Below are 57671 nucleotides of genomic sequence, written 5' to 3'. Positions count from 1 at the left end.
CCTGTGCAAAGCGCTTCACGTTCTCGCGCGGCGCGCCGTCGTCGAGAAGAACGTGGAGTTCCTCCCCTTGGGCCGCCTCAAGTGCCCTCTTCACCTGCACCACCGGGAGCGGACATGCCATCCCCCTGACGTCGAGCTTGCTCATTGCTCTTCTCCTAGCTTTTCGAAGTTGTCACCGTTTTTTCTGTAAAGGTCACGCGGTAAAAGGCCGGCCCCGGAGAGCACCGCTTCCACCTTGGGCCTCACGTCCTCCGCGTAACGGATGGCGAGGCCGCAATCCGCAGCGAGGGTGCGCGGTGCCGGAATGAGCAGGATTTTCAGCCCCTGGTCCTTGAGCAGGCGCTCCGCCTCCATGACGCGGTGGATGGAGTTGAAGATGGCTATGAAGTCTCCGTCTTTTATCACAAGTGCTCCTTTTTCAAGTCAAAACCAGTGCAATAGAAGCACATTGACAAAGAGAGGTCAAACCCATAGTATTACCGACCCAAGAGGTCAACATGGAAATCGTGCTCAAAGCCGCCACCCTGATGGTGCTGGCTACCTTAGTGAACATCCCGTTGGGTTACCAGAGGCAATCCTACCCGAAGTTTTCCTTTGCCTGGTACTTCTACGTCCACATCTCCATCCCCGCCATCATCTACTTCAGGATCAAGACCGGTTTAGGCTGGGGCTTCATCCCCTTCAGCATCTCCAGCGCCGTGCTCGGCCAGATTATCGGCGGCAGGACCTACCGTAAGAGACATCCCGTCAATGAAGACTAGCCGCCGTCCCAGGATGCGCCGTCCGGCATCCGTCACCGACCTTTTGGGGAGCATCCTTCGTGGCACTCCTGCCGAGATGCGCCTCAAGGAGGGACGCATCTGGGAAGTATGGGACGAAGCGGTCGGCAGCAAGATCGCCTCCCACGCCCAGCCGGTCGCCTTCCGCGAAGGAACCCTCACCGTTCACGTCGACAGCGCACCATGGCTGCAGCAACTCACGTACCTGAAGAAAGACCTCATCATCAAGGTGAACGAAGCCCTGGACGAGGAACTGGTCAAGGAACTGCAGATGAAGGCCGCCAAGGTGAGGTCCGCGGTAGCGAAGCCTCAGCAACCTGTGAAGCGGCGCAAGCTGACTGAGGAGGAGCAGGTCTGGATCAAGGAACAGGCCCAGGCCGTCGACGATCCGGAACTGCGCGCCGTGTTTGAAAGGCTCATCCGCAGGGACCGGGAACACCAACAGTAAAACCAACCTCAGCAAAATCAAAATCCAAAAGCAACTAACGCAAAGGCGCAAAGGCGCGGAGACGCTAAGAAGACTTAAGGGATTTTACCCGCTTCAGTCTTTGCGGCTTTGCGGCTCCGCGTCTTTGCGTTGAAGCTTATAGATTTTAAGCTTTTCCTCGGAGTAGCCACCCTCCTCGCCGCGCACGAAGAGCGGCGGCTCCACCTTCAGCTCGCCCGTCCTCCCCTTTGCCAACTCGATCATGAACATGCGGGCATCCATCCGCGTGTTGCCGTGCACCATGCGCAGCCGCAAGGGTGCCAGCTTCTGCACCGCCGCCTGCGCCATCAGTTCCGCCAGGCGGCAGGTGTGGTAGATGAGGCAGATCCTTCCCGAAGGCTTCACCAGGTATTTGGCCGCGGCCAGGAAATCGGAAAGCGTCGCGCTCGTCTCGTGGCGCGCCTCGTCGCGTCCCCTTCTCGGACTCACCTTCCCCGTTCCAGGGCGGCGGTAGGGAGGGTTCGAGACCACCAGATCGAAACTGTCCACCGGGAAATGCGCCTTCAGCGAAACGATGTCCTCCTCTACGACATCGACGCGTTCGGCGAGCCCGTTCAGGCGCACGTTGCGATGCGCGATCCCCGCCATCACCTGCTGGAACTCCACCGCGGTAACCGATGCGCCTTCCGCCATGCGAGCCAAAAGCAGCGCGATCACACCGCAACCGGTCCCCAGGTCCGCGCAGCGTTCCCCCTGGCGCACCCCGGCGAAGTCAGCCAAAAGCAGCGGGTCCACCGAGAACCGGTAGCCGTGGCGCGGCTGTATGATGCGCAGGTCATACCCGGACAGCTCGTCCAGGGTTTCCATCTCAGTGTCGAGGTTCAACATTCAAAATCCCAAAAGCTTCAACGCAAAGACGCAAAGCCGCAAAGGCGCAAAGTTAAAACCGTGGAGAGCGGTTCTACCCTTGCTTTTCACCTGTCTTCTCTGCGCCTCCGCGCCTTGGCGTCTTTGCGTTAAGCCTTTTCGCTTTTCGTCACAAACCATTCACAACTCTGTGAATTCCGTTTTTGACGAGCTTTTCACCAAAATTTATTACCAGCGCCAGTTTCAGATTAAGCATGCGCAGATAGGTTAGCGCCTGCGACTCAAAGATTTGGTTGTATTGAGTCACGGCCTTCACTTCAACTACAACCATGTTCCCTACTAAGAGATCCAGCCGCAGCGGGACTGACAGTTGATGCCCCTTATAGGTGACCGGTACAGCCATCTGCCTTCCCACCGCAAAGCCACGCTGGTTCAACTCCCAGGCCAGAGACTCCTCGTACACACTTTCTAAAAGACCAGGGCCGCCGAGATTTCTATGAACTTCGACGGCGCAATCGACGATATGCGTGCTTAGTTCATTTTCCGTCATCCCGCACCTCCAAGCCTGAAATCGATAAGGCAAGAAGAGCATAGCCGGAAAAGACTTCACTTCATTTTTTTATCTTTGCGTCTCCGCGCCTTGGCGTCTTTGCGTTGGGCCTTTCCGAATCAAATGCTTCAACGCAAAGTCGCAGAGCCGCAAAGGCGCAAAGCTGAAACCAAAAGAATGGTTCTACGAGGTTTTACCCCTCCTGCTTTCTTTGCGTCTCCGCGCCTTGGCGTCTTTGCGTTAAGCCTTTCCGCTTTTAGCCTCGCCTTCCGTTTTTCTCAACCATACCTCGCGGCCGAGGAAGAGCGCGAAGATCGCGAAGGAGACGAGGGTCAGGTACTTGCCGACCTTGAACGGGGTGGGATCGAAGACGAACTCCACCTTGTGCGAACCGGGGGTCAGGTAGATGCCGCGCAGGACATGGTCCACCGGGTAGATCTCGGACGCCTTGCCGTCGACGGTCGCCTTCCACCCCCTGTAGTACTTCTCCCCCAACACCAGCATCGAATTCAGCTTCACCGCCGCGTCGACATCGATCCGCTCGGCCTCGTACCTGGTGACGCGCGCCTGCCCGGCCGCGTCGGCAGGGGCGTTCCATTTCGGATCCCTGGCGACGGCAATGGGAGGAGGCGTCTCCACGAGGGCCATGGTGCGCGGGTTGAACTGCGGGCTTTGCAGCGCGGCCAGCATCTCTTCCGGCTTTTCGACCTGGAGTGCCACCGGCGCAAGCCACGCCTTCGGGAGCACGGTCGGGTTCTCAAGGACAACCAGCCCGGCGGGGGTTGTATATACGGGACGGTACTTCGCAGAGAGCCCCGCCTTGTCCTGTTCGAGCTGATCTTTGGACAGCACGAGATACTTCACGTTGAGGATGTCGGGCATCCCGGAGATCAGGTTGAAGTTGTCGAGGTACTCCTGCCAGCGACGCTGCTGCACCGCATTCGAGGTGAACATCACCGGAACGCCGGCGGCGGCATACGGCATGGGATCGCCGCCAAGCGGCAGGGTACGGTACTCGGTCCCCGCTCCCTTCACGTAGGCGATCTCCGGCGCCTTCGCGGTCGCCTCACGATGCGGCTCGTCCACCAGGAATAAAAACTTCGCGTTCACCCGCCCGGTGTCGAGCAGGAAGAGCCCGATCAGCACGAAGGGGAGCACCTTGGCGGCCAGCTTGCCGCGATGGTAGAGGAAGAAGGCGACGGCAAAGAGGGTCGAAAGCCCCGCGGCGATCCAGGTCTCGGTAACGATGTTGCGCCAGCGCTGCAGCACGAGCTGCTGGCTCTGCGCTTCGTAGCGGGTGGGGCGCGCCAGGATGTCGATGAAGTGGTTCACCCAGAAGTTGCCGGTGGCAAGCTCAACCACCGCGAGCACCAGCAAAAGCAGGGGAAGCATGATCACCCCGGCGACGTAATGCTTGAATTCACGCCGGGAGCGGACCGCGGGATCGAGCAGCAGGTCGAGGCCGAAGGCGGAGAGGACACCAAGCCCCAGCACCGGGATGAACATGATCATCTTGGGCACCCGGAAACGGTTGATCCCCGGGAAGTAGTCGAAGAGCAGGTTGTAGAAAGGGGTGTATTTCCCCATGGAAAACAGGATGCCGACGACGACCGCCGAGAGCGCGAGCCAGGTGTAGCGGTCACGCCGGAAGATGAGCGGCAATGGGAGCAGCAGCCAAGGGAGAAGCCCCATGTAGCTCACCGTCTGGGTGAAGTTCATCCTCCCCCAGTAGTAGGAGTCGATGTTGGCAGGGTTCGGCCCCGCCTCCTGGCGCGAAAATCCGAAGAAGCCGGGGATGATGAAGGCGGCCGCCTCCTCCGGCGGCATGGACCAGGACATCGCCTCCTCGCGCGCGAGTCCACCCTTCGCCTCGGCCTGCCCCGCCGAAGCGGCAACGTTCGCTCCGCTGTTGACGCCACGGTTGGTCTCCTTGGACCAGTTGGTCAGGGGGACCAGCGACATCGCCACGGTGGTGAGAAAAAAGAAAAGCAGCGCCAGGTTCAAGGCCAACAGGCGACGGAACTCCTTCTGCCCCCCTTGGTCGCCGTAAACTACCAAAAGCGAGCGCGCTATGCCGTAGACCCCGACGGCGAGACAGGTGTAGTAGGCGATCTGCCAGTGGGTGTGGAAGAACTGGTACGCCAGAACGAAGGCCGTCGTGAGGAAGTAGAAAAGTCGTTTCGTCCTGAAGCCTTTTTCCAGGAAGTAAAAAGCCCAAGGGGCAAACGTGATGGTTGCGATCTTCATCACGTGCCCGGCGTTGATCAAAGAAGCGTTTTCCGGTGCGACCGCAAAGACGAGCCCACCAACCAACGCCCCCCACACCCCGACACCGAGGAGCCTGCAAAAGCAGTAGACACCGGCTGCGCCGATGAAAAGCTGAAGCACGATGTACCACGCCACGTTGGCCGGAGCAGGGAAAATCCAGAAGACGAGGTTGCGGAAAAAGAGGAACTGCTCCGAGGCCATCCCCCCTTCGTTGGTGTGTCCGGAGTTTATGAACGGATTCCACCCGGCGCTGGAGAGGTCAACCCTGAAGATGGACCAAAACGGCCTGTTGCCGAAATCCTTCACCCCCCAGTAGAACTCGTTGAGGATATCCGGAGCTCGGATTATCTGCGTGGTGAAGAGGATCTTTGAAAAAAGGATCAAGAGAACTGCCAGGAGTCCTGAGAGAATGAGCAGATCTTTCTTGCGGGCGGTCATCGCGATTTACACTCCATGATCAAGGCAAAAATCGGCCTCACCTTTTGTTGAGAGACCGTAGCCAGCGTCGCATTATCCACACATTTGCAAATTTGTGCAATTGTTAAGGCAGGTTCAGTCATCCCCTCCCTTGGGGATGTGCCGGTGCCGGTGAGCCGCCTTGCAGCGTGGACAGATAAAACCGGTGGAGGGCTCCGGCGGCCGCTTTCCAGTTGAAGTTTTCCTGAAGATGTGCACATCCGGCCCCACCAAGCCTTTGCTGCAGCGCCGGGGTTTTAAGCAACTCGACAACGCGGTCGACCATTTGACGCCAATCGTCAGGATCACAGAGAATCCCTGACCTGCCGTCATCGATATACTCGGAGATTTGCCCCACCCGGTCTGCCACAACCGGAACCTGCGCCAAAAGGATCTCCGTCAGCTTCGCCGGGCACTTGCAACGGTTGACCAGCGTATCGGCAAACGGATAGACGGCGACGTTCGCTGCCGCAAGATAATCAGGTATGGCTTCAGGAGCAATCCACCCTGCCATCACCAGGGCGGCATCGAAACCAGACTCTCTGGCCGATTGCAGCAGCAGATCCTCCTCCCCACGTCTCCCCTTCCCCACGACCAGAAAGCGGACCCCGGCTACCTGCCTGTGGATCTCGGCGAAGATGAAATGCAGCTTCTCCTGGCTGAACTCGAAAAAACGTGTGTACAGCAAAAGGACGGGGGCATCGGGCGCGATCCCGAGCCCGGCGCGAACCGCCTGCCCGTCACCGCCCGTCGCCGCGGCAACGCAGTTCGGCAGGTAGAGCAGGTGATCTGGCTGCACCTCCATCTGACCGACCAACTGCTCAAGCCCCCTGCTCGCGACGGTTACCCCGAGGGCGCGAGGGGTGATCCACTGCTCTTGAAAGCGGTAAAAGCGCTTTTCGACGGTGCCGTAGTCATGAAGCTCGTTCATGCCGCCTTCTCCCTCCCAGTCGTCGGTATCGAGAAAGAGCGGCGGAGTCCTTATGCCGAGGGTTTGCAGCGCAATGAGGAGCACCGCCGCTATCCCCCCGTATCCCTTCGGCTTGAAGAGATGGATGAGGTCGGGCTTCTCCTTCAGCGCAACCCGAAGCATGCGCCAGGCAAGAAACGGTGCGGCCAAGGCCTTGTGTTTCGGTCCGAGGTCGACGTTGACAAGCCGTACCCCACGGACCACCTCAGTCTTCCCGGAGTCTTCCGGGTTGGTGTACGGGGGCGCCACGATGACGACTTCGTGCCCCGAGGCCTGAAGTTCAGCTGCCAGCGGGACCATGCGTGCAATGACGGTCCCCTTGGGACGTATCCCGAACGGTGCCCAAAAGATGATCTTCAAGGTGCGCCTCCTGCGGCAGCGTTCTGCGGCGGCAGCCCGGCCGCACTCCTTTTCAGGGCATGCGCCAGCAACACGGCGAAATTAAGCTGAAACAAGACGAAGCAAAGCTTGTTAAAAGGGGACGCCAGGAAGCTCGTTTTCAGCAGCCGATCCGCCGCCGTAAGAAACGGAGCCGGCACGAATTCCAGCAAACGAACCAGCTTGCTGACGGCCGAAGCATGGAAAGCCTCAGGGCAAAGCTCCCTGAGCAGCAGATAGTTCCGCACCGAGGCACGCATCTTTTGGTAGACCGTCGCCTTCGATGCCAGCCCGAGATGCGAAGCCGTGTTGTCTATGTGCAGGATCCGGTACCGTTTCGAAAGCCGGACTCCCCACTCGATGTCTTCATATCCGTAGCCTATGAAGCGCTCGTCGAAAGAGGTGCCTTGAAAGACGCTTTTCCTGACCATGATGTTCGAGGTCAGAATGTGGCGCCACGGCTCACGGTTCCTCAGGGCTGCAGGCTTGACCTCTTTTCGGTTGCCGAGATAGGCGTGGTAGTCGAACTCGGTGCCGGACAGCACCCTTGTGCGGTAACTTATGCCGCCGCATACGACGTCATGGCTGTCCGCCTCCGCACAGGAGAGGTAGTTGCCGATGAAATAGGCGGAATCGGGGAGCACGTCGCAGTCAAGGAACAAAAGAAAACGCCCGGCGGCTTCAGCGGCCAGCCGGTTACGCACCCCGGCACGCCCCAGGTTTCGCTCGGCCGGAAGGTACCTTAAAAAGGGGCGGGAATGGCTGCTCAAAAAGGCGCTGTTTGCCGAAAGAAGCGCAGCGTCCGTAGATGCGTCGTCAACCACGATCACTTCGACGACTCCCTCTGGAGCAGTTGCGTCTATCTCTGTCAAAAGGGAGTTGATCAGCCGGGATATGTCCCAGTTGAACACGGGTACGAGGATTGATATCAGCATCTTTCACCCATAAGAACCATGCGGTAGGCGGCGCAAAACGATTCCCCGCTGAACTTCTCTTTTGCATATGCATAGGCGTTTTGCGACAGCTTCTCGAGCAAGTCGCGCTCTTCGCACATGGCGGTCGCGAACCGGCACATCATGCCCACGATCTCCTCTTCGTCCGCGGTATCGGGAACGAGCCAACCGTTCGTCCCTGATTGCACGTGGGTGGGGATTCCCCCGACCGCGGTCGAGATGGGCACCACGCCGAACGCCATGGCTTCCATGATGACCATAGGGAAACCTTCGCGGCTGGAGGTGAGGAGAAGCAGGTCCGCATCGCGGTACACCGCCTGCAATTGCTCTTCATCGGAGATCTCGCCAAGGAAGACGCAGTTGGCGCGATCCTGCTCCTCTACCGCATGGAGGGCATCCCCTGCGATGACGACTTCAACGGGTATCCCTTGCTGCCGGCAGCGCGACGCGATCCGCCCCACCAGGTGCACCCTCTTTTCCTCAGATCCCCTGCCGACGTAAAGCGCCTTCAACTTCTCACCCCGCGCTTTCTGCGGCAGTTCATCCGGCACTTTCACGCAGTTTTCGATCAGGACGATCCGGTCCGCCAACGAAGCGGGCATCGCCTCCGCATGGTATTGGGCCTTCAGATCCGCAACGGTCCTCGCGTTGATGGCCACCCGTGCGTCGAGCCTTTGCGCGGCAGGAAGGCTGAAATGCTCGGAGCCCCCGCCGAAGGCATGCATGAGGTCGATGCAACGGGCCTCCTTCTTCAGATAGGGAAGGAGCAGGTAGTAAAAGAGGCTGTTACAACCGAAGACCACCGGTCGGCGGTGACGGTTGATGAACCCTGCCATGATTCCGACGCTGAGAGGGTACCCGTACTTCAGGAGTCGCCAGAGGTTGCAAAGCCGCGCATTCGTTCCGAACAACGAAAGGAAGCCGTCATTTGCGGACTTCTTGGTGAAAAAAACCCACGGCCGTTCCGCAGCAAAGCATCTGACGATCGCAGCATGCACCTTTTCCGCGCCGCCCACGTGAAAGAACGGGAAAAAGAAGAACAGCGGAGCCCCCTTGCCGACCGGGAGCAACCTGCCAAGCAGCATGCCGAAAGCCGCAACCCACCGCACGAAACGGCTTTCGTTCAACCGCACCGCTAACATATCCTTTTCAAGGGGCGTCATGTTCACCCGTTCTCCACGGCCGCAGCCTTACTTAAGCATCCAAGAAATGCACCGGAAATGATTTCCTCCGAACTCCGGCACATTAGGTCAAGGGAGAAGTTCTGCTCGACCCGCTCCCGCAAGGCTTGTCCCAGGCGCCGCCTGGAGGGCTCATCCCTCAGCAACGCCACTATCCGCTCGGCCATTGCGTCGCCATCACCTACCGGGGTGAGGTACGCCTCCCCCTCAGGGCCGATCGCCTCCCGGATGCCGGGGATATCGGTGCCGACCACCCCCAAACCCGATGCCATCGCCTCCAGCACCCCGTTCGGGATCCCCTCGCTTTTTGAGGAGTATGCGAAGAGATCGAGCGCCTGAAGAAGGCCGGGCACATCGTCGACAGCCCCCACGATCTTCACCACTTCGGAGATTCCCAACGCGCCGGCAAGATTTTTCAGCCCCTGCTCGGTACCGTCGCACCGCCCGGCAAGCACCAGCACGGGTGGGTGTTCCCACCCGGCAGCAACGACCCTGCTCCAGGCCCTGATCAGGGTGTCGTGATCCTTGTAGACGCTCAAGTTGGCAACCATGCCGACGACCGGCACCTGCGAAGAGACGCCCCACTGCCGACGCCACGCATCCCTTCCAATCCGCGGCGCGGACATCGCCACGCCGTTTGGCACCACCTGCACCATTTCCTGGGAGATACCGTAGGTGTCGATCAGGAAAGCCCGCCCCCCCTTCGAATTGGAAATGAAGCAGTCCGGCGCCTGAGCCGCAAGGCGAAACGCCGCGGAACCGTTCAGCAGCAAACCCTCGTCGGCCTGGTTCCACACGAGGAGTTTCGTACCGAGCCACCTTTTCCCCCAGGCGCAGACAAGGTTGGGAACACGGGTATAGGAAAGAACGACATCGGGCTTGGTTCGGCGGATCGCCCGGAGCGCCCTCAGGAAGGAGGGAACGCGACGCCTCAATCCCCAGTGAAAGGAGACACTGCTCCATGGGATGCCGAGCTGATCGCACAGGGCGGAAAGCCTTCCGGGGGTATCATTCAGCCCGACCACCCGAACATCGGCCCCGACTTTTTTTTGGAGGTGCTCCGCCAACAATAGACCGCGCCGCTCGGCGCCGCCAAGATCGAGACTTCCGAAGACGAAAACAACCCTCTTCCCACGCAGGAGTTCGTGCGAACCGACCACTCTACTTCACCCGCCCTATCACATCCTGATAGTAGGCCAGCAACTGCTCTACTATCCTTTCCGGCGACAGCTCCATGGTGCGGCGGGCGGCCCGCTCTCCCATCTCCCGCAGCTCTTCCTCCGACAAGGAAAGCGCCTTCGCCACCACAGCGAGCAGGCTCCGCGGATCATCGGGAACGGCCAGCATCCCGCTCACGCCGTCATCTATCAACTGTTCGAAACTCGCTCCTTTTGTTCCGACCACCACCTTCTTGAAAGCCATGGCCTCGACACAGCAATTGGGGAAGTTGTCGATCCTCGAGGGCAGCAGGACGAGCTTCGCCCCTTCTATGACAGGATAAAGCTGCTCATGTTTCACCCGGTCGTGCCAGACGACCCTGTCGGCATGTTCTCCCGCTTTTGCGCGAACGTAGTCCATGATGGGCCGACCGTTGTAGCCCATGTCTTTACCCACGAACACCACCGCCAGTGCAGGATGCTTTTCGAGCAGTTCATTCACCATGTCGGCTATGGTCTTGACTCCCTTCGCGAGTCCCAGCGACCCGAAAAACAGGAGATAATCACCGGGCACTTCCGCGCGTATCGCGTGGTAGAGCCCGGCGTCGAGTGAGGAGCACTCCTGGACGAACGGAGTCTCGATTATTTGGATGTCGAAGTGGTGATTGGTCTTCAGGTAATCGGCGATGACCCTGCTGGGACCATAGAGGGAATCGGCCCGCGCCAACCCTTCGATCTCGAGGTTCTGGTAGACGCGCTTCTTGCGGGACGGCGCCTCCTCGTAGGCGATATCCCAAAGTTTCTGGTTCCCCGAAATTCTCACCACAGAGGGGATGTCCCCGCGCCGTGAGAGAACGGTGGCTCCCACACTCGCATACTGGACCACGTCGAAAGGGTTCTCCTTGTGCAGGCTCCTGATTTTGTCGTTCAGTTGCCGGCTGACGATTTTCCAGTCGAGCCCGGGAAAGAACTGGAGGATCTTCATCAACCTTTTGCGGTAGCACAGGGCCTTCACCCTGTTGACCTCAATTCCGTTGTGCCGAAGCCTCCCGTCGCGTGACGATGCAACGATGACGACCGGCTCGTGACCTTTTTCCTTCAACGCGATACAGATCCTGCTCAGGTAATTGGCGAGCCCCCCATCGTAGTTCTGCTCTTCCGTCACGTATTCAGTGGTGACAAAGCCGATCCTCATGACGCTGTTCTTCCCCTGCGGATTGTCTCGACGAAATCGATGATCTGGGCATCTTCCGGCCACATCTGCCCTTCATGCCAGTTGAGGTTGCCGTCCCAGTGCCCGGGACAGGAATGGATGGCATGATCGGCGAAAGTGTAGCTGATTTCGCAAACCACCGGTTTTGAGTCCCTGTAGAGGAAATCGTATGCCATGCACGTGAAGCCTGCGCCCCTTGAGGTCTCGAACGCTATCTTCACCATCTCGAGATCGATGCCGGCCGGATCGTAGTCTATGTTCCCGCTGCCGGACGCCCTGAAATCGTTGGGCCGGTTATATCTTCTGAACCCGAAAGCCCTGTCGCCTATGACGGTAATCCGTGTGTCGTAATCGTTGCCGGGAAGAAACTCCTGGAACAGTGCGTACCCCTTTTCAGGCTTCCACCATTCCGCGTCCAGCCGGGGGTACTGGTTCAGCATCATATAACCGAAAGTATCGGTGAAGCGATGGAAAGCATTCTTCGCCTCGCGGCGGCTGGCAGGAATGATCCGGGGACGGAACTCGTTCATGGTCATGGGGAAGATCCCCCTCTTGAACATCCTGTCTATGAAAGGCTCAGCCTCGGCACAAGTATCCACCTTGGCCACGCTCGAGGCTCCGGCCCCTACCGAAAGTTTGAAGACTACGGGATACTTGGCTTGGCTCCTGGCCCATTCCGATGCCTCTTCGTGGCTCCAAAAGACCCACTGCTCCGGCAGCGGCACATCCAGCGATTGCAGGAGATATTTCTGTGCCACCTTTTCATCGAAGTGCCACGCGGTTCCGTTATCAGGGAAGACGGGCAGCTTGAGATACTGCTCGATCACGTACAGGATCATCTTCGCCGATTGCTTGTCCTGCGCCCGGTGCGCCCAGCGCCACATGACGCCGTCGCATCCTTTGACCTGGTCAAGAGCATCCTGTCGAAGCAAATCCAGGATCTTCACCTCCACGTCCAGAGTCTTCAAAAACGGTATCCATTTGTCGGAAAAGCTGGTCCCCCAGACATGATCCGGATGTATCCCTATCAACATTCTTATCTCCTTAGCTTCCATGCAGGAGCTATAACTCAATGTGTCCTTGCCACCCTCTCGCAGGGGTCGCCCTTCGTCCGAATTCGGCCGCGACTTCCATCGGCTGGTACAGCCTCTGCCGTGCCGCCACCCGGCAGGACGCCGCATCCCGTGGGACCAACGGGAATCGGAAATCCCCGAAAGCCTCCCGCACCAGTGGGATCTTCCTGAAATCCAACCCCATCAGGTAACTGTGAACGAGGTCGGCGTAGGCGGACGAAGCGGCCAGGGTGCAGATACCCAGTTCCAACGGGTCCGGCGCCAGAGGCCCTTCCCCCTGCCCCCCGATGATCCCGTCAGCAATGGAATAGATGTGCCTTTGCTTTTCATCGGACATGGTGCCGTCCGGCCTGCCGTAAAGCGCGATCCTGTTCAGGTCGAGCGCCATCCGCCAGACCGTGTCATTGCCGTACCAGCCCCCCTCGATCTCGGTATCGCCGAACCGGGAGCGCACCTTTATAAGCGACTCGAACCCTTTCATCCATCTCGAACAAGCCTGCGTCCCGATGTTTCTATTCGCCTCGTCCAGGCAGTATTCCGCAACCCTTTTCAGGGGGGAGAGCTGCCGGTAGCAGTCTCCTCCCTCGACCCGGCTCCCGACACGGTGATGGGGCAGATATTCCTTGTTCCCGTTGATGCCCACCAGATTTTTCAGTGCCGCGGTCAGCCCCGCTTTCTTATGCGTTTTCACTTTCGGCAGATTGATGATGACGTCGCTTTCAAAGGGTTCTTTGCACAGCAGGTACTGGTGTCTCCCTTTGTGATGACGCTTGGCGAGAATGTCAGGGTCGTAGCAGGTTATCCGGAAAGCGACGTTCTTCTTGCTTACCGGTTCCAGAAGACTGTCCCCTTTGAGGTCAAACAGAAGAAACCTCTCCTCAGGACGCGCGTCGGTCACCTGCCCGGCTGCCAGCCCGCCTTCTTTCAGGACGGTCCTTCTGAAGTCGACGATTTCGTACGGGCAGGTTGCTATTTTTTCGACCTCTTTGCGCCAGCTCTCCGTGACGATGTTATCGAACACGCAACCCTGCACCGGCGCATCCCCTATGACCACTTTCTTAGGGGAGCAGCTGAACACCTCTTTCAGCACCGCAAGGACGAAGTTGGGATGCGTAACGAGGCAGTCGTTCCCTTTGCCACTGAAATTCTGGTGAAGCACCCAGTTCGGCTTCAGGAGAACCGAGCTCCCGGGTTTTACGATGCCGGCTAGAGGCAGGTCAGGTGCCGCGTTTGCAAGACAAACCTCATGCGACACTTGCCGCAATAGTTCCTGTATCCCATCCAGGTCGCGATAGTCTAATTTCTTCCCCGTCATCGAGGCGAGGCCGACGATGGACTCATCGAGGTGCATTTCCTGCGATCTCCTTTCGGACCCGTCCTTACGGTCCGCAGTATCGGAAGCCAGGCTACCAGAATCGTGGGTAGATCAAGGCCCGAGTCAACATGCCGCCGGTTCTGCGCAACGGCTTGTAAAGAAAGCAACCGCCGTGCGCCGCGAACCAATAGGAAATCAATGAAGCGGCCGCCGCACCGATTCCGCCGTACTTCGGCACCCACCAAAAGTTCAAGGCGATGTTCGCCGCAGCCCCCAGAAACGTCATCACGAGGAGGACCCTGGTCCAGTTCATCGCCATAAGAAAAGTGTTCCTGGCTACTGCAAGATTGGCAAAGACATCACTCCAGATAAGGAGCACCAGCATAGGCGCAGCGCTTGCGTATGCCTCACCATAGAAGAGGTAAACGACAATGCTCGCTAAGAACGTGGTTGGAATGGCAATCGCGTACCCAAGGAACGCAAGGAGGTTGTAAAGCTTCTGCAGACGGTTGTAAAACTCCTTCTCGTCCACTTCCCTCGCCCGCACGATATTGGGAAAGACCGACGACACGATCGCTGTCGGGATGAAGAACCAAATTTCAGCGATCTTCACGGCTGAGGCGTAGATGCCGAGCTCATGCGAGGTCGCCATCTGCCCAAGCATGATCTGGTCGATACGCAGATACACCATGAAAATTACGCTCGACAAGACGAGGGGCCAGCAGTCGCGAAGTAACCTTCGTGCGAGGGTCCAGCTCGTCCTGAGTTGGCTGATCATCTGCCCGTTGCTGCGATATACGTAGCAAAGGCCGATGGCCGCGAGGCCGAATTCCAGTGAATTGGCTGCCGCAAAAGCAACTACAGGCGCCTTGATAACTACAAGCACCACCCGTACGATGGACGCGATGAGAAATGCGGTGTTTTTTGCATAAACGACGAACTTCGACAAGACCTTGGACTGAAACCACAGGTCAATGGTGTCGAACGAGCCGAAAATCATGGCCCATCCCATGACGGCGACAAGGATCTGGGACAAACGGTCATCGGGGCGCAGCAATAAGGTGGTGGCGACGGTCAGGATGTATGCGGAGAAACTTGCCAGCAGGCGCAGGGTTAGAACGGTACCGAGGATCTCCCGCTCGCTCTCGGGTTCTCTCACTATTTCCCGGACGACGATGGAGTCGAGCCCGAGCACTGCTATCGCCGAGAACACCGCTATCATCGAGGCGGCATAGCTCAGCAGGCCGTACTGGGTCGGCCCCAGGTAGCGGGCAATCCAGATTCCGACGAAGAGCCCGATGCCCATTCGGAGCAGTCGGTCGCCGAAAAGCCACCCTGTGTTGCTGAGAACCTTCTGTAGTTCGTGCCTACCCTCCACCTTTTTCCTTAGGAAGGCGGGAAGATAGCCAACCCATGCCTGATTCATAACTTCACCGCCTGGTGAATCCGCTCAGGCTCGACGCCGATGCGCAGCAGTTCCTCGCGTAAGGCTTGGCCACGCTTCATGGATGTGATGACAATGCTGTGATTGCCTGACAGAAGACCGATAGCCGGAGAGACTATTGTGTTGCCGAAGAATTTCCCTCCTGCATTCTCGGCGTCCATTGCCACGGTAAGCTCGAGCCCCGCTTCCTTCAGGGAAAGGTAGGCGATCTCCGCAACCTCGTCGATGCCGCAGAAAGCCACCTTTTCCACGCCTTGCGCCGAGAGCGACTTGAAAAGCTTCAAGTAGTCCTGGCGGGCAACTGTGTAGAGGCCGGAGAAGTAGCTCAGGTGTTGATAGGCGAGCCGGCTTTTTTCGGCGAAACCTTTGGGGGTGAGGAGATACGCGTAGCGGTTCCTGGGGAAGTTGGCGACCCGGACGAACCCCTTCGCAACTAGGTTCTTCAGGTAGGAGTTGACCAGCCCCAAAGCGATGCCGAGGCGTTTCGCCAGCTCGCGTTGCGAGAGTTGCTGATCGCCGGAGATCTCCGAAAGGAGGAGGAAAGAGCGATAAGTATCTAAAACCTTTTCATCATCACCGTTCATGGGCTGAACAGTAGTACAAATGCTACAACATTTCAACTTTTTTACACACGGCACGTCCCTTCGAGACGTAAATGCCATTTCAAGATCGGATCCGTCGTTTTCAAATCAGATTCGTCGTTTTCAAATCAGATTCGTCATTTCTAAATCGGATTCGTCGTTTCTAAATCGGATTCGTCGTTTTTAAAATCGGATTCGTCATTTCTAAATCAGATTCGTCATTTCTAAATCAGATTCGTCATTTCTAAATCGAATTCGTCATTTCTAGATTGAATTCGTCGTTTCTAAATCGGATTCGTCGTTTTCAAGTTGGATTCGTCGTTTCCGAAACGGATTCGCCGAAATCTGAAACGGATTCGTTAAATCTGAACTGGATTAGCCGAAGCGAAACGGGGACGAGAAAATTGCCGGTTACTTATTTCCCGCGACCTGCCGATAGATTCCGGCGAGTTCCCTTCCTCGCGCCTGCCAAGAGTGCATGCTGACGGCCCGTTCGCGGCCTTCAGTTCCGACTTCTTCACGCAGCTCGCTGTCCCCAGCCAGCCGCCCAATTGCTCCGGCGAGCTCCGCGGCGTCACCGAACTTCGCGTACAGCGCGGCGGCTCCTAGAATCTCACGGTTGACGGGTGTGTCAAAGACGACGGTGGGGAGCCCGCAGGCTATGTAATTGAATAGCTTACCGTTGGCTTCGGTGAGCGAAACTTTCGGGGAGACGGCCAGGTCGCCGGCACTCAGGTAAAGTGGTGCCTCGTCGTAAGGAATTCTTCCTGTGAAGGTGATGATGTCGGCGAGCCCCATCTCCTTGGCCTTCTCGCGATACGAGACGTCGGGAAATCCCATGATGAGATAGTGGATCCTCGCCCCCTGCCCCTTCAGGTAAGCGGCCGCATCCAGCAGCAGGTCGATCCCTTGGTAACGGTTCAGAAGGCCAAGATAGACGACGACGGGCCGCTTCTCCGGCAGCCCGAGTCGGGCACGGATTGCTCCTTTGGGTTGCGGCGCGAACACCTCGGTATCAACGCCGTCAATCAGCGCCCGAACCCGTTCCTTAGGCACGCCGTCTTTCAGGAGCAGCTCTACCGTCGGGCTTGCGCTGGTCACGATGAAATCGGAGCTTCGATTGATCCAGTGCTCGAGGGTGGCGAAAAAGCGCTGCAGGATGGAGCCGGGTTTTACGAAGCCATGATCGGTGATTTCCGCGGTGAGGCTTCCCTGGCAGTCGAAAAGCATGGGGATGCGGAGCAGCATCTTAAGGAAGGCACCGAAGAAAGCGCCCTCGTGAAGGTGGGCGTGGATTACGTGCGGCTTGAAAGCGCGTGCTACCTTCCATGCCTTGAACAACAGTTGCACGTCAAGGAAGGGCTTGACCCAAGAGGGGCCTGCTTCGAGCTTTTTATACCAGGAGAATCCGGGGATGCGTTCGGTGGGGATGCCGGGGACGTCGCGCCCGATGTGATATGTCACCAGGCGCAGTTCGACGCCGCACGCCATGGCGGCGCGGGCCTCTTCGAGGATACGTACGTGGCAGCCGCGATCCGCAAAGAAGGGGGTGGGTGCCAGCACCAGTACGCGCAGTGGCTCGCTAGCCAAAGTTGAGCTTTTCCTTGATGTTGTAAATCGGCTTGCGCTGTGCCTCGTAGTAAGTGCGGGCGTTCAGCTCGGCCAGAAGTCCCAGAACGATGAACTGCACCCCCATGAAGAGCAGGAAGGCGGTGAGGATTAGGAGCGGGTTCCTGTTCATGCTCGTGTGCTCGAAGAACTTCATGTACAGCGTGGCCGCGCCGCTCAGCATACCAGCGACGATGGTGTAGATCCCCCAGCGGCCAAAGAGCTGGATCGGCTTAGTGGAGTAGCTCAGCAGGAACTTCACCGTCATCAGGTCGAGGATGACTTTCATGGTGCGGGAGATGCCGTACTTGCTCTTGCCGTGCAGACGCTCGTGATGCCGCACGGGCATCTCGGTGACACGCGCCCCGACCTGGTGCGCGAGCGCCGGTACGAAGCGGTGCATCTCACCGTAGAGGTTCACGTCCTCGAGGACGTCGCGACGGTACGCCTTCAAGGTGCAGCCGTAGTCATGCAAGTGGACCCCGGTCATCTTCGAGATAATGGAGTTCGCAAGTATGGAGGGGAGCTTGCGGTTCACGAAGGTGTCCTTACGGTCCTTGCGCCAGCCGGAAACCACGTCGAACCCCTCGTCGATGCGGTTCAAAAGCAGCGGTATGTCGAGCGGATCGTTCTGCATGTCGCCGTCCATCGGGACCACGACCCTGCCAAGTGCCGAATCGAAACCTGCCGACATGGCGGCGGTCTGGCCGAAGTTGCGGCGCAGACGGATCACCTTGACCCGGTCGTCCTTGGAAGCGAGGCGCTTGAGCGCGGAGTATGAATTGTCCGAGGAACCGTCATCGACCAGGATGAGTTCGTACTCCAGCCCGGTGTCGATCAGCGCCTCGCTGATGCGATCGTGCAGGACCGGGATGTTGTCTTCCTCGTTGAATATCGGCACCACTATGCTCAGATCCACTATCTTCTCCCAGAACGGCCGTTCAACGTTCAACGTTCAACGTCCGATTTATAGTTTCGTGTTTTAATCCCGGCGGCAACGGGTGCCATCCTGGCGGCGAAGCAGCGCCATATCTGTCGGCTCCGCGAGTCACTCCGGCGAACGTTGAACGCTGAACGTTGAACGTTTTATGTCGTTGAGGCGTTGGATTTCGACTTCCCAGTGCGTCTGCTGCCCGCCTCGGTAGCGCGGGGATATCAGGCCGCGCAGAACTCCAGCGCCGTAAACCAGGTGCAGGGTCGGATAGACGAGCAGCAACCGCGGGAAAAGCGCGGCATCCCGCCCGTCGAAGGCTCCCTTGATCGAAGCGGCAAGTACGACGAGCAGGTACCCCAGAAGCGGCAGCGCGAAAAACGCCGACTGCAGAAAGGGAACCAGCAACGCGTAGATCAGGAACAGCGAAGGTGCCAGCGAAACCGGCTTCACCTTGCCGGCAATCAGCGTCTGCTCGCCGCGCCCCCGTCCGTAGCCGTACATCTGCTTCACATAGGCCCGGTAGGTGGGACGCTGACTGCGAACTACGGCCAGCTCCGGATCGTGGACGAGCAGATGCCCCTCCTGCTGCAGCCGATCCATGAGCTCGTTTTCTTCATTAGGGTAGAGCCTCTCGTCGAGCCCTTCATGTGCCAGAAAGATCCCGCGCCGAAAGCTCAGGTTGCAAAGGATCAGTTCGCTGTCGCTCGTGAAACGCGCGCTCCCCGACTTGCGGTAGCGGTTCCTCACCCCGCCCCCCCCGACCTTCGATGCGAAGGCGATGCCGATGGCGCGCTGAAGTGCGTTGTCACCGGCCGGCGTGAGCGACGGCCCGCCCACCGCGGCAACTCTTTCGTCCTGATAGTGCTGCGCTACCCGCTCCAGGAAATCCGGTGCGACCTGTGAATCGTCGTCGAGGAAGTAGAGGATCTCCCCACACGCTTCCCGCGCCGCCATGTTGCGCTGCACGCTCGGCTGACGCCCGTAAGCGACCAGCACCTCCAAAAGCTCCTCGGGGTAGGTCGCGCGGGCAATCCCGGAAAGGGCGCGCACCTCTCCTCCCGGCTTCACCGGTATGACTACGGAAATTCGCGGCAACATCATGGGACCGGTGCGCAGACAGGGAAAGCGGCTGGACCTGAATGGAGTGACTGGAGATGGGAACTGCTACTGCTCAACGGCCTTCACCCGGTCGTAACGCAAAGTTCTGTGGCAGCCCACGGAGCATCCACCGCCCGTGGGGGTCGCCTCATAGCGAATCGGAATGTCCCAGTTGCCGAACCCGACCGCCTTCGGGTAGATCAGACGGTCCTGCACCTCGGCATGCGGGTTGTGACACATCCGGCAGGAGCGCCCCTTGCTCGCCTTCTTCACGTGCACCGCGTGCAGGTTGCGGCTGCCGTTTCTGAACTTGGTGGACACTTCGGTCGTGTCGAGGGAGGCGAGCTGGGGGTCGTGGCAACGGAAACAGATGGGGAAAGCGTCGTTGTCGAACGGCTTGTACAGCACCGTCGGGTAATCCTCTTTCAGAAGCTTCCTGTAAGGACCACCGTGGATGATGTGACAGTTGACGCACTCACCGTTTCTGACCGGCTGGTGTACCGATTTCCCCGTGAAGGCGCTGCGGTCGTGGCACATGAAGCAGAGCTCCGACCCAGGCTTGCGCAAGAGGGATTTTCCTTCGGATTGGTGGGCGTCGTGGCAGGCGAGGCAGTCGCCCTCCGCCACCGGCTGGTGCGTGAAGGTACCGGTGAAATGATCCTTCGGATGACAGCGGAAGCACAGCGTCGGGGACGGGTCCTTCAACAGAGACTTGTAGTCGGCGCTATGCGCCATGTGGCAGGAGGTGCACTCGCCCTTTCCGACCGGCTTGTGCAGGAAAGGTTTCTGCACGATATAGCCGTGGCAGGTGGCGCAGAGGTTTTCCTTGGGGACCTTGAACCCCATGCTGCCCTTGTCGAGCGGGTGGTTGTCGCTGAACTGCTTGTGGCAGTCCAGACATTTCCCGGCTGCGACCGGTTTATGGGGAACCGGCCCGCGGATCAGGTCCTTGTGGCAGATGCTGCACTTGAACGGCTCTGCGCCGGCGCCACCCGGAAGCAGGGTGACACCGGCGCAGAACAGAAACAGCGCAGCGCAAAAGAAGTATGCCGCAAAGGATTGTCGCATCGGGCAGTTTACCTTCCCAGAATAACTACCTGCCGTAGCTGTGCAGACCGGACAGGAAGAGGTTGACCCCGAGGTAACAGAAGATGGTCGCAGCGAAGCCGATCACCGACAGGATAGCGGCCCTGCGGCCGACCCAGCCGCGGGTGATGCGGGCATGCAGGAACGCGGCGTACACGAACCAGACGATGAGAGACCAGGTCTCCTTCGGGTCCCAGCTCCAGTAGGTGCCCCAGGCGTAGTTGGCCCAGGCGGCGCCGGTGATGATGCCGAGGGAGAGCAGCGGGAAGCCGATCATGATCGCTTTGTAGTTCAGGTCGTCAAGCACCCTGATGGACGGGAACATGGAAAGGAGCCCCCCGGCCTGGACGTTGCCCCCCCCCTGCTCCATCTTCTCACGGATCAGGTACATGATCGAGATGCCGCAGGCTACCGCGAAGGCGGCGTAGCCCAAGAAGCAGGTGATGACGTGGTACATGAGCCAGTTACTCTGCAGCGCGGGAACGAGCGGCTCGATGCCGCTGTCGAGGCCGAGCTGCGCCCAGGCCATACCGAAGAGCGCGAACGGGATGACGAAGAAGCCGATGGCGCGGTACTTGTACTTGAAGTCGATGAACAGGAAGATGAGAACGATGGTCCAGGAAAAGAAGACCACCGACTCGAACAGGTTGGACAGCGGCGCATGGCCGTGCCCCTGGTCATAAGACTCCTTCCAGCGCAGGCCGATAGCGGCCGTCTGGACCAGGAAGCCGAACAGTGCGGCATAGGTGCCGCCAAGCCCCACGGCCTTGCTGCGCGAGGCGAGGAAAGCGAAGAATATGCAGGTCGAGACCATATAAAGAACCATGGTCACATTGAAAAGCATGGAACTGGACATCGATATTACCCTCCGGTCATTCAGTTAGATCGGCGATGGGGCAAGCCCCAGTTATGGTTTTTATCCTCTAAGCCTTGTTGACTTTCTCAACAAGGTCATCGAAACAGATCTCAAAGCCTGCCGGGTTCTTGCTGGCGGAACCGCCGAGGGTAACCCCGGAGTCGGTCACGCGGGCCCACACGCGCTTGTGGGACATGAAGAACGCCATGCAGATGCCGACCACCATCAGGAAGCAGCCTGCCCACACGACCCAGACGCCGGGATCGTGGGCGACCTGCAGACCGGTGTAGAACTTCTGGTCCATACCGTCGAAGGTGATCAGGAGGTCCCCGCCGTGCTGCGCGTTGAAGGACTCGTATTTATCCGAGAGGATGACGAACGGCTGCGGGTTGCCGCCGGCCGGGGTGAACTCGACCTGGGCGCCGGGGCCGTCGAAACCCCTCAGGAAGGGACGCACGTCCATGGTAGCTTCCATTACGGAAAGGAACGCGCCGCCGGGAAGGGCGAGGCGCTCGCCCTGACGAGCGGTCAGCTTGACAGGCGCGCCCCCCTTGCGGTCGCGGACGGTGAGGTGATACAGCGCCCCCTCGTCGGACTGACCGTAGCTGGACTGGTAGAAGGTGGTCCCCTTGTAGGTAAGCGGGTCGTTAACGATGATCGGGCGGCTGGTGAGCCCCGGGACCGGCTTGCCGTTGTCGACAACGGTCAGGATGCTCTTGAACTCCTTGGGCGCGCCGGTGTCGTAGAAGGTGACGGAGAACTTCTCGCAGCGTACCTCGTAGCCCAGGTTGATCATCTTGCCGCTTTGGGTCTGCACCTGGGAGATGGCGCCACCCTCGGGAATGCTTACGTACCCCTTGTAACCGAAGAAGGAACCGATCAGCGCCCCGACGAAGATTACGATGATGGAGAGGTGCACCACGTAGACGCCGAGACGGCACCAGGGGCTCTTCTGCGCGAACAGGTGATAGGCACCGTTCTTTTCGGTGATCACCGGAGCGGCGAACTCGGCGCTCAGAAAGGAGGCCATGCGCTCCTTGAGCTCTTCCTTGGTCCCCTTGAGCTTCAGGTCCTTGACGTTGGGAAGGGACTTCTCAAAGCTCTCGTCCATCTCGAGCACCGGCTCGGAGACGACCTTCCAGACGCGCGGGAGCCTCTTGATCGAGCAGCAGATCAGGTTGAGCGTAAGGAGGTACAGCAGCAGGATGAACCACCAGGAGTGGTACATGTCGAAGAAGCCAAGGGAACTGTAAAGCCTGAACTTCGTCTCACTCAGCGTTGCGAGGTATTCACGGGGCGGCTGTCCCTGGGGAATAATGGTACCGATGATGGATACCAAAGCCAGCCCGATAAGCAGAAAAATCGAAAGTCTCAAGGAACAGAAAAAATCCCAAACCTCTTGTGCAAATCCGCGTTTGTTCGTAGTCAAGGCCGTCTCCCGAAAGGTTATGTACAGCTGTCATAGCAGGGAACGTATTATAGACAAATTGGCAATAAGCGCAAAAGAAAAATTGATGAATACAGTAGCGAACATAAAAAAGGGGTAACAGGCGAACCTGTTACCCCTAGACTGCATTTTTATCCCTTACGGGAGCTTACTTCTTGTGGCACTCACCGCACTTGGTCGGGCCGGCTTTCTTCTCGGCATGGCAGCCTTTGCACATGGAGTGAGCCTTGTCCTTGTTGATCTCAATCTTGGCCGGTGCACCTTCGCCGTGGCATACTTTGCACTCTGCCTTGGCCTGGTGAGCCTTGTGGTTGAAGGTCACGTTGCCGTTTTTGGCCGGGTACACGACGCTGTCTGCAGCCATTGCGGAAACTGCGAAAGCGAGAGTCAGAGCTACTGCAGCAAAAATCTTCTTCATGAGTTTTCCCTCCGTATTTTTTGGGATGTAAACGCGCCGAAGGTATACAACCACGGCTTTGTTGTCAAGCAAAATCGGCCTGGAAGCGGCATCAGTTCAGCCTTGCAGCCTGCAGCGCCTGGTCCTTCTCTTCCACCTCTTCGGCCATCCGGGCCTTGAAAGCGACGAACTTCGCGCGCATCTCCGGGTTGGACAGGGAGAGCATCTGCACCGCGAGAAGCCCGGCGTTTTTGGCGCCCGCCTTGCCGATGGCCATGGTGGCTACCGGCATGCCGCCGGGCATCTGCACCATGGCGTAGAGCGCGTCGAGGCCGTTCAAAGCCCCGCCCCCGAGGGGGACGGCGATGACCGGAAGCGGCGTCTCGGCGGCGACCACGCCGGCCAGATGCGCGGCCATCCCCGCGGCGGCGATGATCACCTGGATGCCGCGCCCCTCCGCCTCACGGGTGAGCTTGGAGGTCTTGGCGGGGGAGCGGTGCGCCGAGGAAACGTGCATCTCGTACGGGACGCCGAACTGGGTAAGAACCCTGGCCGTCTCCTCCATGGTGGTCAGGTCGGAGTCGCTTCCCATCAGAATCAAAACGGTCGGATTGGACATGTGTATATCTCCTGAAACGTCTGTTTTATGGTTTAACGGTTCATCGCCTTGGCGCCGATGTCTTTCCTGTTGTGCATGCCGGGCCAGGAGATGAGTTTCACGCCGCTGTAGGCGCGGTCGATGGCTTCCTTGACGGTGCTGCCGAGGGCGGTGACGCCCAGAACACGGCCGCCGTTGGTGACGACGGCATCGCCGCTCATTTTGGTCCCGGCGTGGAAGACGACGAGATCTTCCACCTTGCCGGCCGCGTCGAGCCCCTCGATCTTGTCCCCCTTCCTGTAATCGGCCGGGTACCCTTCGGCGGCGAGCACGACGCAGACCGCAGCCTTGTCGTGCCACTCGATCTCGACCCCTTCAAGGCTGCCGGAGGCAACCGCCATGAGGATCGGGACGATGTCGGACTTCATGCGCATCAAAAGCGGCTGGCACTCCGGGTCGCCGAAACGCGCGTTGAACTCGAGGGTCTTCACCGAATCGCCGTCGATCATGAGGCCCGCGTAGAGGACGCCCTGGTACCTGCGCCCCTCGGCCTTCATGCCGTCCACGGTGCGGCGCATGACCTCCGCCATCGCCTTCTCGTGGATGGGGGGGGTGACCACCGGTGCCGGGGAATAGGCGCCCATGCCGCCCGTGTTGGGCCCCTTGTCGCCGTCGAAGACCGCCTTGTGGTCCTGGGCGCTCGCAAGCGGGATGATGCGTTCGCCGTCGGTGAAGGCGAGGAAGGATGCCTCCTCCCCCTTCAGGAACTCCTCTATGACGACGCGGGAGCCCGCAGCACCAAAGGCGTTGCCGGAAAGCATGTCGGTGACGGCAGCCACCGCCTCGTCGCGAGTCTGGGCGATGATGACCCCCTTGCCCGCCGCGAGGCCGTCGGCCTTGATGACGATGGGAATGCCGGTCTTATCGATGAAATCAATCGCCGCGGGGATCTCGGTGAAGACGCCGTATGCCGCGGTCGGGACGTTGTACTTCTGCATCAGGTCCTTCGAGAACGCCTTGGACGCCTCGATGATGGCGGCGTTCTTGCGCGCGCCGAAGGCCTTCATGCCGTTCTCCTCGAAGAGGTCGACAAGCCCCAGCGAAAGCGGGAGTTCCGGTCCGACCACGGTCAGCTCGACCCCTTCCTTTTTGGCGAAGTCGAGGAGCCCCTGGAGGTTGTCGACGGCGATGTCGACGTTCTCGGCGAGCGTCGCGGTCCCCGGGTTACCCGGAGCGCAGAACACCTTCTCCACGAGCGGGGACTGTGCGATCTTCCAGACCAGCGCGTGCTCGCGCCCGCCGCTGCCTACTACCAATACCTTCATAATCGTTCTCCTTGACATCAAAAGCTGTAACCACAGAGGACACAGAGGGTCGCAGAGGAAACCCAAAGGTTTTCCTCCGTGTCCTCCGTGCTCCCCTGTGCCCTCTGTGGTGAGCTTATTTTCGATTTTTAGTGCCTGAAGTGCCTCATGCCGGTGAAGACCATGGCGATGTTGTGCTCGTCGGCGGCGGCGATGACCTCGGCGTCGCGCATGGAGCCGCCCGGCTGGATCACCGCGGTGACACCTACGCTTGCCGCGTTGTCCAGGCCGTCACGGAACGGGAAGAAGGCGTCGGACGCCATGACCGCACCCTGGACCGGAATCCCTGCGTGCTCGGCCTTGATGGCGGCGATGCGTGCGGAGTTGACGCGGCTCATCTGCCCTGCGCCCACGCCGACGGTTGCGTTGCTGCGGCCGTAGACGATGGCGTTGGATTTGACGAACTTGGCGACGCGCCAGGTGAAGAGGAGGTCTTCCATCTCCTGGTCGGTCGGTGCGCGCTTGGTCACCACCTTGAGCTCGTTGAAGAGTTCGAGGTCGGCGTCCTGCACCAGCATGCCCCCGTTCACGCGTTTGAAATCATAACGCGCGGCGGGCTGCTCCGGCCAGAAACCGCACTCCATGAGGCGGACGTTCTTCTTGGCGGCGACGATTTCGCTCGCGGCCTCGGTGACCTTCGGCGCGATGATCACCTCGACGAACTGGCGCTCCACGATGGCGCGCGCGGTGGTCTCGTCGAGTTCGCGGTTGAAGGCGATGATGCCGCCGAAGGCGGACTCGGGGTCGGTCTTGTAGGCTAAGTCGTAGGCTTCCATGATGCTGCCGGCGACGGCGACGCCGCAGGGGTTCGCGTGCTTCACGATGACGCAGGCGGGCTGGTCGAACTGCTTCACGCACTCGAGCGCCGCATCGGTGTCGCCGATGTTGTTGTAGGAGAGCTCCTTGCCCTGGATCTGGCGCGCCGTGGAGATGGAGGATTCCTTCGCCCCCTTCTCGACGTAGAAGGCGCCGGACTGGTGCGGGTTCTCGCCGTAGCGCATCCCTTGGGCCAGCTTGTACTGCATGGTGAGGGTATCCGGGTATTTGGCGACCCCTTCGCCGGTGCGTGCGCCGAGCCAGTTGGAGATGGCGCCGTCGTATGCCGCGGTGTGCTGGTAAACCTTCACAGCCAGGCGGAAGTTGGTCTCGCGGGAGACGCTGCCGCCGCTCGCCTTCATCTCGTCAAGCACGGTCGCGTAGTCGGCGTGGTCGACGATGACGGTGACGTCGCGGTTGTTCTTGGCAGCGGAGCGGAGCATGGTCGGGCCGCCGATATCGATGTTCTCGATGGCGTCTTCCATGGTGCAGTCTTCCTTGGCAACGGTCGCCTCGAACGGGTAGAGGTTCACCACCACCATGTCGATCGGCTCGATGCCGTGCTCCTGCATCTTGGCGACGTGCGCCGGGTTCTCACGCATCCCGAGGATGCCGCCGTGCACCTTCGGGTGCAGCGTCTTGACCCTGCCGTCCAGCATCTCGGGGAAACCGGTGAACTCGGAGACGTCCTTCACGGGGATACCCGCCTCACGCAAAAGCTTCGCGGTCCCGCCGGTGGAGAGGATCTCCACGCCGTAACCGGCCAATGCCCGGGAAAATTCCACCACGCCAGTCTTCTCCGACACGCTTACCAGCGCGCGCCCAATCTTTGCCATTGCTCGCTCCTTTTTTGCAGCCTTGATGTTGATTTCAACTGTTTGAAAGCATTACCACAGAGGACACCGCGGTCCACTGAGGACACAGAGGATAAAAAGAAGGTGAAACGTTAAAGCCTTGAGCCTTTCCTCCGGGACCTCTGTGAACCTCCGAGTCCTCCGTGGTCAGGCTTCTGGTTGTTTGGGGAAGTCTATATTTGCAAGGAAGTGCTTTTCGAAGAGCGGTGTGCCGGAAAGGGGGATGACGCGGACCTTTTGCGCAAGGTCCTCCATCCGGTCGATGCCGTCCGCAACGAGCAGAACCCGCTCCACTCCGGCCAGCGCCCCTTCCCTGACAAATCCGGTGATTCTTACCATCTTTTCGTTGAAAATTCCAACCTTTTTTAGCACATCCGGTGCCAGCACCGCCCCGAATGAGCCGGTCAGTACCACCCTGGAAACCTCGTCCGGGGAAAGCGCCGCCTTCCCCAAAAGGATCTCCATCCCGCCGCGCATCGCCCCCTTGGCAAGCTGCAGCGCGCGGATGTCCTCCTGGTCCAGGTAGACCACGGCTTTCGCGTCGCGATGCAGGATGAAAGCTGGGATGCCGTTCACCTCCTGCACGCGGTTGGCGAGGTTGGAATCGATCTCCGCAGCGGGAAGCAGGCGGCCGGTGGCGTCGACGATGCCGTGCTCGAGGAGTGCCGCGACGGTGTCGAGAACGCCGGTGCCGCAGATGCCGCGCGGCGGTGCGCCTGGAATGGCGGTGATGATGACCCGTTCCCCTTCGATGCGCACGCCGCTCACCGCTCCGGGTAGCGCAGCCATGCCGCACTTCAGGTTCCCCCCTTCGAAGGCGGGGCCTGCGGCGGCCGAGGTGGCGAGGTAGCGCTCGCCGTCGAAAAGCGCGATTTCCGCGTTGGTGCCGACGTCAAGGAAGAGCGTCCCCGCAGCGGGCACCTCAGGCATGCCGAAGAGGAAGGCAAGGAGGTCGCCGCCGACGAAGCCGCCGGGAAGCGGCAGCAGGTAGGCGGGACAGTCGCGGTTCCAGCCAAGCTCAAGGGTCGAGACGGATTTCCCGGCCGAGAAAAGGGGACGAAACGGGGGATGGGCGAGCGACTCGACCGGCAGCGCCAGCGCGATGGTTTCCATCGAGGGGTTCCCGGCGATGGCCACGCGGGCAAGATCGTGCCCCCCAGCGCCGACGCGCTCCAGGAGTTCCGCTGTCATGCGCTCCATCTCGCGGGCCAGCGCCACCTGCATGGCGCGCAGCGTTTCGGGATTTTCTCCGGCGGTGAGGCGGGCTAATACGTCGGCGCCCCAGGGGCGTTGCGGGTTTAGGGCGCCGGTGGCGGCGATGCGTGTTCCGGTTGCCGGGTCGAGGAGCGAAGCGGCGATGGTGGTGGTGCCGAGGTCGAAGGCGGCGACGAGGCCCCTAGAAGAAGACAAGGGTACTCTCCGCGGCTGGAACGACCTCGCCGATCGCTGCGGCGAAGAGGCCGGAAGCCTCGGCACGGGAGAGGAACTCGCGGGCGTCTGCCGGTGCCAGGGAGATGAGGAGGCCGCCCGAGGTCTGCGGATCGAAGAGCGGCAGAAGGGGATCGCCGGTGGCACCGGTAACGTGCCCTTCGTAATGCTGACGGTTACGGTAGCACCCCGCGGGAACCATGCCGTCGTCGATGAGCGCAGGGACCCCGGCCATGACCGGTACCGCGGCGAGTTCGATCCTGAAGGAGACGCCGGCGCCGAGCGCCATCTCGCAGGCGTGCCCGATGAAGCCGAAACCGGTCACGTCGGTCGCCGCGGTGGCGTTGCAGGCGAGCATCAGCTCGCACGCCTTCGCGTTCAGGGCGGTCATCCAGGAGATCGCCTCGGCCTCGAGGGCGGCGTCGATCATCTCCGCCTTGATCGCGGTGGAGACAATGCCGGTCCCAAGCGGTTTGGTGAGAACTAGAAGGTCGCCCGGCCGCGCGGTGCAGTTGCGGACGATGCGGGAGGGATCGATGAGTCCGGTGACGGCGAGGCCGAATTTAAGTTCGTCGTCCTCTACGGTGTGACCGCCGACGAGGCACGCGCCGGACTCCTTGAGCGCATCGGCGCCCCCCGCGAGAATCGCGGCAAGGACCGCAGTCGGGAGCGAGCAGGCCGGAAAAAAGGCGAGGTTCATCGCGGTCACCGGTTTGCCACCCATGGCGTAGACGTCGGAAAGGGCGTTGGCCGCGGCGATGCGGCCGAAGGTGAATGGGTCGTCCACAAGCGGCGTGATGATGTCGGTCGTCTCCACCAGGGCGAGGCTCTCGCCGATGCGGTAGATCCCGGCATCCTCGGCCCCCTCGACCCCCACGATGAGGTTCGGGTCGTCCGAGCGGGTTATGTCGCGGATGGCTTCTTCCAGGCCCGCCGGGCCCAGTTTGGCAGCTCAACCCGCCGCCTGCACCATCGCTGTGAGACGTACCTTGTCAGTCATAAAAGCCTCTGAATTTCATAAAATTCAAACGATCTCTTTTTCGCTTCTTTCGTTAGCCGATATAGACCCTGCGCACCCTTCGTGTCGCTATGCCGCACATGATCTCGTAAGGGATGGTGCCGGCCTTCTCGGCGAGTTCCTCGGCGCTGATGCGGTCCCCCATCGGATCGGGCCCCAAAAGGGTAACCTCGTCGCCGACCTGGATCCCCTCGATATTGGTTACGTCGAGCATGATCCAGTCCATGCAGACCGTGCCGGAGACCCGGGCGCGCTGCCCGCGGATGAGCGCCTCCCCCTTGTTGGTGAGGCTGCGGCAGTAACCGTCGGCGTAACCGACCGGAACGCTGGCGATGAGGGCCCGCTCCTTGGCCACGAAACGCCTGCCGTAACTTATGCTGGTTCCGGGCTCCACCCACTTGAGCATAGCCACCCGGCTTTTCAGCCGCATCACCTGGAGAAACGGCTCCTGGTCCGCGAAATCCGAGGAAGGGGCGGCGCCGTACAGGATGATGCCGGGGCGCACCAGGTTGCAGAAGGGAAGATCTGCGGCGAGGATGGCGGCGCTGTTTGCGGTGTGGATGTAGCGGGGCTCGTACCCCTGGCGCCGCGCCTCGATGACTGCTGCATTGAAACGCTCGGCCTGGAGTTTCGTGAAGGCGATGCCGTCCGGGTCGAGCTCGTCCGCGCTCGCGAAGTGGGAGAAGATCCCCTCCAGCTCGAGGTTCTTGAACTGCTTCAGCTGTTCGAGGAATTCCGGCACCTTGTCCCAGGTGACCCCGAGGCGTCCCATGCCGGTATCGACCTTCAGGTGGATCTTCGCCTTGCGGTAACACTTGATCTCGACCGCCGCCTTGTCGAGCGCGGCCGCCTGCTCGAGGGAATAGAGCGCGGTGGAGATGTTGAGGCCGATGCAGCGGCGCTCCTCACCCGGATAGATGCCACCCAGGATCAGCACCGGGCGGTAGATGCCGCTCATGCGCAGTTGCACGCCTTCCGCGAGAAAGGCAACCGCGAAGGCGTCCACCCCGAGCTTCTCCAGCTCCTCGGAGACGTACTGGAAACCGTGGCCGTAGGCATCCGCCTTCACCACGGCAAGGATGCCGCACCCCTCGGGCACTCGCTTCTGGACCAGGCCGAAGTTGTGCCGAAGCGCGGCAAGATCTATCTCAACTACCGTCGGACGACTGTCCATATTTTTTCCTGCATAGGATTATCTGAATAAAATCAGGCCGGGAGCACCCGGCCAGTGATTTTTCTACCACTTTAGCCATTCAGTGTAAAGGTAAAAACCCGAAAGCGATTGACTTTGCAAGAGGATTCCATTATGTTTACGCGCAGCAAAAAGGCCAGCTAGGGGAGTTCGCGAGGACTGAGACAGGGCGACCTGAACCCTTTGAACCTGATCCGGGTAGCACCGGCGTAGGGAAGCGGCGCGCACTCCGACCTTTCGATCCAAGGAGCCGTGACCTTCCGTCGCGGCTTTTCTATTTTGTCCTTCAGAACCCTCAACGCAAAGACGCAAAGCGCAGAGACGCCAAGAGAGGCTTGAAGAGACAGATAGAGTCAAACCTTCTTGTTTTACTTTGCGTCTTCGCGGCTCCGCGTCTTTGCGTTACAGCTTTTGAGGTGACTCGTGTTGAAACTCGTGGTGGACCATAGCGGCAGGGAACGACGTGTAGCGGGACTTTACCTGATTACGGACCAGGGTGATCGCCTGCTGCCGCGCGTGCGCGAAGCGCTCTCCTCGGGGGGCGTCGCCATACTGCAGTACCGGGACAAGCTGCGCAGCTACGAGGAGCGCCTTGAACTCGGGCACGACCTGAAGCGGCTGTGCGCCGAGTTCCAGGTGAAGCTCATCGTGAACGATGACCTGAAGCTCGCGCTCGAACTGGACGCGGACGGCGTACACCTCGGGCAGGAGGACGGCGATTTCGCCGCGGCGAGAGAAACGCTCGGCACCAAAAAGCTCATCGGCATCTCCACCCACTCGGTTGAAGAGGCTCTGGCCGCACAGGAAGCCGGCGCCGACTACATCGGGTTCGGCGCGCTCTACCCCACCGAGACCAAGGACGTCGAGTACATCCAGGGACCGGAGGCGCTCGCCCTCGTGCGCGAGAAGGTGAAACTCCCCATCGTCGCCATCGGCGGCATCAACCGGGACAACGCCTGCGCGGTAATCGACGCCGGCGCCGATTCCATCGCGGTCATTTCCGCAGTCCTCTCCGCACGCTCCCCCGGGCTCGCGGCGACCGAACTGTCGCTTTTGTTCAACCGCCGCATGCCGCACCCGCGCGGCGCTGTGCTCACCATCGCAGGCAGCGACTCCGGCGGCGGAGCGGGTATCCAGGCCGACCTCAAGACCGTCACGCTCCTCGGGAGCTACTGCGCCTCCGCCATCACGGCCCTCACCGCCCAGAACACCCGCGGCGTTACCGGGATCCACCCGTCCCCTCCCGCGTTCCTCGCGGACCAGATCGACGCCGTGCTCTCGGACATCCCGATCGACGTGGTGAAGATCGGCATGCTCTGTTCGCCTGAAAACGCGGAAATCGTCGCCGACAAGCTGACCGCCTACGAGATGCGGATGGTGGTGCTCGACCCGGTTATGAGCGCGAAAGGCGGAGTATCCCTCATCGAGGACGAGGCCCTTTCGGTGCTGAAAAAGCGCCTGGTACCGCTCAGCTACCTGGTCACCCCGAACATCCCGGAGGCCGAGGCGCTCACCGGTCTCACCATCACCGATACCGCAGGGATGGAACTCGCGGCGCGGGCGCTGCACCTCATGGGGGCAAAGCACGTCCTCATCAAGGGGGGGCACCTGACCGAGGGGGTCGTCACCGACATCCTTTTCGACGGACACAACTTCAACCGCTACAGCGCCCCGCGCGTCCTCACGCGGAACACCCACGGCACCGGATGCACGCTCGCCTCGGCGATCGCGACCTATCTCGCCCAGGGAGAGCCGCTTCCCGGCGCGGTATTGCGCGGGAAGCTTTTCGTCACCCGCGCCATCAAGTACGCCCAGCAGCTCGGCCGCGGGCACGGGCCGGTCAACCACTTCCTCGCGGCACGGGATCAGGGTGAATAGGTCGTCGGGAACGAACTCGCATCTACTTACTGAAGAGCAATTCAATAAAGGAGCAACCATGACGCAGCTCGAATACGCCCGCAAGGGGATCATCACGGACAAGATGAAAACAGCCGCCCTCGCTGAAGGGGTCGATGCCGAATTCATCCGCGCCGGGATCGCCGCGGGAAACATCATCATCTGCCATAACAACAAACACGCGAACGGCACCCCGCTCGCCGTAGGCCGCGGCCTCAGGACCAAGGTCAACGCCAACATCGGCAGCTCCGCCGATGACCTCGATTTCGAGAAGGAACTTGAAAAGGTGCGCGTGGCGGTGGCAAGCGGCGCCGACGCCATCATGGACCTCTCCACCGGCGGCCCGGTCGACGAGATCCGCCGCGCCGTGATCGCCGAGACATCTGCCTGCATCGGCAGCGTGCCGCTGTACCAGGCGGCGCTCGACGCGGTCAGAAAGCACAAGAAGGCGATCGTCGAGATGACCGTGGAGGACATCTTCCAGGGCGTCATCAAGCACGCCGAGGACGGCGTCGACTTCATCACCGTGCACTGCGGCGTCACCCGCGCCACCGTCGAGCGCATGCGCCGCGAAGGGCGCATCATGGACGTCGTCTCCCGCGGCGGCGCCTTCACCATCGAGTGGATGGCGCACAACAACAAGGAAAACCCGCTCTTCGAGCACTTCGACCGCCTGCTCGAGATCACCAAGGCCTACGACATGACCCTGTCGCTCGGCGACGGTTTCCGTCCCGGCTGCCTCGCCGACGCCACCGACCGCGCCCAGATCCACGAACTGATCCTCCTGGGTGAGCTCACCCAGCGCGCCCAGGATTACGGGGTACAGGTGATGATCGAGGGACCGGGGCACATGCCGCTGAACCAGATCGAGGCGAACATCCAGCTGCAAAAAAGGCTCTGCCACGGCGCCCCCTTCTACGTGCTCGGACCGCTCGTCACCGACATCGCCCCCGGCTACGACCACATCACCTCCGCCATCGGCGGGACCATCGCGGCCGCCGCAGGCGCCGACTTCCTCTGCTACGTAACCCCGGCCGAGCACCTGAAGCTCCCGAGCGTCGAGGACGTGCGCGAAGGGGTCATGGCGTCGCGCATCGCGGCTCACGCGGCCGACATCGTGAAGGGCGTGAAGGGCGCCATGGAGAAGGACAACGAGATGGCGCGCTGCCGCAAAAAGCTCGACTGGGAGGGGCAGTTCGCCCTCGCCATCGACCCGGTGAAGGCGCGCCGCCTGCGCGAGGAGTCCGGCGTCGCCGACCACGGCGCCTGCACCATGTGCGGCGAGTTCTGCGCCTACAAGGTGATGGACGACGCCACCGAGCGCGAGAAGGCCAACGCCGCAGCGGCCTGCTAGATATTATTAAATAGGACGGGGCGGCCGATGCGGCCGCCCCGTCGCTGATTCTGAAGGAACCTGCCGTAGCGAGCACGCCACCTCCCCGCAAACCAGTACCCGATCCTACGCAAAATCCACCTGCAGTTCCTGGCATCTTCCACTCAGAAAAAAACCGGCAGTGCGGCTCATTTGCCGCATCAAACCCGGAACGAAAAAAAGTGCTGGACATTTCTCCCCCGTTCGGTTAGGGTACCCTCGACCCAAACCGGAGAGGGAAAGATGCACTCAGCACACGAGAAAACACCGCGGTTTTGCGGCGAACCTGTCACCGCGCGCCAGCTCGAACTGATCAGGGGTGTCGTCAACGACTGCCCCGGAATCTCCAGGACCGAGCTCGCGGGCACGGTTTGTGAACTTCTCGACTGGCGCCGTCCGAACGGCAGGCTGAAGACGGTGGAGTGCCGCGCTTTCCTCGAAGGGCTGGACGGCACCCTGTTCCGACTTCCGCCTGCGCGCCAGGGGCGTCCCCGCGGCTCGCGCACCTCCACGTGTGCGGCGGAAACGGGCGATCCCGTCCTGTCCGGACCGCTGCACGCATTCGGGGCGCTCGAAATCGTGCCGGTCTCGGGGAAGAAAGAGCAGGCGCTTTGGCGCTCACTGGTGGAGCGGCATCACTACCTTGGGCACAAGGTCCCCTTCGGCGCCCACATAAGATACTTCGTTAGGCTGCACGCCCCGTCCCCGGTGATCGTCGGGTGCCTGCAGTTCTCGAGTCCCGCATGGCGCATGGAGGCGCGCGACCGCCACATAGGGTGGAACGACGAGGCGCGCAGGGAGAATCTGCAGCGGGTGGTGTGCAACTCCAGGTTCCTGGTGCTCCCCACGGTGCAGGTGAAAAACCTCGCCAGCGCCGCCCTTTCGCTGGCACTGCGCCGCCTTGCCGCCGACTGGGAGGAGCGTTTCGGGGTGCGCCCGCTTCTCGCTGAAACGCTCGTCGACGGCAGCAGGTACGCCGGCACGTGCTACAAGGCGGCGAACTGGATCGAGGTGGGGTGCACCACGGGACGCGGCAGGAACGACCGGGACCACGCCCGTCACGGGGAGAGCCCGAAGAAGGTATTTTTATTTCCGCTGGCGAAGGGAGCGGTACGGCTGTTGAGGCAGGCGAAGGAGCAAGCGCCCCGGCCCGAACGGCACCCGGATGGCGCGATGCCATCCGCCGCACCGCCGGTCAGGAAGCGGTGTGAGCATAGGAGGAGCGACATGGTGAAAAAGATAGCGCGAAAGCTCTTTGCGACGGCGGCAATGGCCACCCTTTTCGGGTGCGGTGCGAGCGTGGACTCGCTGGTGCACCAGTCCACAAGCATTCACCCGCAGCAGGTGAGGCGCTCCCAGTCCGACGCCACCCCCGTGCCGAGGCAGATACCGCTTTACACCTACCAGGTGGTCAAGAGCTGGCCCCACTACCACTGGAGCTTCACCGAGGGACTCACTTTTCAGGACGGCGTGCTCCTCGAAAGTTCCGGGCTTTACGAGAGATCGGCGATCATGAAGGTCTGGCCCGGCTCCGGACAGGTGCTGAGCAGCGAGGGGGTTCCGAGGGATTACTTCGCCGAGGGGATCACCGTCTTGCACGACAGGCTCTACATGGTCACCCTTTCGGGGGACGGGATCATCTACGACCACAAGACGCTGCGCCGAGAAGGGGAATTCTCCGTCGACGGTGAAGGGTGGGGGCTTACCAACGACGGCAAGCACCTCATCATGAGTAACGGCAGCAACCGCATCAAGTTCATCAACCCGGAAACCTTCCAGACCGAGCGGAGCGTGGAGGTGACCTGCAACGGGACCCCGCTTAGGAACCTGAACGCGCTGCAGTACGTGAAAGGCGAGATTTACGCCAACATCTGGAAGACCGATTACATCGTGCGCATCAATCCGGCGAACGGTGCCGTGGTGGGGTGGGTGAACCTGAAGGGGCTCTTGCCGTCGAACGAGCGCAGCCGCGACCCCGATCACGTGCTGAACGGGATCGCCTACGACGAACAGAGCGACCGGCTGGTGGTGACCGGCAAGATGTGGCCCAGCTATTTCGAGATCCGACTGGAACAGGTGGCCAGCGCCGAATCCTGAGGTCCGGCGAGCGACTGCAAAGGATGAAAAAGGCGCGAAGGCAAGGGCATCAGGAATTCATCCGTTGGCCCTTGCGGCTTCGCGCCTTTTAGTTTGTCGGTTTTCTTTCCTACTTAGCCCCCAGCTTCCTGAGGGACTCCATCACTTTCTGCAGGTCCGCCGATGGCTTCCCTACCGTGACGAAGCCAAGCGGGCGCTCGATCTTCTTCGTCTCGACCACGGCGGTCTCCGCCTGGTTCACGAAACCGCGCCCCAGACCGCCGATGCCGGAAGGATCGGCAGCGACCCGGTCGTTCACCTGCTTCACGAAGTCCACCGCCTTCGCCTTGTCGACGTACTCGGCATTCCCCATGACCACCTGCTTGATCAGCCCGCGGGTGGCGCTCGCCTTCGCATCGGTGTAGACGGTGATGGGGAGATCCGTCCCTCCCACCTCCTTCCAGTTGACGATCTTCCCGGTATGGATGTCCCTGATCTGCTCCCAGGTTAGCCGCTTGACCGGGCTTAAGGGGTGCACCACGAACACCACCTCTGACTTCGCCAGTACGTCCATCTGCAGACCGTCCGTCGGCTTCGACAGACCGGCGGATTTCCCCGCGCCGATGGTGGCGTCGAGAGAGGCGGAGGCCATGGCTGCGTCGCACTTGCCGTCGAGGAGATCGATCATCCCCTTGCCGGCGTTGCTCTTGTCCACGACGAGCTTCACCCCGGTCTCCTTCTCTACGGCGTCCTTATTCGGGGCGACAAGATCGGTAACCACGCTGGCCGCGCCGCAGAGCTTCACCTGCGGGGGCGCGGCGGGGGGCTTCGTGTCGAACTTGCGGTGGCACAGCTCGCAGTCGTTGAAGGCCCGGGTGCCGTTGTGGCAGGCAAAACAGGCGACCGGCTTCTCGTGGTCGTCCATGGTGATGAGGGCCTTCTTGGCGGTGCCGAAAAGGGCGCCGTGGCAGTCGTTGCAGAGCATCCCCTTGGAGGCATGCAGCCTGCCGTCGAAGATCACCTTCCCCTGCCCTGCCCCGCCGTAAAGAAGCGCCTTGTCGTGGGTCGCACAGGCAACGCCGGCGGTGAGCGCCAGCGCGAGCGCGCAAATCGTTGCAATTGTCTTTCGCATCGGTCGTCTCCGGATGTCCCGCCTCGGCGCTAGCGTCGACCGCGGCGGGCGGGTCGCATCGTTAAAGATCCCCCTCCCACGCGGGAGGGGGCGCATGGTGGGGGCTAGGCCAGGATGTCGCGGCTCACCTTCTTGACGTCCGCGGTGCCGGTAAGGGTCATGGCGACGACCAGCTCGTCCTGCATCTTTTTGAGGATGGCGGCAACCCCTTCCGCCCCGCCGCCGACCGAGCCGCGTACCAGAGGTCGCCCGACCAGAACGGCGTCGGCGCCGAGGGCGAGCATCTTCAGCACGTCGGCGCCGTAACGGATGCCGCCGTCGACGAAGATGGTCATCTTCCCCTTAACCTTGTCCGCGATGGCGGGAAGAACCTCGGCGGTACCCGGGGTGTGGTCGAGGACGCGACCGCCGTGGTTGGAGACGACGATGCCTGCGGCACCCACCTTGTAGGCCGCAACGGCCTCCTCGGGGGTCATCACCCCCTTGATGACGAAGGGAAGCTTCGTGGAGCGCGCGATCTCGCGCAACTGCTCCAGGGTCTTCGGCTCGACGGTCTGCCCCGGCAGGGCACGGGCAGCACGGCCGGCGGAGTCGATGTCGATGGCGAAGAAGGGGGCGCCGGTCGCTTCGATCAGCCTGATGCGCTGGATGATGTCGGCCTGACTGCGCGGCTTGATCTGGGCCACCGCCCTCCCCTTGTATTTGGCGACCGTCTTAAGCCTCGTCTCGTAGGTGGCGAGCGGGTCGCCGATGCCGTCGGCCGCGAAACCGATGGTGCCGGCGAGCACGCAGCCGCCGATGATCCCTTCGGCGTACTCGTCTTCACCCACCTTGCCGCCAAGCCCCATGTTGTAGGTGACCCCGCCGGTGATGCCCGAGAGGATCGGCATGGAGAGCTTGGCGCCGAAGATGGTGACCGAGGTGTCGGGCTTTTTCACGTCGTGAAAAGTGCGCATCTTCAGGTCGTACTTGGCGAGCGCCTGGAGGTTGTTCCTGAAGGCGCGGCCCGAATCGATCCCCCCCATGCCCGGGACCTCGCCGGAACAGGCGACGCCGTCGCACTCGGGACAGACGCGGCAGCGCGGGTACATCTTCTCGCGCGCCACTTTGAGCACGTCGGCGACCTTCTTGGTCCCGCCCCCTGCCGCGGTGGCGGTCGCCGCCTTGGCCGCGGTCTTCGCCTCTTCGGCGGCGCGCGCCTCGCCGCGCCCTACCGCCTGCACCGCCAGCACGCTGGCGCCGACCACTGCTGCGGTCTTGATAAAGTCGCGACGGGTTACGTTCCCGCCTTCCATTTCCTCGCATTCGATGGACATAACGGCCTCCTGTGGTTGTGATTCTCATGCGTTACGGATTCTTGTGATCTGCATGATAGACAAGGAGAGTCGGCGGGACATCCATGAAACCGTGAATGGCACAAAAAAGGGGGTGAATGGCATAAAGCGCCTTTCAATGGCAGGAGAAGAAGGGGAGAAAAGGCAGTGAGAGGCTCCGGACTAGCGGTTCAGCAGGAGTCTCTCCTTGAGATCCTTCGCGTGGTACCGGCTCACCAGCACCTGGCTGCGCACCGCGTCGTTCATCACCAGTTTGCAGCTGCCGCTGAACCAGGGGATGATCTCGATGATGCAGTTTAGGTTCACCAGGGCGTTTCGGTGCACCCGCGTGAAGGAATACGGGGCGAGGAGTTCCTCGAGGGCGCTCAGCGTGCTCTTCGAGCTGTAGACCGCGTCGCGGGTGTGCACCTGTGCCTCTCCCTCCTCGGCGGTTATGAAGATCACCGATTCGGGGGCGATGGGGATCTGCTTGCCCCGCTTTTGCACCAGGATGCGCTTGATCCCCTGCGTTTCCGGCGGGGTCGCGCGCCGCTCCTGCCCCGCCAAAGCCTGGAGAGCCTTCTGCACCGTCTTAGCCACCCGCTCCAGGGTGAAGGGCTTCAGGAGGTAATCGAAGGCGTCGACGCTGAAGGCATCCACGGCAAACTGCTGGAAGGCGGTAGCGAAGACGACGAGCGGGGGATCGGGAAGCTCGGCGATCACCTCGGCGAGCTCGATGCCGTTCAGCCCGGGAAGCTGGATGTCGAGGAAGACCAGCCGGGGCCGCTTCTCGCGGATCTCCTTCAACGCCTGGGACGGGTTCGCGGCCTCGCCCGCCACAACCACCTCGGGGACCTGTTCCAGGAGAAAACGGAGTTCGCGGCGCGCGGGCGCCTCGTCGTCGATGATGAGAACGGAAATGCTCATGCGGTTACCGGTATCAGGAAGGAAACCGTGGTCCCCTCGCCCGCCTTGCTGTCGATGTTGAGGGCGCACTCCTTGCCGTACAAGGCGGAGAGGCGGCTGTTCACGTTGCGCAGGGCAAGGCCGAGCCCCGTCCCGGAATGGCTCCCCGCGCCGTCGGAAAGCAGGGTGCGGATGCGGTCACGGGGGATCCCGACGCCGTTATCGTGCACCGAGATGGCGACGTGCCCCTCACCCCTGCGGGCGCGCACCTGCACCACGCCCCCCTCTTCGCGCGCGGAGATGCCGTGGCGCACGCTGTTTTCCACGAGCGGCTGCAGGATGAGCGGCGGCAGGTGGCAGGAAAGCGCGGCCTCGTCTATGTCGTAGACGATGGAGAGGCGCTCCTCGAAGCGCGCCTTCTCTATCGCGACGTACGCCTCGCAGTGCTCGAGTTCCACGGAAAGCGGCACCTGCACCACGCCCGGGCTTATGTTGCGCCGGAAAAAGTCCGCCAGCTTCACCAGGAGGAAGGAGGCCTGCTGCGGGTCGGTACGGGTGTGGCTGATGATGGTCGAGATGGCGTTGAACAGGAAATGCGGGTTGATCTGCGCCTGCAGCGCCTTGATCTCGGCGTCCGAGGCGAGCTTGCGCTGCAGCTCGATCTCTCCCAGTTCGAGCTGGTTCGAGAAGAGCAGGGCGAGGCCGTTGGCAAGCTCCTCGTCCAGCCTGCCGATGCCGTTCTCCTTCTGACGGTAGAGCTCCATCACCGCCACCGGCTTCTCCCATTTCTTGAGCGGGACCACGATGACGGAACCGAGCCGGCACCCGCCGCAGGAGCAACCGATCTCCCGCCTCGTTTTAGCAACGACGACACTCCCGGTCTCGAAGGCGCGAGCTGCGGCGGCCGAGAGAGGGCGCGTTCCAGCCGCGTGCCGCTCCGCCTCGAGCCCCTCGTGCGCCAGGGTCTCCCGGATCGTCGAGAGGGAGACCGCGTCGATCCCGGTCATCTCCTTTATGATGTGCACCGTCTGCGCCGCGTTCAAGCGGTCCAGACCGCCTCTCAGGTGAGGAAGGGTCTTGAAGGCGATGCCGAGCGTGGTCTGCGCCTGCTGCGCCATGGCCCTCTGCTGCTCGCGCGCCTGAACGGCGATCAGCTCTACGAGTACGGCTACGCCGAAGGCGTTGGCGAAGACACTGGGAAGGCCGATCGAGGAGATGATCCCCGCGGCGGCTTCGTGCGGACGGGCAAGGAGGAAGATCAGCCCCATCTTGATCATCTCCGCTATCATCCCCATGGCGAAGGCGACCAGCGCGTCGAAGGGCCTTCGCTGCAGGCGCGGGTAGAGGACGCCCGCGATGACGCCGGCAAGGGGGGTGGCTATGGCGCAGGAAAGCGAGGTGACGCCCCCCAGGTCGTAGAAGAAGCGGTGCAGACCGGCGATGAGGCCGGCGACGAGCCCCACGAAGGGGCCGCCGAGGATGCTGGCGATCACCACCGGCACGGTGCGCAGGTTGGCGATGGCACCGTGCATCTGGAAGCCGCACACCGTTGCGAAGATCGCCATGGCGCCGAAGCAGACCGCGACGAGGAGTCGCTCCCGGCGCTCACCCCGCGCAAGGGTGCCCGCCAGAAGCCCCCGGAAAAGCTCGAATCTTATCATGAGGAAGAAGAGCACGGCCAGGATCCCCAGCCGCTCGAAGAGATCCAGAGCGAGCGTTACCACTTCCTTCATTTACTTCCCCCCGCGGCAGGTTTGGCGCAAACGGCGCCCACCATAGCACAGAAGCGGCCGCGAGCAAATAGCCTGCGAGGGCGGTTTAAATGGGCCTGGCGCGATTCGAGGCTGCCGGGTGCGCACCGCAGGCGCCCCCTGCCGGATCGGGCGCGGCGGCTGTTGCCCGCAGGACATGCAGCAGGTCCTGCATCTGCACCGGTTTACCCAGCACGGTCCGAATACCTGTGAAAGCCGCCCTGCCCAGCACCTCGGCGGTCACCGCACCGGTCACGAGGACTATCTCCATCAACGGATCAAGGCGCCCCGCCACCGCAGAGAGCTCCACCCCGTCCATCCCCGGCATCTGGAGGTCGGTGACCATCGTGCTGAAGCGCCGGGTGGACAGGATGGCGAGGGCTTCCTCGGCGCTGGTCGCCTTGCAGATTTCGAAACCGTTATCGGCCAGGATGCTGCACAAAAGCCCGAGATACTGCGCGTCGTCGTCGACCAGGATGATCGATCTTTTTTTCATGACTTCTCCGTTGATGAACCTGGGTAGGCACGACCTTAAGCCGCTGATCAGGAAGCGTTAGCGGAACCATCGAAAATTGGGGGAGGCGGGGGTACCGGGACCCGCCTCCCCCTGATGAGACGCCACGACGAGGAGGAAAAGTGGGCGTCTCGAAACTAGCGTATTTTTGGTCTTGCGCGTCGCGGCAGGAGGCTCATTACGGCAGCGAGCTTATGAACGAGAGGTTCACGAATCGCCACCCGGTCCCGGCCAAAAGGAACATGAAGATCGGGTCGTGCGGGTCTTGTTCCTGCAACACCCGTTTCAGGTCCTGCAGCCTTGTTATCCTCACGCTGTTCACCTCCGCTACTACGTCGCCGTTTCTCACCCCCCCCAGATAGGCGTCTCGCGTTGCATCCACCACCAACACGACAACACCGGTGCGGCTGCCAAGCCTTCCGCTCCGTTCCTCGTCGAGCACCACCTCGGTGAGCGTCATCCCCAGGAGGTTAAGGGTGGCCTTTTGCGCGTCATAGCTGACGCGGCTGCCAAGACAACCCGCACTCCCCGTTTTCCTCCCACGCCGTGGCATCAGTCCCAGTTTCATGGGCTACCTCCTCTCCGTCTCATCCATGGGGGCGTAATCTCCCCGCCGGTCCGGACCGCAGCCGCAGGGAGGCTCAGGTCTCGCATCTTCCTTGCGCGGCCTGAGTCTTTCCGCGAGGGTGCGCTGGGCCGGCGTCAGCAGCGCCTCGATCCTTGCGCGGGTTTTCGCCCTGGAAACAAGGTGTTCCACGTCCAGCGCCGCAAGTTTCTGGGCCGTGCCCTGCAGCGCCGCCTCGTTGAGGGGGACAGCCTCCTCGATGCCGCGCAGTTGGTCGCGCAGTTCGCGCTCCTTTTTCATGCGGGCATGGTCCAGCCCGCGCTGCTCGTCTACGATGGAGCCGATCTGCTTTTTCTGCGCCTCGCTCAACTCGAGCGCCCGCGCAATGGGAGCGGGAAAGCCTTCCGGCTTATCCGGTCGCTCCATGGCACCGCAACGGGGCTGCGGGGTGTCCGGGGGGGACGGCATGCCGTAGCAGGCCCAGCCCCCCAAAAAAAGCGCGGTCACCGTCATCATCACTGTTATCTTCTTTCTCATGGCATCTCTCCTTTCACAGCCGGGGCTAGACGTGTGCCGGCCGCCTCAAAGTCGCGTCCTTCTGATTCAGGATGCTACGACAAAGGCGCGTTAAGTTGGGTCAAGAGATGTGCATATTTGTCAGCACTCTTTCGGAGGGAAAAGAGCCGATCTTTACAATTCTTAACAGCATGGCCTTCTGGTTTTCGGCTATACTGGCGCACAAAAACAGAAGAAGATCAGGCAGATGAATAAAAAGATTCTCATAATAGATGATGACACCGGATTGTGCGAACTCCTCGAGAGCTACCTCGCGAGCGAAGGGTACACGGTGGAGGCTTGCCATGACGGTGGGGAAGGGGCCGATCTCGCCCTCGCGAGGGATTACGCCTTCGTGGTGCTGGACGTGATGCTCCCGACCCTGAACGGCTTCGACGTCTTGCGCCGGATCCGGCAGGGTTCGCAGGTCCCGGTGCTGATGCTGACCGCGCGCGGCGACGAGATCGACCGCATCGTCGGGCTGGAGATGGGGGCGGACGACTACCTTCCGAAGCCGTTCAACCCGCGCGAATTGGTAGCGCGGCTGAGGGCGATCCAAAGACGCAGCGACGCCTTTCCGGCCGGCACCGAGCCGAAGAGCGATCTGCTGCAGGCCGGCGACGTGATCCTCGATCTCGGCACCCGGACGGTCACCTGCGGCGGCGGTGCGGTAGAGGTCACCTCGCTCGAGTTCTCGGTGCTGGAGGCGCTGGTACGTCAGGCAGGGAGCGTGATGAGCCGGGACGACCTGACCCGCCAGGCGCTCGGGCGCGAGTTCAGCAGTTTCGACCGGAGCATCGACGTGCACGTGAGCAGCCTCAGGAAAAAGCTGGGGCCCGCACCCGCAGGCGACGAGCGCATCAAGTCGGTGCGGGGCGTCGGCTACATCTACGCCTTCTCCGCCGCGCAGCGGCACACCCACTGAGGGAGGCCCATGCGCAGCATCTTCGCGAAACTCTTCATCTGGTTCTGGCTCTCCACCGTCTTCTCGGGGCTCGTCTTCTTCGTCATCGCCTTCAACCTGCGGCTGTCGCCAATGCGCGACGAACGAAAGCGCCACTTCGCCGCGCAGCACCAGCAGGTCCTGGGCCAGGCGCTCGCCATCTACGGCAGCACTGCCGCCCTTCTCACCGAGAAGCAGGGGAGCCCGGCGGAAGCGGACGCCGACCAGGGACGCGTCGCCGGGCCGAGAGCCTACCTCTTCGCGGCGGACGGCACCCCGATTTCCCGCGGTGTCCCGCCTCGCATCGCGACCGCAGTGCGGGAACACGTCGCAGGGAAACAGGAGCGCCCGGATGACCGCGACCTCGTGGCGGTAACGGTGCAGGGGCCGTCCGGGAAACGATACCTTGCCGCCGCCCTCCCCCGCCCGGTCCCTCCTCCGCCGCATGAATTAAACCCGCTGCGTCCCCCGCCACTTTTCTGGCTGCAGATGGCGATCACCTTCGTGGTGAGCGGCCTTGTCTGTTATTTCCTCTCCTGGTGCATCGCCGCCCCCTTGCGCAGGCTGCGCGCCGCGACGCGTCGACTCGCCGACGGGGACCTTTCCAGTCGCGTCACCGTGATCCCGAGACAGGCAGGCTACGAGATCAACGACCTCGGGCGCGACTTCAACCTGATGGCGGCGCGCATGGAGAAGCTCGTGCTCGCCCACAAGCAGTTGGTCCGGGACGCTTCGCACGAGCTCCGTTCGCCGCTGGCGCGGCTGAACGTGGCGCTCGGCATCGCCCGCAAGGAATCTCCCCCTTCCGCGACCAAGGCCCTGGACCGCATCGAGTACGAGAGCGACCGGCTGAACCTCCTGATCACCGAACTGCTCACCCTGAGCAAGCTCGACGAGGGGAGCGAGCTCGACAGAAGCGATCTGGATCTTGCCGAACTGGTGGAAGAAGTGGCGCGGGACGCGGAGTTCGAGGCGTGCGCCTCGGACCGCCACGTACAGTGGAGTGCGACGCGTGGGATCACGGTACACGGCAACCGCGACTTTTTGAGCCGGGCCCTGGAGAACGTGGTGAGAAACGCGGTGAAATACACCGCGGAGGGAACGGCGGTGGAGATAGTTCTGGAGCGGGAGGAAGCGACTGCGCTGCTCCGTGTGCGAGATCACGGCCCGGGCGTCCCGGAGGAGCAACTTGCCGACATCTTCCGCCCCTTTTACCGCGTGGCCGAAGCGCGCGACCGGAAAAGCGGCGGCACCGGCATCGGGCTCGCCATCGCGGAGAAGACGGTCACCCTGCACGGCGGGAGCATCGCAGCGCGGAACCTGCCGCAAGGGGGCCTGGAAGTGGAGATCAGGCTGTCTCTGGGCTAGGTGCCCTCGGGTGGAAGAGACTGCCGGCACGTTGCCTGCTGCCCTGGTAAAAGAGGGTTGGGCGGGAGGAGCGCAAAAGCGGGTAGTTTGATATAGGGATTGACTGAGTTGCTGTTTTACGGTAAAAGGTTACCTCTGCAAAAGCCGCCCAGCTGCCAAGTACAGCAAAGCATGGGCATCTTGATAGAATTGGGCCGGAGTAACTCAGTTGGTAGAGTAGCTGATTCGTAATCAGCAAGTCGGCGGTTCGAGTCCGCTCTTCGGCTCCATACAAACAAGGGGTTACAGGACATCACCTGTTACCCCTTTGTCGTTTTCGCTCCTCACGTATCCTCTCACGTATCCTTTTCCCTGCGCTCTCGCTTCATCTTTTACGACCCCGGATTTTACGATCCTAATTCGCCATGTCGTGGGCGACATGGAGTCGGCCATGGTAGGACATCCTTCCTTAAAGGAAAGGGCGGCTAAAGGGAAGGGAGGCGTAACCGCGTATAGAATCCGCCTCGCTGCACCCCGGTAAAGCTCGTATTGAGAGGCCTCGCCCCCCAGCAATTGGCAGACATGTAACTTCATGCCGTTTTCTGGAACTCGACCTAGGATGATTCAATTTTTTGCTCTTGCATTAGCCAACCAAGTTAGGTAGTCTTCCCACAACAACACCCCCCACGCATCCCGTAAGATCTGCGCACCATGGGGGGTTACTTTTTTTCAGGGGTCCGCGACGTGCCGTTCAAGAAGCCCCCACTGACCTATGAGCAGAAAATAGACCTACTGCAGCAACGAGGTCTTCAGATTGACGACCACAACCGCGCCCGCCATTTCCTTTCCCACCTAAACTATTACCGACTGTCTGGCTACTGGCTTCCGCTAGAGCAGGATCATGCAACTCACACTTTCAAACCAAAGGCACATTTTGACACCGCTCTTGAACTATACTTTTTTGACCGGGAGTTCAGGCTCTGGGTCATGGATGCTATCGAACGGTTTGAGGTCTCCTTACGGGCTCAATGGGCTTACCATTTGGCTCATACCTATGGGCCTCTTGCGCACCTTGATGCTGGCTTGTTTAAGCCGCCGCGCCCTCCGAGGTGGAACCACGGTGACAGCATCCGATCATTGCAGCAGGTAGTCCGCAGAAGCTCTGAGATCTTCATTCGCCACAACCGCACCGCTTACCCAGAACTATCCCTCCCCCCGATTTGGGTAATCTGTGAAATCATGACCTTCGGTGAGCTTTCCCTCTGGTACGCAAACCTCGTCAAAAGTCGTGACCGCAACGCTATCTCTCGTATCTACGATATCGATGAAGTCATCTTCACCTCGTTCCTTCAACACATCACCACGGTCAGAAATATTTGCGCTCACCACTCCCGGCTCTGGAACCGCGAGTTCACCATCTCATGGGCCTTACCTAAAGCGAGGCCTACCCATGTGCTGCCCTCCTTAAACAGGGCTGAGCCTAGGAAGATCTACAACACATTGGTGATGCTTGGCCACCTGATGGATATCGTGAACCCCGGCCACAAATGGAGGGAGCGGCTGGGTGATCTTCTCACCCATCATCCTGCCGTGACACCACCAGCGATGGGGTTCCCAAAGGATTGGAAAGAGCTGTAGCTAACTGAAGGAGGTAGAAGATGTCTGATCTGAAATACGAACCGGTTGTCCATGACCATAAGGATCTGCTTGAAAAGGCAGGGAAGCGAAGAGGTTTCAACAAAGCATACGCGGAGTTGGATGAAGAATACGCTCTGGCAAAAGAGATGCTGGCGGCACGTGCGCGGGTCGGTCTTTCACAGGAAGCGGTTGCTGAAATCATGGGGACTACTAAAAGTGCAATTTCGCGACTCGAGGCAGCAGGAAAGCATACGCCTTCTCTGTCTACCCTAAAGAAATATGCCCATGCCGTGGGGTGTCATCTGGAAATACGCTTTGTCCCCGAGGGTTCGAGTAAACCTTAACTTCAGTATTGCCAACTGAGGATGGTGACGGGCGGACGCACAAAAATTGAAAGGCCCGCCGTTATGGCGGGCCTCACTTTTCTGCTTGATGGGTACCCTTTTCAAGGGTGTTGCCGGCGTTATGAACACCGGGAGGTTACAGCTTCAAGTTGTGAGATTCCTCTGCGGTGGAGTTTCTTTGATGCTGATTACCTCCTTTGTCCGAGATTCCTCTTTACTCTTGTTTTCTTTACTCTTGGCTAGCTAGCTGAGTCAAACATAACACCGCCGGGACCAAAGAAACAGTCTATTGAAATTTTTTTTTTACAGGTATACTGCTCAAGTTGCCCAGTCGGCCACCCTCCCCAGCGCTGCACCCCCTCCCTTGTGACAACACCACTACCTACTGATAGAGAGCCAACGCCTGTTGTCCGCGGCTGAGAGCACCCGGGCCGGAACTGGTGACTTGGACGCCGCCATTCATACGCATAGCCTGGTACTTGGTAACTTCATCACCTTCCTTCAACACCGCCACCGAGTTACCATTCTTCACGTTCCAGTCGATGGTCATCGTATCCAGGTAGGTATCGCCGCGGTAATGGTTCATCGTGTAGCGTACCGTGTCGCCGCTTTTGCTCGCATGCACCTTGAAGGTCTCGCCGTTTTCGCTGTACATGAAGTCCTTCTCGCCGGAAGCTACCGGGTTATGGCCGCTCCAGAACTCGATGGTGTTGAAGACCACGAAGTCGACCAGGGCCGAGACACCGTACACCGGGACGATGATGAAGACCCAGGTAACCAGACTGCGCAGGAACTTGTCGCCCACTTGGCCGTTCACCTGGTACACCTTCTTGGTTAGTGCCATTTTGCCGTAGCACCCCTGCAAGGACACCATCCCCATAACCATGGCGAGTATCGCCGCTGTAACTCTTTTCATACGTGTTCCTCCCTTTCGGATTGGATAGTACCACCGGAAACCGAACGCTCCCCGGGAATACATAGTATCAGCCAGCCACGCTCAGATCATTGCCATCAACATTTCCGGGCGGTGCTATGGCTGCAAGTGTCACAATAGGAAAGAGGCCTGCTGTCAGTTAGCTAGGCCTCTTTTGTCATACTCGATCCCCTCTTTACAGGGGTCATTCCGACGCTTTCGGCATCGGAGCTCTTAAGGCTGTGTGTAAGTTAGAATCCTCTTCAGCGGAGTTTACCTCGATACTGCTACCTCCTTTTCCGAGACATTCTGTTACAGCTAGCTAGCTGTGAGCACTATACCACCTGTCAAAAATTTTAAAAGAGTGCAATCGTATTTTTTACTACCCGCCTCGTGTACTACACCGGATCGGGGGCACTTCCATGCCGGCTGGACTTCAGTGGGGCCGATGCTAAACTGCGTTGGGTGCCGCCGGGACCTACCTCTTCTACGTGTGAAGAACCCGACGGCCAGCCTAACAGCGCTGCTTTGCTGCTGGAGGTACCCATGAAGACCACGATATTCTTCTCACTATTCATCATCCTCGTCCTGATCGCCGGCGCTGCTTACTATTTCGTCGACACTTCAGGACCCACCCTTGCCCTCTCGCGGCAACCCGGTCCCATCTCTGCAAAGGTGGATGTCGTCCTCAGGCTGCGCGACCGGTCGGGACTCAAATCCCTGAAGGTAGTCCTGTTACAGGGACAAAAGAGCTTCCCGGTTCTCGCGCATGAGTATCCCGCCGGGAAAACCGACGTATCGGAAAACTTCCGGTTCCCCGCACAGTCGGGACTCAAGGAAGGCCCCGTCAGGCTGCAGATAAGCGCCGTCGACCGCTCCATAATCCGCTTCGGTTCAGGCAACAGCACCGAAGAAACCCTCGACTTCGATTACCAGAACAAGCCTCCCGCAGTAACCGTGCTGAGCACGGCGCACAACGTATCGCGCGGCGGCTCGGGCCTTGTGGTGTACACGGTGAACCGGGAAGTGGTGAAGACCGGCATCGTCTTCGCGGACCGCTTTTTCCCCGGATACCGGCAGCCCGGCGGTTTCTACGCCTGCCTCTTCGCTTTCCCAAGCGATCTGCCGCAGGAGCGCTTCATCCCGAAGGTGCTCGCCGTCGACCGGGCGGGGAACGAGCGTCTGACCGGGATCTATTTCCACGTCCTGGAGAAGTCCTTCCCGAGGGACCGCATCGAACTCACCGACTCCTTCCTGGAGAAGGTCTCCTCGGAGTTCAAGGACCGGTTTCCCAAGGCGGCCACCCCGCTCGAGGTGTTCCTCAAGGTGAACAGCGAGGTGAGAAGCGCCGACCGCAAGACGCTTTACCAGACCGGGCTCAAGACCTCGCCGACGCCGCTTTGGAGCGGTGACTTCATGCGCCTGCCCAACTCGGCCCCGCGCGGGACCTTCAGCCAGTTCCGCAGCTACTTCTACAAGGGCGCACAAGTGGACCAGCAGTATCACCTGGGGATCGACCTCGCCTCCCTGGCACATGCGAAGGTTCCCGCCGCGAACAACGGGAAGGTGGTGTGGGCGGACGATCTCGGCATCTACGGGCAGTGCGTGATCATCGACCACGGCATGGGATTGCAGACCCTCTACGGACATCTAAGCCGGATCGGGGTGAAGGAGGGAGCCCAAGTGAACAAAGGGGACATCATCGGGGACACCGGCGACACCGGTCTTGCCAGCGGCGATCACCTTCATTTCGGCGTCGTGGTCTCCGGCCAGGAGGTGAACCCGATCGAGTGGTGGGATCCTTCCTGGATCAAGAACAACGTGACCGACAAGCTGGCCGACGCGAAAGAGGCGAGCGCGGTCAAGTAGCGGCGTCGCAAATGTGCGCAGGAGGTGGAAGATGCGGCAGTTGGTACTGGTTCGACACGGCGAGAGCGTCTGGAACAAGGAAAACCTCTTCACCGGCTGGACCGACGTGAACCTCTCGGAAAAGGGCGAGGAGGAGAGTCGCCGTGCCGGGCGACTCCTGAGGGAGAAGGGGTTCGTCTTCGATGTCGCCTTCACCTCGGTCCTAAAACGCGCGGTGCGGACGTTGTGGCTCATCCTGGATGAGATGGATCTGGTATGGATTCCGGAGCGGAAGGACTGGCGCCTGAACGAGCGGCACTACGGCGCGCTGCAGGGGCTGAACAAGACGCAGACGGCGGAGAAGTACGGCGAGGAGCAGGTGAAGCTCTGGCGCAGAAGCTACCACGTGCGCCCGCCGGCGCTCCCCGAAGGGGACGAACGTTACCCCGGGCGCGATCCACGCTACAGCGCGCTAGCAAAGCACCTGATCCCGAACACGGAGTGCCTGCAGGACACCGTCGAGCGGGTGCTCCCCTTCTGGCAGCAGGAAATCGCACCGGCACTCAGGGAAGGTCGGCGCGTCCTGGTGGTCGCCCACGGCAACAGCCTGCGCGGACTGATCAAGTACCTGGACCGGGTTTCGGACTGGGACATTGTAAATCTGGAGATCGCCACCGGCACGCCGCTCGTGTACGAATTGGACGACGACCTCAAGCCGCTGCGCCACTACTACGCGAGCGACTCGGGCGAACTCTCCTAGCGGAGCATTTCCACCTGCCCCGCGCCGTCGTCGGCCGGCTGGTCCTGCGCCGGGGGCTCACCCTGCGACGGCGCACTTTCCGGTTGGCCCGGCACCCCGGGCTGTTCGGTTTGTGCAGGTTGACCCTCTTTCGGATGCGTCGGGGGCATCCCCTCCCCGCCATGTTTCGTGCAGTAAACGGTCGGTTCGGTTCCCGCGATGAAATCCTCTTCCTTCGTGGTCGGGCATTCCGGCGTTGCCAGTTGCGCGGTGGTCGGGTCGATGGTGACCGTGATCACCCCTTCAGGCCTCGCGAAGTCGGCAGCCGGTTTACCCGCCGTCGCCACGCGCATGAACTTCTCCCAGATCGGGGCGGAAACCACCCCGCCGGTAAAGCCCCTTCCTCCCGGCTTCGGCTTGTCGTACCCCACCCAGACCCCGGTGATCAGCTGCGGAGTGTACCCCACGAACCATGCATCGCGGTAGTCGTCGGTGGTGCCGGTCTTGCCGGCGGCAGGACGCTGACGGCTGAAGTTCTTGAGCCCCTTGGCGGTGCCGTAGGTGAGCACGTCCTTCATCATCTCCGTGGTCACGTACGCCGTCGCCGGCGAGAGCACCGGGGCGCTTCGCGTCGGGTTGTCGGTCCAGCTCTTGCGGTTTCTGTCGAACACCTTGACGATGGTGCGCCCCTCGGTCCGGATGCCGCCGTTGGCAAGAGGCGAATACGCCGAGACGAGGTCATCCAGGGTCACCTCGTCCGTTCCAAGCGCCAGGGATAGGTCGTTCGGCGAACGCAGGGAAAGCCCCATGCGCCCAGCGAAGGTGACGAAGTTGTTCACCCCGACCGATTCGAGGAGCTTCACGGTGATCACGTTGTTGGAGTGGGCGAGCGCCGCCCGCAGCGGCATCTCCCCGAAACTCTTCTTCTCGTAGTTGTGCGGACGCCACACCTGGCCGTTCCCCTTGTTGTAGGAAACCGGGGTGTCGTTCATGAGGCTTGCCGGGGTGTATCCCTGGTCGAGCGCCGCCGCGAAGATGAGCGGCTTGATGGCGGAGCCGGGCTGCCGCTTGGCGGCGAAGGCACGGTTGAAGCCTCCCTTCGCGTTGTCCACCCCGCCCACCGCGGCCAGGATGTCCCCGGTCTTCAGGTCCATGCAGATGAGCGCGCCCTGGAGCTTCGGGTTCACCTTCTTCACGCCGTCGCGCAGCGTCTGCTCCGCCTGCTTTTGCAGGTTAACGTCGAGGGCGGCGATGACGTCCAGCCCCCCCTGTTCCACCACGTGTGCCCCGTAACGCTCGACGAGCTGACGGCGTACGATCTCGAGATAGGCCAGGGCCTGTCCCGGCTTGATCACCGTTGCCGGATGCGCCTCGATGGCCCGTTTCTGCTGCGGGGTGATCATCTTGACCGAGACCATGCGGGAGAGGACGGTGCTGCGACGCGCACTCACCTTGGCAAGGTCGCCCAGCGGGTTGTAGCGTCCCGGGTTCTTCGGCACCCCGGCAAGAAGCGAGCACTCCGCCTCGGTCAGCTCCTCCGGGTTCTTGTCGAAGTACTGCCGCGCCGCCTGCGCGATTCCCCAGGCGCCGTTGCCGAAGTAGATCTCGTTGAAGTACATCTCGAGGATCTGGTCCTTGGTGTACTTCTTCTCGAAATCCATGGCGAGCTGGACTTCCTTCACCTTCCTGTCGATCGACTTTTCCCCGGTCAAGAACTTGTTCTTGATCAGCTGTTGCGTGATGGTGGAACCGCCTTCGGCGAGCCTCCCCTTCACCACGTCCTTCACGAGGGCGCGGGCGATGCCGCGCACGTCGATGCCGCCGTGCTCGTAGAAGCGGGCGTCCTCGGTGGCGACCAGCGCCTTGCGCAGAAAGAGCGGGATGCGGTCGATGGAGACCCAGTAGCGCTGGGCGGGGAGGATGCGTCCGACGTAGCGATTTTGCACGTCGAAGACCCGGATGGAACTGTAGCCGGTGGGGAGTTCCGGGTAGGTCGCGATGGAGGCGTGCGCGGAGACTGCAAAGGAAAGCGCAAGGAAAAGGAGAAGGAAAACGGGAGAGAAGAGCTTCTTGAGTGCTGCGTGCCGACGGTAAAGCAAGGTTGCTACTCCTTTTAAGGAGGTGGACGCCGATGTGGTGCTTGTGGTTTTCACCTGATCCCTTCCAGGTAACGCGTCACCTGCGCTGCGAGCTCGGGTGCATCCAGCAGCACCGAGAGCTCCCGGTTGCGGGTGAGCGCCGCGTGGGAGAGGTTGTGGCTTCCGATCAGGACGAAGCGGTCGTCGATTACAACCGCCTTCGCGTGAGTGGTCCTTCTGCCGCGCGGGAAAACGACCTTCACCCCTTTGCGCGTCAGGTATCCGGCGACGGCGCGGTTCTCACGCCCCACCTCGTCGTCCCCTTCGAGGATCACCTTCACCTCCACTCCCCGCCTTTTCGCATCGGCGAGGTCAGCGGCGATGAGCGCCGGGGCGTTCCCCCTGCGATCGGTGGCCTTGAAAAGGTAAAAGGCGCAGATGATGCGCCTCTTCGCCCCGTGTATCTTTTCCCTGAGAGTTCCCTGGTAGGATGCATCGGCGAGGACGGTCGCCTCGGCCGGAGCGCAGAGGGCGGGTGCAGGATGCCCGTTCCAAAGAAGAACGGAAAAGACCAGCACCGCGCCCCTGCCCAGGGCCTTTCTCAACTGAAGATGTCCATGACCTTGGAGAAGAAGTTCTTGCCCATCGGATTGACGTCCTCGCCGCTGATCCGAGCCAACTCCTCCAGAAGTTCACGCTGCTGCTTGTTCAGGTTCGTCGGGGTCTCCACCTTGGCGATCACCATGTGGTCGCCGCGCCCGTAACCCTGCAGCGCCGGCACCCCTTTCCCGCGCATCCTGAAGATGGCGCCGGACTGGGTCCCTTCCGGGATCTTCATGTTCACCCTGCCGTCCAGGGTCGGCACCTCGATCTCGCAGCCGAGCGCCGCCTGGGTGAAGCTGATGGGGATCTCGCAGATAACGTCGTTGTCCTCGCGCCTGAAGATCGGGTGTTCGCGCACGCTGAGCGCGACGTAGAGGTCGCCGTTAGCGCCCCCCTTGGTCCCCTGCCCCCCTTCGCCGGTGAGCTTCAGGCGGATGCCGGTCTCCACCCCGGCCGGAACCTTCACCGAGATGGTCTTCTTGTCGCGCACGGTCCCCGCGCCGCGGCAGCTCGGGCAGGGATGCTCGACTACGCGCCCCTCGCCATTGCAGTGCGAGCAGGTTTTGGAAACGCTGAAAAAGCCCTGCTGGAAGCGCATCTGCCCGGCACCCTGACAGGTGGGGCAAGTCTTCGGCTGGGTCCCGGCCTTGGCACCGGAGCCGCCGCACGCCTCACAGCGCTTCGCGTAGGGGATGTCGATCTTTTTCTCTGCCCCGAAGGCCGCCTCCTCGAAGGTGACCTCCAGGTTGTACTGCAGGTCGTCGCCACGCTTGCCGCGCGAGGCCTTCTGGCGTCCGCCGAACACCTCTCCGAAGATGTCCCCGAAGATGTCGCCGAAGGGGGAATTGCCGAACCCGTTGAAGCCGGAGTTGAAGCCGTTGCCACCCACCCCGGCATGGCCGAACTGGTCGTAGCGGGCACGCTTCTCCCCGTCGGATAGCACCTCGTAAGCCTCGGAGATCTCCTTGAACTTATCCTCGGCGCTCTTATCTCCCGGGTTCTTGTCGGGGTGGTACTTGATGGCCAGACGCCGGTACGCCTTCTTGATCTCGGTCTCGGAGGCGTTCTTGTTCACCTCGAGCAGTTCGTAGTAATCCTGTTTTTCACCGTTAGCCAAGCTAGTCCCTCGTAACACAAAGAGCAGCGTCCCCCATCCGGAAGACGCTGCCCGTTGCGCGGTTGTTATTTAACAAGGTGCCATCTTCTATCAAAGCGGCACCGGTTTGCAACCATTTCTTACTTCTTGTCGTCCTTCACTTCCTCAAAGTCGGCGTCGACCACCTTCTCGCCCTTGGCTGCGCCACCTTCCGGTTCGGCGTGGGCTTCGCCACCCTCGGCACCGGCGGACTGGGCCTTGGCGTAGACCGCCTCGGCAAGTTTGTGCGATGCCTGCATGAGGTTGTCGCTCGCCTTCTTGATCTCGTCGAGGTCGGTCCCCTCAAGCGCCTTCTTGAGGCCTGCGATCCCTTCCTCGATCTTCTGCTTCTCGGCAGCGTCGATCTTGTCGCCGAACTCATTGAGGGACTTTTCGGTGGAGTAGACCAGGTTGTCCCCCTGGTTCTTCGCCTCGATCAGCTCGCGCTTTTTCTTGTCGTCGGCGGCATGCGCCTCGGCCTCGCGCACCATCTTCTCGACCTCCTCCTTGGAGAGGCCGGAGGAAGCGGTGATGCGGATGGACTGCTCCTTGCCGGTGCCGAGGTCCTTAGCGGAGACGTGGACGATGCCGTTCGCGTCGATGTCGAAGGTAACCTCGATCTGGGGCACGCCGCGCGGAGCGGACGGGATCCCGGAGAGCTCGAAGTTGCCGAGGGTCTTGTTGTCGGAAGCCATCTCGCGCTCGCCCTGCAGGACGTGGATGGAAACCGCCGGCTGGTTGTCCGCCGCAGTGGAGAAGACCTGGCTCTTTCTGCACGGGATGGTGGAGTTCTTGTCGATCAGCTTGGTCATCACGCCGCCCAGGGTCTCGATGCCGAGGGAGAGCGGGGTGACGTCGAGCAGGAGCACGTCCTTCACATCGCCGCGCAGCACGCCGCCCTGGATGGCGGCGCCGATGGCGACCACCTCGTCCGGGTTGACGCCGCGGTTGGGGACCTTGCCGAAGATGTCCTGGACCTTCTTCTGCACGATCGGCATGCGGGTCATGCCGCCCACGAGGATGACCTCGTCGATGTCGGACGGAGAGAGACCTGCGTCCTTCAGCGCGGTGCGGCAGGGACCTTCGAGCTTGGCGATAAGTTCGGCACAGATCGCCTCGAGCTTCGCACGGGTGAGCTTCATGGTCAGGTGTTTCGGACCGGAAGCGTCGGCGGTGATGAAGGGGAGGTTGATGTCGGTCTCGAGCGAGGTGGAGAGTTCGCACTTCGCCTTCTCGCCCGCCTCTTTCAGCCTCTGCAGCGCCATCTTGTCGCCCCTGAGGTCGATCCCCTGATCCTTCTTGAACTCGTCTGCGATGTGATCGATGATCTTCTGGTCGAAGTCCTCGCCGCCGAGGAAGGTGTCGCCGTTGGTGGACTTCACCTCGAACACCCCTTCGCCGAGCTCAAGGATGGAGATATCGAAGGTACCGCCGCCCAGGTCGAATACGGCGATCTTCTCGTCCTTCTTCTTGTCGAGACCGTAGGCGAGCGCCGCGGCAGTCGGCTCGTTGATGATGCGCAGGACGTTCAGGCCCGCGATCTTGCCGGCGTCCTTGGTGGCCTGACGCTGGGAGTCGTCGAAGTAAGCCGGGACAGTGATGACTGCGTCGGTGACGGTCTCGCCCAGGTAGTCCTCCGCGGTCTTTTTCATTTTCATGAGCACCATGGCGGAGATTTCCGGCGGCGAGTACTTCTGGCCACGCACCTCAACCCAGGCGTCCGCGTTGTCCGCTTTGACGATCTTGAACGGGGAGATGCCGATATCCTTCTTCACCGCTTCGGTATCGAACTTGCGCCCGATCAGGCGCTTGATTGCGTAAAGGGTGTTCTCGGGGTTCGTGACCGCCTGGCGCTTGGCCTGCTGGCCCACCAGACGCTCGCCGCTTTCCGCAAAGGCGATCATGGAAGGGGTGGTGCGGCTACCCTCTGCGTTCGCTATGACAACCGGCTCCCCACCTTCCATCACTGCCACGCAGGAGTTGGTGGTCCCGAGGTCGATTCCTATTACTCTACTCATGTGTTTGCCTCCTCATATGGTAACTGTCACTCAGCAAGCTAGTAATGCCCCCTTTAAAAAACAAGGGGACCGGTAAAAAAAATTCCGGGCCAGGATCCGGGCCCGTCCCGACCCTAAGCCTTTACGGCTACGGTGACCATTGCCGGGCGGAGCAGGCGGTCGTTGATCATGTACCCCTTCTGGAACACGTTCACGATGGTGTTCGGCTCCTGGTCCGGGGCGGGGACCTGGGTCATCGCCTGGTGGTACTGCGGGTCGAAGGGGGTTCCCTGCGGCGTTTCGATCGGCGTTACGCCGAACTTCTTCAGGGTGGAAAGGAGCATGCTGAGCGTGAGCCTCACCCCCTCGATGATGGGGTCTTCTTCGCTCGCGTGTTCGATGGCGCGCTCCAGGTTGTCCAGCGCCGGGAGTACCTCGAGCACGATCTGCTCGTTGCCGTACTTGAGGATCTCCTCTTTCTCCTTCTGCACCCTCTTCCGGTAGTTCTCAAGATCGGCCCGCTCGCGCAGGTACTTGTCCCAGTTCGCTGCGGACTCGAGTCCCTTGGCGGCGAGCGCCTCTTCCAGTTCTTTGATACGATCCGCGTCGGAAAGCGGCTGCGTCAGTTCCACGTTTTCCTCGGAATGGGCTTCCGCCTTCTTATCGTGCTGGTGCGCATCGTGTTTTTTCTTGTCCATCCCTGTAATCTCTCCTTTTCTCCCGCTACTCGCCTTCGAGCATGCGGCTAATCAGCTTTGCGGTGTAGTCCACGATCGGGATCACGCGTCCGTACCCCATACGGGTCGGTCCGATGACCCCCAAAACGCCCACCGTGTCCTTGCCGGTAAGGTAGGTCGAAGTAACGAGGCTCATCCCTTCCATCTTCAAAAGCGGCGACTCCGCCCCGATGAAGATCTGCACCCCCTCGGCCAGCATCGAGCGGTCCAGGAGGTCGAGGAGCGTACTCTTCTTCTCGAAGGCGCGGAAGATCTCGCGCATTTTGGCCGCATCGGCGAATTCGGGCTGTTCAAGGATGTTCGCCTGACCTTCGAGAAAGATCTCTGCGCTGTCGGTCCTGATGGTCTGCTCGGAAAGCGCGAGCGCCTTCTTCATCAGCGAGTCGTACTGCACCTTCTCGCTCTGCAGCTCGGCCAAAAGCCGCTCACGCACCTGCCCGATGGTGAGCCCCTGCAGCATCCCGTTCAGGTAGTTGGCCATGCGGACCAGGTCTTCCTGGGCGATCTCCTCGTCGATCTCCAGGAGCCGGTTCTGCACCGTCCCGTTCTGAGAGACCAGGATGGCCAGGATGCGGTGGCTAGAGAGCTTCACGAATTCCATCTGGTGGAAGACGTTGGCTGCCATGCGGGGGGCGATCACCACCCCCATGTAGCTCGAGGTGCTGGAGAGAAGGCGGCTTGCCTCCTTGAGCACCTCGGCCGGGTCTTTTCCGGCCATCCGGCAGCGCCTGCGGATCTCGTCGCGCTTGCCGGCGGTCAGGTTCTGCCTCGCCTCGAGGATCGAGTTGACGTAGAGGCGGTAGGCCTTGTCCGTGGGGATGCGTCCGGCCGAGGTGTGCGGCGAAGTCAAAAGCCCCATCTCCTCGAGATCGGACATGACGTTGCGCACCGTGGCCGGCGAAAGGGCGAGCGCGTGGCTGCGGGTGATCGTCCTGCTACCCACCGGCTCGGCCGTTTGTAT

Annotated in this window: 52 protein-coding genes, 1 tRNA gene and 1 riboswitch (2 of these 54 running past the window's edge); of the genes, 12 read left to right on the top strand and 41 right to left on the bottom strand. The window is 61.1% G+C overall.

Annotated elements, in window-relative coordinates:
* Window positions 1–145: the beginning of a sulfurtransferase-like selenium metabolism protein YedF gene (gene yedF / locus E8L22_RS08630; RefSeq protein ID WP_136524750.1), read on the bottom strand. The gene continues 452 nt to the left of window position 1, outside the view; 145 of the gene's 597 nt are visible here — the first part of the coding sequence; the start codon lies at window positions 143–145; its stop codon lies beyond the left edge, outside the window.
* Window positions 142–405: a DUF3343 domain-containing protein gene (locus tag E8L22_RS08625; RefSeq protein ID WP_136524749.1), complete on the bottom strand. Its 264-nt coding sequence runs from the start codon at window positions 403–405 to the stop codon at window positions 142–144. The genes yedF and E8L22_RS08625 overlap by 4 nt, the downstream gene beginning before the upstream one ends.
* A 92-nt stretch (window positions 406–497) precedes the next feature.
* On the opposite strand from E8L22_RS08625, the gene E8L22_RS08620 reads away from it, so the two are divergent.
* Entirely contained in the window at window positions 498–761 is a 264-nt protein-coding gene (locus tag E8L22_RS08620) for a hypothetical protein (protein WP_136524748.1), read from the top strand.
* Window positions 751–1227, top strand: coding sequence for a DUF721 domain-containing protein (locus tag E8L22_RS08615; protein ID WP_136524747.1), 477 nt, complete (start codon window positions 751–753; stop codon window positions 1225–1227). Before E8L22_RS08620 ends, E8L22_RS08615 begins: the two co-directional genes overlap by 11 nt.
* Before the next feature lie 93 nt (window positions 1228–1320).
* Here E8L22_RS08615 and E8L22_RS08610 read toward each other — a convergent pair whose 3' ends face one another.
* The 25 genes from E8L22_RS08610 to alr all read right to left on the bottom strand — a co-directional run bounded on the left by E8L22_RS08610 (window position 1321) and on the right by alr (window position 30290).
* Window positions 1321–2094 (bottom strand): tRNA1(Val) (adenine(37)-N6)-methyltransferase, encoded by a 774-nt coding sequence (locus E8L22_RS08610; protein WP_136524746.1) that lies wholly within the window; start codon window positions 2092–2094, stop codon window positions 1321–1323.
* 148 nt (window positions 2095–2242) lie between these two features.
* On the bottom strand, window positions 2243–2623 hold the full coding sequence (locus E8L22_RS08605) for a GxxExxY protein (RefSeq protein ID WP_136514785.1): 381 nt from the start codon (window positions 2621–2623) through the stop codon (window positions 2243–2245).
* 240 nt (window positions 2624–2863) lie between these two features.
* Window positions 2864–5275, bottom strand: coding sequence for a YfhO family protein (locus E8L22_RS08600; protein WP_342792603.1), 2412 nt, complete (start codon window positions 5273–5275; stop codon window positions 2864–2866).
* Between the two features lie 172 nt (window positions 5276–5447).
* On the bottom strand, window positions 5448–6677 hold the full coding sequence (locus E8L22_RS08595) for a glycosyltransferase family 4 protein (RefSeq protein WP_136524744.1): 1230 nt from the start codon (window positions 6675–6677) through the stop codon (window positions 5448–5450).
* Window positions 6674–7630: a glycosyltransferase family 2 protein gene (locus tag E8L22_RS08590; protein ID WP_136524743.1), complete on the bottom strand. Its 957-nt coding sequence runs from the start codon at window positions 7628–7630 to the stop codon at window positions 6674–6676. Before E8L22_RS08590 ends, E8L22_RS08595 begins: the two co-directional genes overlap by 4 nt.
* Entirely contained in the window at window positions 7624–8811 is a 1188-nt protein-coding gene (locus E8L22_RS08585) for a glycosyltransferase family 4 protein (protein ID WP_136524742.1), read from the bottom strand. Before E8L22_RS08585 ends, E8L22_RS08590 begins: the two co-directional genes overlap by 7 nt.
* A 2-nt stretch (window positions 8812–8813) precedes the next feature.
* Complete coding sequence (locus E8L22_RS08580) at window positions 8814–9989, bottom strand: glycosyltransferase (protein WP_136524741.1); 1176 nt, start codon at window positions 9987–9989, stop codon at window positions 8814–8816.
* A gap of 1 nt (window position 9990) precedes the next feature.
* Window positions 9991–11181 carry a glycosyltransferase family 4 protein gene (locus E8L22_RS08575; RefSeq protein WP_136524740.1) on the bottom strand — a complete coding sequence of 397 codons (1191 nt, stop codon included), beginning with the start codon at window positions 11179–11181 and terminating at the stop codon, window positions 9991–9993.
* Window positions 11178–12233: an ATP-grasp domain-containing protein gene (locus tag E8L22_RS08570; RefSeq protein WP_136524739.1), complete on the bottom strand. Its 1056-nt coding sequence runs from the start codon at window positions 12231–12233 to the stop codon at window positions 11178–11180. The genes E8L22_RS08575 and E8L22_RS08570 overlap by 4 nt, the downstream gene beginning before the upstream one ends.
* A 28-nt stretch (window positions 12234–12261) precedes the next feature.
* Window positions 12262–13623 (bottom strand): DUF362 domain-containing protein, encoded by a 1362-nt coding sequence (locus E8L22_RS08565; protein ID WP_136524738.1) that lies wholly within the window; start codon window positions 13621–13623, stop codon window positions 12262–12264.
* Window positions 13624–13678: 55 nt separating this feature from the next.
* Window positions 13679–15013: a flippase gene (locus E8L22_RS08560; RefSeq protein WP_136524737.1), complete on the bottom strand. Its 1335-nt coding sequence runs from the start codon at window positions 15011–15013 to the stop codon at window positions 13679–13681.
* The gene (locus E8L22_RS08555; protein WP_136524736.1) at window positions 15010–15615 is read right to left on the bottom strand and encodes a winged helix-turn-helix transcriptional regulator; all 606 of its coding nucleotides are present in this window, start codon (window positions 15613–15615) and stop codon (window positions 15010–15012) included. Before E8L22_RS08555 ends, E8L22_RS08560 begins: the two co-directional genes overlap by 4 nt.
* A 408-nt stretch (window positions 15616–16023) precedes the next feature.
* Window positions 16024–17202, bottom strand: a complete 1179-nt coding sequence (locus E8L22_RS08550) for a glycosyltransferase family 4 protein (protein WP_136524735.1) — start codon at window positions 17200–17202, stop codon at window positions 16024–16026.
* The gene (locus E8L22_RS08545) at window positions 17195–18139 is read right to left on the bottom strand and encodes a glycosyltransferase family 2 protein (protein WP_136524734.1); all 945 of its coding nucleotides are present in this window, start codon (window positions 18137–18139) and stop codon (window positions 17195–17197) included. Before E8L22_RS08545 ends, E8L22_RS08550 begins: the two co-directional genes overlap by 8 nt.
* A gap of 129 nt (window positions 18140–18268) precedes the next feature.
* Complete coding sequence (locus E8L22_RS08540; protein ID WP_136524733.1) at window positions 18269–19252, bottom strand: glycosyltransferase; 984 nt, start codon at window positions 19250–19252, stop codon at window positions 18269–18271.
* Window positions 19253–19318: 66 nt separating this feature from the next.
* Window positions 19319–20320 (bottom strand): cytochrome c3 family protein, encoded by a 1002-nt coding sequence (locus E8L22_RS08535; RefSeq protein ID WP_136524732.1) that lies wholly within the window; start codon window positions 20318–20320, stop codon window positions 19319–19321.
* Between the two features lie 25 nt (window positions 20321–20345).
* Window positions 20346–21194: a c-type cytochrome biogenesis protein CcsB gene (gene ccsB, locus E8L22_RS08530; RefSeq protein WP_129124549.1), complete on the bottom strand. Its 849-nt coding sequence runs from the start codon at window positions 21192–21194 to the stop codon at window positions 20346–20348.
* A gap of 67 nt (window positions 21195–21261) precedes the next feature.
* Window positions 21262–22623, bottom strand: a complete 1362-nt coding sequence (resB, locus tag E8L22_RS08525; protein ID WP_136524731.1) for a cytochrome c biogenesis protein ResB — start codon at window positions 22621–22623, stop codon at window positions 21262–21264.
* A 166-nt stretch (window positions 22624–22789) separates the two neighbouring features.
* Window positions 22790–23059: a cytochrome c3 family protein gene (locus tag E8L22_RS08520; RefSeq protein WP_136524730.1), complete on the bottom strand. Its 270-nt coding sequence runs from the start codon at window positions 23057–23059 to the stop codon at window positions 22790–22792.
* A 91-nt stretch (window positions 23060–23150) separates the two neighbouring features.
* Window positions 23151–23657, bottom strand: coding sequence for a 5-(carboxyamino)imidazole ribonucleotide mutase (purE, locus tag E8L22_RS08515; RefSeq protein WP_136524729.1), 507 nt, complete (start codon window positions 23655–23657; stop codon window positions 23151–23153).
* 32 nt (window positions 23658–23689) lie between these two features.
* Window positions 23690–24961, bottom strand: coding sequence for a phosphoribosylamine--glycine ligase (purD, locus tag E8L22_RS08510; RefSeq protein WP_136524728.1), 1272 nt, complete (start codon window positions 24959–24961; stop codon window positions 23690–23692).
* A 128-nt stretch (window positions 24962–25089) separates the two neighbouring features.
* Complete coding sequence (gene purH, locus E8L22_RS08505) at window positions 25090–26652, bottom strand: bifunctional phosphoribosylaminoimidazolecarboxamide formyltransferase/IMP cyclohydrolase (protein WP_136524727.1); 1563 nt, start codon at window positions 26650–26652, stop codon at window positions 25090–25092.
* A 165-nt stretch (window positions 26653–26817) separates the two neighbouring features.
* Complete coding sequence (locus tag E8L22_RS08500; protein ID WP_136524726.1) at window positions 26818–28080, bottom strand: ASKHA domain-containing protein; 1263 nt, start codon at window positions 28078–28080, stop codon at window positions 26818–26820.
* Entirely contained in the window at window positions 28067–29098 is a 1032-nt protein-coding gene (gene selD / locus E8L22_RS08495; protein ID WP_136524725.1) for a selenide, water dikinase SelD, read from the bottom strand. The genes E8L22_RS08500 and selD overlap by 14 nt, the downstream gene beginning before the upstream one ends.
* A 52-nt stretch (window positions 29099–29150) precedes the next feature.
* Entirely contained in the window at window positions 29151–30290 is a 1140-nt protein-coding gene (gene alr, locus E8L22_RS08490; RefSeq protein ID WP_136524724.1) for an alanine racemase, read from the bottom strand.
* Window positions 30291–30440: 150 nt separating this feature from the next.
* A riboswitch (TPP riboswitch) is annotated at window positions 30441–30541 on the top strand.
* A gap of 190 nt (window positions 30542–30731) precedes the next feature.
* Here alr and thiD point away from each other — a divergent pair.
* The 3 genes from thiD (at window position 30732) to E8L22_RS21510 (ending at window position 35673) form a co-directional block, all read left to right on the top strand.
* Window positions 30732–32186, top strand: a complete 1455-nt coding sequence (gene thiD, locus E8L22_RS08485) for a bifunctional hydroxymethylpyrimidine kinase/phosphomethylpyrimidine kinase (protein ID WP_136524723.1) — start codon at window positions 30732–30734, stop codon at window positions 32184–32186.
* Window positions 32187–32244: 58 nt separating this feature from the next.
* Window positions 32245–33558 (top strand): phosphomethylpyrimidine synthase ThiC, encoded by a 1314-nt coding sequence (gene thiC, locus E8L22_RS08480; RefSeq protein ID WP_136524722.1) that lies wholly within the window; start codon window positions 32245–32247, stop codon window positions 33556–33558.
* 261 nt (window positions 33559–33819) lie between these two features.
* Entirely contained in the window at window positions 33820–35673 is a 1854-nt protein-coding gene (locus tag E8L22_RS21510) for a glutaminyl-peptide cyclotransferase (RefSeq protein WP_198420129.1), read from the top strand.
* Window positions 35674–35782: 109 nt separating this feature from the next.
* Here E8L22_RS21510 and E8L22_RS08465 read toward each other — a convergent pair whose 3' ends face one another.
* The 7 genes from E8L22_RS08465 to E8L22_RS08435 form a co-directional block, all read right to left on the bottom strand.
* Window positions 35783–36784, bottom strand: coding sequence for a substrate-binding domain-containing protein (locus tag E8L22_RS08465; protein WP_162604798.1), 1002 nt, complete (start codon window positions 36782–36784; stop codon window positions 35783–35785).
* A 104-nt stretch (window positions 36785–36888) separates the two neighbouring features.
* Complete coding sequence (locus E8L22_RS08460) at window positions 36889–38100, bottom strand: alpha-hydroxy-acid oxidizing protein (RefSeq protein WP_198420128.1); 1212 nt, start codon at window positions 38098–38100, stop codon at window positions 36889–36891.
* A 180-nt stretch (window positions 38101–38280) separates the two neighbouring features.
* The gene (locus tag E8L22_RS08455; protein ID WP_136524720.1) at window positions 38281–39024 is read right to left on the bottom strand and encodes a LytR/AlgR family response regulator transcription factor; all 744 of its coding nucleotides are present in this window, start codon (window positions 39022–39024) and stop codon (window positions 38281–38283) included.
* Window positions 39021–40736, bottom strand: coding sequence for a LytS/YhcK type 5TM receptor domain-containing protein (locus E8L22_RS08450; protein ID WP_246044578.1), 1716 nt, complete (start codon window positions 40734–40736; stop codon window positions 39021–39023). Before E8L22_RS08450 ends, E8L22_RS08455 begins: the two co-directional genes overlap by 4 nt.
* Before the next feature lie 85 nt (window positions 40737–40821).
* Window positions 40822–41250, bottom strand: coding sequence for a response regulator (locus E8L22_RS08445; protein ID WP_136524719.1), 429 nt, complete (start codon window positions 41248–41250; stop codon window positions 40822–40824).
* A gap of 196 nt (window positions 41251–41446) precedes the next feature.
* Window positions 41447–41836, bottom strand: coding sequence for a PDZ domain-containing protein (locus E8L22_RS08440; RefSeq protein WP_136524718.1), 390 nt, complete (start codon window positions 41834–41836; stop codon window positions 41447–41449).
* Window positions 41837–41839: 3 nt separating this feature from the next.
* Window positions 41840–42370, bottom strand: coding sequence for a Spy/CpxP family protein refolding chaperone (locus E8L22_RS08435; RefSeq protein WP_136524717.1), 531 nt, complete (start codon window positions 42368–42370; stop codon window positions 41840–41842).
* Between the two features lie 226 nt (window positions 42371–42596).
* Here E8L22_RS08435 and E8L22_RS08430 point away from each other — a divergent pair, with 226 nt between their 5' ends.
* From E8L22_RS08430 to E8L22_RS08410, 5 genes are all read left to right on the top strand, one after another.
* Window positions 42597–43313 carry a response regulator gene (locus E8L22_RS08430; RefSeq protein ID WP_136524716.1) on the top strand — a complete coding sequence of 239 codons (717 nt, stop codon included), beginning with the start codon at window positions 42597–42599 and terminating at the stop codon, window positions 43311–43313.
* A 9-nt stretch (window positions 43314–43322) separates the two neighbouring features.
* Window positions 43323–44699, top strand: a complete 1377-nt coding sequence (locus E8L22_RS08425) for an ATP-binding protein (RefSeq protein ID WP_136524715.1) — start codon at window positions 43323–43325, stop codon at window positions 44697–44699.
* 193 nt (window positions 44700–44892) lie between these two features.
* Window positions 44893–44968 (top strand) — tRNA-Thr (locus E8L22_RS08420).
* 454 nt (window positions 44969–45422) lie between these two features.
* The gene (locus E8L22_RS08415; protein ID WP_136524714.1) at window positions 45423–46316 is read left to right on the top strand and encodes an Abi family protein; all 894 of its coding nucleotides are present in this window, start codon (window positions 45423–45425) and stop codon (window positions 46314–46316) included.
* 20 nt (window positions 46317–46336) lie between these two features.
* On the top strand, window positions 46337–46660 hold the full coding sequence (locus E8L22_RS08410; protein ID WP_136524713.1) for a helix-turn-helix domain-containing protein: 324 nt from the start codon (window positions 46337–46339) through the stop codon (window positions 46658–46660).
* Window positions 46661–47042: 382 nt separating this feature from the next.
* Here E8L22_RS08410 and E8L22_RS08405 read toward each other — a convergent pair whose 3' ends face one another.
* Window positions 47043–47576, bottom strand: coding sequence for a DUF3332 domain-containing protein (locus E8L22_RS08405; protein ID WP_136514815.1), 534 nt, complete (start codon window positions 47574–47576; stop codon window positions 47043–47045).
* A 543-nt stretch (window positions 47577–48119) separates the two neighbouring features.
* On the opposite strand from E8L22_RS08405, the gene E8L22_RS08400 reads away from it, so the two are divergent.
* Both E8L22_RS08400 and gpmA read left to right on the top strand, forming a co-directional pair.
* Complete coding sequence (locus E8L22_RS08400) at window positions 48120–49442, top strand: M23 family metallopeptidase (protein ID WP_136524712.1); 1323 nt, start codon at window positions 48120–48122, stop codon at window positions 49440–49442.
* Between the two features lie 31 nt (window positions 49443–49473).
* Window positions 49474–50181 (top strand): 2,3-diphosphoglycerate-dependent phosphoglycerate mutase, encoded by a 708-nt coding sequence (gpmA, locus tag E8L22_RS08395; protein ID WP_136524711.1) that lies wholly within the window; start codon window positions 49474–49476, stop codon window positions 50179–50181.
* Here the strand turns inward: gpmA and E8L22_RS08390 are convergent.
* The 6 genes from E8L22_RS08390 to hrcA form a co-directional block, all read right to left on the bottom strand.
* Window positions 50178–52259, bottom strand: coding sequence for a penicillin-binding protein 1A (locus tag E8L22_RS08390; RefSeq protein WP_136524710.1), 2082 nt, complete (start codon window positions 52257–52259; stop codon window positions 50178–50180). The genes gpmA and E8L22_RS08390 overlap by 4 nt on opposite strands.
* Before the next feature lie 50 nt (window positions 52260–52309).
* A complete protein-coding gene (locus tag E8L22_RS08385; RefSeq protein WP_136524709.1) occupies window positions 52310–52843 on the bottom strand; it encodes a phospholipase D-like domain-containing protein in 534 nt (177 codons plus the stop codon).
* A complete protein-coding gene (gene dnaJ, locus E8L22_RS08380) occupies window positions 52840–53958 on the bottom strand; it encodes a molecular chaperone DnaJ (protein ID WP_136524708.1) in 1119 nt (372 codons plus the stop codon). The genes E8L22_RS08385 and dnaJ overlap by 4 nt, the downstream gene beginning before the upstream one ends.
* 119 nt (window positions 53959–54077) lie before the next feature.
* Window positions 54078–55994 (bottom strand): molecular chaperone DnaK, encoded by a 1917-nt coding sequence (gene dnaK / locus E8L22_RS08375; RefSeq protein WP_136524707.1) that lies wholly within the window; start codon window positions 55992–55994, stop codon window positions 54078–54080.
* Window positions 55995–56107: 113 nt separating this feature from the next.
* The gene (gene grpE / locus E8L22_RS08370; RefSeq protein WP_136524706.1) at window positions 56108–56671 is read right to left on the bottom strand and encodes a nucleotide exchange factor GrpE; all 564 of its coding nucleotides are present in this window, start codon (window positions 56669–56671) and stop codon (window positions 56108–56110) included.
* 25 nt (window positions 56672–56696) lie between these two features.
* Window positions 56697–57671: the 3' portion of a heat-inducible transcriptional repressor HrcA gene (gene hrcA, locus E8L22_RS08365; protein WP_135869462.1), read on the bottom strand. The gene runs 60 nt beyond the window's last position; only the last 975 of its 1035 coding nucleotides appear in the window; its start codon lies off the right edge, out of view — the gene reads right to left on this strand; its stop codon occupies window positions 56697–56699.

It is taken from the genome of Geomonas ferrireducens (assembly GCF_004917065.1).
In the GTDB taxonomy this organism is placed as follows: domain Bacteria; phylum Desulfobacterota; class Desulfuromonadia; order Geobacterales; family Geobacteraceae; genus Geomonas; species Geomonas ferrireducens.
This window is presented reverse-complemented; position numbering and strand designations above follow the sequence as displayed.

Bases quoted from the DNA above. Each gene is read 5' to 3' on its own strand.
- purE (WP_136524729.1), bottom strand. From the start codon at position 23,657: ATGTCCAATCCGACCGTTTTGATTCTGATGGGAAGCGACTCCGACCTG.
- E8L22_RS08620 (WP_136524748.1), top strand. From the start codon at position 498: ATGGAAATCGTGCTCAAAGCCGCCACCCTGATGGTGCTGGCTACCTTA.
- ccsB (WP_129124549.1), bottom strand. From the start codon at position 21,194: ATGTCCAGTTCCATGCTTTTCAATGTGACCATGGTTCTTTATATGGTC.
- purH (WP_136524727.1), bottom strand. From the start codon at position 26,652: ATGGCAAAGATTGGGCGCGCGCTGGTAAGCGTGTCGGAGAAGACTGGC.
- E8L22_RS08560 (WP_136524737.1), bottom strand. From the start codon at position 15,013: ATGAATCAGGCATGGGTTGGCTATCTTCCCGCCTTCCTAAGGAAAAAG.
- E8L22_RS08450 (WP_246044578.1), bottom strand. From the start codon at position 40,736: ATGAAGGAAGTGGTAACGCTCGCTCTGGATCTCTTCGAGCGGCTGGGG.
- E8L22_RS08555 (WP_136524736.1), bottom strand. From the start codon at position 15,615: ATGAACGGTGATGATGAAAAGGTTTTAGATACTTATCGCTCTTTCCTC.
- E8L22_RS08445 (WP_136524719.1), bottom strand. From the start codon at position 41,250: ATGAAAAAAAGATCGATCATCCTGGTCGACGACGACGCGCAGTATCTC.
- E8L22_RS08565 (WP_136524738.1), bottom strand. From the start codon at position 13,623: ATGCACCTCGATGAGTCCATCGTCGGCCTCGCCTCGATGACGGGGAAG.
- E8L22_RS08455 (WP_136524720.1), bottom strand. From the start codon at position 39,024: ATGAGCATTTCCGTTCTCATCATCGACGACGAGGCGCCCGCGCGCCGC.
- thiC (WP_136524722.1), top strand. From the start codon at position 32,245: ATGACGCAGCTCGAATACGCCCGCAAGGGGATCATCACGGACAAGATG.
- E8L22_RS08400 (WP_136524712.1), top strand. From the start codon at position 48,120: ATGAAGACCACGATATTCTTCTCACTATTCATCATCCTCGTCCTGATC.
- alr (WP_136524724.1), bottom strand. From the start codon at position 30,290: ATGGACAGTCGTCCGACGGTAGTTGAGATAGATCTTGCCGCGCTTCGG.
- E8L22_RS08540 (WP_136524733.1), bottom strand. From the start codon at position 19,252: ATGTTGCCGCGAATTTCCGTAGTCATACCGGTGAAGCCGGGAGGAGAG.
- E8L22_RS08425 (WP_136524715.1), top strand. From the start codon at position 43,323: ATGCGCAGCATCTTCGCGAAACTCTTCATCTGGTTCTGGCTCTCCACC.
- E8L22_RS21510 (WP_198420129.1), top strand. From the start codon at position 33,820: ATGCACTCAGCACACGAGAAAACACCGCGGTTTTGCGGCGAACCTGTC.
- E8L22_RS08575 (WP_136524740.1), bottom strand. From the start codon at position 11,181: ATGAGGATCGGCTTTGTCACCACTGAATACGTGACGGAAGAGCAGAAC.
- E8L22_RS08590 (WP_136524743.1), bottom strand. From the start codon at position 7,630: ATGCTGATATCAATCCTCGTACCCGTGTTCAACTGGGACATATCCCGG.
- E8L22_RS08570 (WP_136524739.1), bottom strand. From the start codon at position 12,233: ATGTTGATAGGGATACATCCGGATCATGTCTGGGGGACCAGCTTTTCC.
- E8L22_RS08605 (WP_136514785.1), bottom strand. From the start codon at position 2,623: ATGACGGAAAATGAACTAAGCACGCATATCGTCGATTGCGCCGTCGAA.
- gpmA (WP_136524711.1), top strand. From the start codon at position 49,474: ATGCGGCAGTTGGTACTGGTTCGACACGGCGAGAGCGTCTGGAACAAG.
- E8L22_RS08585 (WP_136524742.1), bottom strand. From the start codon at position 8,811: ATGACGCCCCTTGAAAAGGATATGTTAGCGGTGCGGTTGAACGAAAGC.
- E8L22_RS08535 (WP_136524732.1), bottom strand. From the start codon at position 20,320: ATGCGACAATCCTTTGCGGCATACTTCTTTTGCGCTGCGCTGTTTCTG.
- E8L22_RS08430 (WP_136524716.1), top strand. From the start codon at position 42,597: ATGAATAAAAAGATTCTCATAATAGATGATGACACCGGATTGTGCGAA.
- E8L22_RS08435 (WP_136524717.1), bottom strand. From the start codon at position 42,370: ATGAGAAAGAAGATAACAGTGATGATGACGGTGACCGCGCTTTTTTTG.
- E8L22_RS08465 (WP_162604798.1), bottom strand. From the start codon at position 36,784: ATGCGAAAGACAATTGCAACGATTTGCGCGCTCGCGCTGGCGCTCACC.
- E8L22_RS08405 (WP_136514815.1), bottom strand. From the start codon at position 47,576: ATGAAAAGAGTTACAGCGGCGATACTCGCCATGGTTATGGGGATGGTG.
- E8L22_RS08440 (WP_136524718.1), bottom strand. From the start codon at position 41,836: ATGAAACTGGGACTGATGCCACGGCGTGGGAGGAAAACGGGGAGTGCG.
- E8L22_RS08410 (WP_136524713.1), top strand. From the start codon at position 46,337: ATGTCTGATCTGAAATACGAACCGGTTGTCCATGACCATAAGGATCTG.
- dnaK (WP_136524707.1), bottom strand. From the start codon at position 55,994: ATGAGTAGAGTAATAGGAATCGACCTCGGGACCACCAACTCCTGCGTG.
- purD (WP_136524728.1), bottom strand. From the start codon at position 24,961: ATGAAGGTATTGGTAGTAGGCAGCGGCGGGCGCGAGCACGCGCTGGTC.
- E8L22_RS08520 (WP_136524730.1), bottom strand. From the start codon at position 23,059: ATGAAGAAGATTTTTGCTGCAGTAGCTCTGACTCTCGCTTTCGCAGTT.
- grpE (WP_136524706.1), bottom strand. From the start codon at position 56,671: ATGGACAAGAAAAAACACGATGCGCACCAGCACGATAAGAAGGCGGAA.
- E8L22_RS08615 (WP_136524747.1), top strand. From the start codon at position 751: ATGAAGACTAGCCGCCGTCCCAGGATGCGCCGTCCGGCATCCGTCACC.
- E8L22_RS08460 (WP_198420128.1), bottom strand. From the start codon at position 38,100: ATGTCCATCGAATGCGAGGAAATGGAAGGCGGGAACGTAACCCGTCGC.
- E8L22_RS08610 (WP_136524746.1), bottom strand. From the start codon at position 2,094: ATGTTGAACCTCGACACTGAGATGGAAACCCTGGACGAGCTGTCCGGG.